Genomic DNA, 56,082 nt, shown 5'->3' with positions numbered 1-56,082 from the left:
CGGTTGGTCCCGCTCACGATGCCGTCGGTGATGGTGCCCTGAAGCCCGAGCGGGCTCCCCAGCGCGGCGACCCGCCGGCCGGTCTCGGGGTGGCCCGACTCGACGGCGAGCGGGTCGGCGTAGTCGGGCACGTCGTCGACCTCCAGCACCGCGAGGTCGCTGTACGCGTCGGTGCCGACGACCTCGGCGGTCCGCCACTGGCCGCGGTCGAACTGGACCTCGACCGTCTCGGCGTCGGCGACGACGTGTTGGTTCGTGACGATTCGCCCCGACTGGTCGTAGACGAAGCCCGATCCGAGTCCGCCGCCGCCGTCGGTCCGGACCTGAATGGTGACGACCGACCGGATCGTCTCGTCGTACAGCGATTCGAAGTCACAGGTCTGCTGTGTCCCCGTGTCGGCGGCGACCCCGATCGCGGACGGACTGCCCGCCGCGACTGCGGTGGCCGGTGTGACACCGACGAGCGCGACTGTCAGTAGTACCGCTGGTATTCGCATGGACAACCCGGACGACAGCGACGAGTAAGAAAGTCGTGGCCGAGCGCCGCCGGCGGACGAATCGGCCGGCCCGGACGGACCGACGGCGCTCAGTTTCCGAACAGGCTGGTGTGGACCGGCGCGAACGACTCCTGGTCGGCGTCGCTGACCGCCCGGCCCTCGACGCCGGCCGCGAGGAAGTCCCGGATCGGCGGCCCGACCTCCTCGGGTTCGACGAGGAAGGCGTCGTGGCCGTGGTCGCTCTCGACGACGTGGTGGGCGACGTCGACGCCCGCGGTCTCGAACGCGGCGGCGAGGCGCTCGGCCTGCTCGACCGTGAAGTGCCAGTCGCCGGTGAAGCTCAGGATCATCGCCTCCCCCGAGAAGCCCGCGAGCGCGTCGGCGTCCGAGTCGTAGCCCGACGCGAGGTCGTAGTCGTCCATCGCCCGGCTCAGGTAGAGGTAGCTGTTGGCGTCGAACCGGTCGACGAACTTCCCGGCCTGATAGTCGAGGTACGACTCGACCTCCCGGTAGGGGAAAAACTCCCCCGCGGGGTCGTCGGGCGCGAACCCGTCGGGGACGAGCATCCCCGCCGATCGGCGGCCGAACTTCCGGTCCATCGACTCCTTCGAGAGGTAGGTGACGTGGCCGAGCTGGCGCGCGACCGCCAGCCCCTCGTCGGGGTCGGGGCCCTCGCCGTAGTACCGGCCGCCGTTCCACGCGTCGTCGCCGGTGATGGCCCGGCGCGCGACCGCGTTGATACCGAGGATCTGGGGGTCGAGCCGGGCCGCGGTCGCGACCGGGACCACCCGGTCGACTCGCTCTGGATACCGCTTTGCCCATTCGAGGACGTTCATCCCGCCGACGCTACCGCCGATGACCGCCCGGAGCGGCCCGACCCCGAGGTGGTCGAGGAGTCGGGCTTGTGCCCGCGTCCAGTCGGTCACGGTCACCGCCGGGAAGTCGGTGCCGTACGGCTCGCCGGTCTCGGGGTCGACGCTGGCCGGCCCGGTCGTGCCGTAACACGACCCGGGGACGTTCGCACACACCACGAAGTACTCGCGGGTGTCGACCGCCTTCCCGGGGCCGACGACATCGCTCCACCACGCCGCGGCCTGCCCGTCCGTATTGTCTCGGGTCGAGCCGGTGACGTGGGCGCTCCCGGTGAGCGCGTGACAGATCAGGACCGCGTTGTCGCCGTCGTACTCGCCGTAGGTCTCGTAGGCGACCTCGATCGGGATCGTCCGGCCGCACTCGAACTCGAACTCGCCGAGGTCGGCGGTCGCGCGCGTCCGACTCATGTGCTCGCGTCGATCGCCCGCTCGATGTCGGCGAGCAGGTCCGCCGGATCTTCGATGCCGACCGACAGTCGCACGAGGTCGGGCGAGACGCCCGCCGCGCGCTGTTCGTCGGCCGAGAGCTGTGCGTGGGTGGTGCTCGCGGGGTGGATCACGAGGGTCTTGGCGTCGCCGATATTGGCGAGGAAGCTCGCGAGGTCGACGGTCTCGCAGAACGACTTGCCCGCCTCGAACCCGCCGCGAGACTCGGTGTCGCGAGCGGGCGAGCCGGGGCCGTCGGCGCCGTCGAGCCCGAACGCGATCATCCCGCCGTAGCCGCCCGCCAGATACTGAGAGGCGTTGTCGTGGGTCTCGTGGCTCGCCAGTCCGGGGTAGTCGACCCACGCCACGTCCTCGTGGTCCGCGAGGTACTCGGCGACGATCGCGGCGTTCTCGCAGTGACGCTCCATCCGGAGCGGTAAGGTTTCGAGCCCCTGGAGGGTCTGCCACGCGTCGAACGGCGACTGCTGATTCCCGAGACTCCGGAGCGCCCGGTATCGCGCGGCCGCCGCCAGCGGCGCGTCGGCGAAGTCACGCGAGAAGTCCGTGGCGTGATACGCGGGATTCTCGCCAGCGAGTTCGGGGTAGTCGTCGGCGTGGGCCCGCCAGTCGAAGCTCCCGCCGTCGACCAGCGCGCCACCGACCGTGGTGCCGCTCCCGTGGAGCCACTTGGTGGTGGAGTTCCAGACGACGTCCGCGCCGTGGTCGAGGGGCGTACAGAGGTACGGCGTCGCGAACGTGTTGTCGACCACGAGAGGCGCGCCCGCGTCGTGGGCGATCGCGGCGACGCGCTCGAAGTCGGGGGTGACGAGCGAGGGGTTGCCCACCGTCTCGACGTGGACGTAGGCGGTGTCGTCGTCGACCGCCTCGGCGTACGCGTCGTAGTCGAGCGTGTCGACGAACCGGGGCTCGATCCCGCGCTTGCTCGCGGTGTGACGGAGGTGGGCGGTCGTCCCGCCGTAGGTGTCGGTCGAGCAGACGACGTTGTCCCCGCGCTCGGCGAGGACGAGCGTGAGCGCGTCGAAGGCCGCCATCCCCGAGGCGGTGGCGATCGCACCGGCGCCGCCTTCGAGGGAGGCGAGCCGTTCTTCGAGCGCGCGGGTCGTGGGGTTCGAGATGCGCGAGTAGATGTCGCCCTCCGCGTCGAGCGCGTAGAGGTCGGCGGCGCGGTCCGCGTCCGCGAACTCGAAGGAGGTCGTCTGATAGATGGGCGGCGCGCGCGCCCCCGTGGCGGGGTCGGCCTCCTGTCCGGCGTGGAGGCTCCGGGTGTCGAAGCGCGGCTCGTCCTCGGTTGTCATGTACTACAGGAATATTCTTCGAGTAAGTTATAACCAGCAGTTACGGTAAGGCTTGCTGGCGGAGCCGGCTCTCCGCCCGCCGGCGGTCGGCGAGCCTACCGCGTGGTGTGGATCTCCTCGGCGATCTCGTCGAGTTCGGCGTCGGTGAGGTCGGGGCGCTGGCCCGCGACCGCGTGGATCGGACTGCCGCCGTCGGCGTCGAACCGCGGGATGATGTGTCCGTGGACGTGCGGGACTTCCTGGCCGGCGGCCTCGCCGTCGTTGAACGCGACGTTGGCGGCATCGGCGTCGACCGCGTGCTGGACCGACGTGTTGAGTCGGTGGAGCACGCCGAAGACGTGGGCCGCGGTCTCCTCGGGCACGTCTTCGAGAGTCTCGTGGTGGGCCTTCGGGATGACGAGCGTGTGGCCGGGCGCGAGCGGGTTGGCGTCGAGGAAGGCCATCGCGGTGTCGTCCTCGAAGACGGTGTGGCTCGGGATGTCGCCGTCGACTATCTGACAGAAGATGCAGTCGTCGTTGCTCATGGCTGTGTTCGGTGTGGTTCGATCGGACGCCGTATCAAAGTTGAGGCTCCGCGGGGTTGACGGGCTCTGCGTTCGGCGTCCCGTCGCGGCCCGACGGCGGTCCCGTCGGTTACGACGCTCGATCGCTCACTCCCGGAGTCGGTCGCGGTCGGCGCGGTCCTCGACGTTCTCCAGCGTCTCGGTGTCGAGCAATCGCTCCAGTTTTCGCTCGAACTGCTCGTCGGTGAGTTCGCCGCGCGCGTACCGCTCGCGCAACGTTTCGAGCGCCTCGCGGTTGTTGGTCTCGGCTGTCTCGTCGCGGTCGGATTCGTCTGCGGTCCGCCCGTCGCCGTACAGGTCCGTCCACCACTCGCTGTCGGCCTCGCCGTCCGAGAGGTCTTCGAGCTCGCCGTCCCCGTCGTCGCCGTACAGGAGTTCGACCACCGGGACCACGACGATGTACCCGAACAACAGCGCCGCCAGCCACCAGTCCTGACCGGTGAAAAGCGCCGCCATCCAGATTCCGGTGACCACCGTGCTCACGATCTCGGTCGCGTTCTCCCGGAAGCGCTCGGCGGTCGAAGCAGTCATACGAGCGTACCGAGACTCGCTGACGATAAAAAATCGGGGGACGCCTATTTCGGGGTCGCCCCGACCGCACCGCCGTCCGGTCCCGACCGCTCGGCCTCGATTACAGCCGCGTCTGCACAACCGAACCCGATTTAACTCCGTAGGCAAACAGGACCCATATGAGCAGGTTCGACGAGGTAGACGACCAGTACGACCCCGACGCGGTCGAAGACCGCGTGTTCGCCTACTGGGACGAGGTCGACGCCTACGAGAAGACCAAGCGCCACCGCGCGGACGGCGAGGACTTCTTCTTCGTGGACGGGCCGCCGTACACCTCCGGGGCGGCCCACATGGGCACGACGTGGAACAAGACGCTGAAAGACGCCTACATCCGCTACCTCCGGATGCAGGGGTACGACGTGACCGATCGGCCGGGCTACGACATGCACGGTCTGCCGATCGAGACGAAAGTCGAGGAGCAGTTGGGCTTCGAGAACAAGAAAGACATCGAGGAGTTCGGCGAGGAGAACTTCATCGAGGCGTGCAAGGAGTTCGCCGAGGACCAGCTCGTCGGGCTTCAGGAGGACTTCAAGTCGTTCGGCGTCTGGATGGACTGGGACGACCCCTACAAGACCGTCAATCCCGAGTACATGGAGGCGGCGTGGTGGGGGTTCCGGCAGGCCCACGAGGAGGGGCTCGTCGAGCGAGGCAAGCGCTCTATCTCCCAGTGTCCGCGGTGTGAGACCGCCATCGCCAACAACGAGGTCGAGTACGACGACGTCGAGGACCCCTCGATCTACGTGAAGTTCCCGCTCGCCGACCGGGAGGGCCACCTCGTGATCTGGACCACGACCCCGTGGACCATCCCCGCCAACACCTTCGTCGCGGTCGACGAGGACCTCACCTACCAGCAGGTGCGGGCGCAAAAAGACGGCGGCGAGGACGTACTCTACGTCGCCGAGGAGTGCGTCGAGGGCGTCCTGAAGGCCGGTCGGTACGACGACTACGAGGTCGAGGCCGAGTTCGCCGGCGAGGAGATGATCGGCTGGGAGTACGACCACCCGCTCGAGGCGGAGGTGCCCGACCACGCCGACGGCGAGGACGCCCTACAGGTGTACGGCGCCGACTACGTCGAGGCCGACCGGACCGGGCTGGTCCACTCGGCGCCCGGCCACGGCGAGGAGGACTTCGAGCGCGGGACCGAACTCGGCCTCGACGTGTTCTGTCCGGTGGCCGGCGACGGCGTCTACACCGACGCGGCCGGGGAGTACGCCGGCCAGTTCGTGAAGGACGCCGACGACGACATCATCGCGGACCTCGAAGACAAGGGACTGATGCTCCGGTCGGACACGGTCGAGCACAGCTACGGCCACTGCTGGCGGTGTGACACCGGCATCCTCCAGATCGTCACCGACCAGTGGTTCATCACCGTCACCGACATCAAAGACGAACTGCTCGACAACATCGAGGACAGCGAGTGGCACCCCTCGTGGGCCCGGGACAACCGGTTCCGGGACTTCGTCGAGGAGGCGCCCGACTGGAACGTCTCGCGCCAGCGCTACTGGGGTATCCCCATCCCGATCTGGACGCCCGAGAACTGGGACGGAAGCATGGACGACGTGATCGTCGTCGGCACCCGCGAGGCGCTCGCCGAGCGAGTCGATCAGGACGTCGACCCCGACGAGGTCGACCTCCACAAGCCGACCGTCGACGACCTCACCATCACCGAGGACGGGACGACCTACACCCGGGTCGCCGACGTGTTCGACGTCTGGCTCGACTCGTCGGTCGCCTCGTGGGGCACCCTCGATTACCCCGAGCGCGAAGGCGCCTTCGAGGAGCTGTGGCCCGCCGACCTCATCATGGAGGCCCACGATCAGACCCGCGGGTGGTTCTGGTCCCAGCTCGGGATGTCGACCGCCGCGACCGGCGAGATCCCCTACGACGAGGTGTTGATGCACGGTTACGCCAACATGCCCGACGGCCGCGGCATGTCGAAGTCCAAGGGCATCCTCGTCGACCCCAACGAGGTCATCGACGAGTACGGCACCGACCCGATGCGGATGTTCCTGCTCTCGTCGAACCCGCAGGGCGAGGACATGCGCTTCTCGTACGACGAGACCGAGGAGATGCAGCGGGATCTCAACATCCTCTGGAACGTGTTCCGGTTCCCCCTGCCGTACATGCGCCTCGACGGTTTCGATCCGGCGGAGACGACGCTGGAGGCGGTCGACGAGCACCTCGAACTCGTCGACGAGTGGGTGCTCGCGCGCCTCCAGTCGGTCGTCGCCGAGATGACCGACCACTGGGAGGCCTACCGGCAGGACAAGGCGCTCCACGCCCTGCTCGAGTTCGTCGTCGAGGACGTCTCGCGGTTCTACATTCAGGTGGTCCGCGAGCGCATGTGGGAGGAAGACGACAGCGACTCGAAGCTGGCGGCGTACGCCACGTTCTACGAGGTGCTGACGACGGTGGTCGCGCTGATCGCGCCCTACGCGCCGTTCGTCGCCGAGGAGATCTACGGCGCGCTCACCGGCGACGAGGGCCACGACACCGTTCACATGTGCGACTGGCCCGACCCCGACGAGTACTGGGCCGACGAGCAGTTAGAGACCGACGTGGCGCTCCTGCGCGCGGTCGAGGAGGCGGGGTCGAACGCCCGCCAGCAGGCCGAGCGCAAGCTCCGGTGGCCGGTCGCGCGCGTCGTGGTCAACGCCGACGACGACCGGACGGTCGAGGCCGTCGAGCGCCACGCCGACCTGCTGGCCGACCGGCTGAACGCCCGCGAAGTCCAGCTGGTCGCGCCCGGCGAGGAGTGGGGCGAACTCCGGTACAGCGCCGAGGCCGACATGAGCGTCCTCGGGCCCGCGTTCGGCGACGACGCCGGCCGCGTGATGGGTGCGCTCAACGCCGCGCGCGTCGACGAGCCCGACCTCGGTGGGCTCAAAGACGCGGTCGAGGCAGAAACCGGGATGGACGTCGACCTCACCGACGAGATGGTCGAGTTCGTCACCCAGACTCCCGAGGGGGTCACCGGCGTCGGGTTCGACACCGACGGCGACCGCCGCGGGGTCGTCTACGTCGACACCGAGCTCACCGAGGACATCGAGAGCGAGGGGTACGCCCGCGAGGTCATCCGCCGGGTCCAGGAGATGCGCAAGGAGATGGACCTCGACATCGAACAGCGCGTCCGGCTCGAACTGAACGTGGCCGACGACCGCGTCGCCGAACTGGTCGAGGAGCGACTCGACCTCGTGAAAGACGAGGTCCGCGCAGACGCGGTCGGCGACGTCGAGGACGGCCACCGCAAGGAGTGGGACGTCGAGGGCGTCGAGATGGAGATCGCGGTGGTGCCGGTCGCCGAGGCCAAGGCCTGAGCGCGGTCGGCCGGCTTACCCGTCGGCCCGAGCGATGGTGAACGTCCCGTCGCTCCGAACCGTGATGCGGTGTCCCTCGGCCTCGAAGACCACCCGACCCGTCCGGGAGACGCCGTCCCGGGTCGAGTCGAACAGCCGGTCGAGCGCCTCCGTGTCGACGTTTTCGTAGAGGTCGACGTCCGTGGGGTCGACATCGAGCACGTCCGCGAGATCGCTCGCGACGCGGACGCTGATGCGCTCGTCGGCGTCGTAGCGACCGACGTGGATCGCTTCGTCGTCTGTTTCCTCTGAGTCGTTCGTCATGGGTCGAAGCCGCGAGTCGCGCTCGCCGACGGACGGACGCGTCGGATCGTCGACGGGACGTCGCGGCGCTTCACTGCGTCGAGCGTCGCAGTCGACGCTAAAGAAGGTTTTGCGATTACCGTTGAGCATCTACTCGAAAGCCGGTGACGGGGACGGACGGCATCGCGTTCGACTCGACCCGGGGTGTCCGTGCGGCCGGCGTCACCGGAGCGCGTCGGCGACCACCGGCGCGACCGACACCTCGCTGGCGGGCCGTTCGATCGTGTCGGTCCCGTAGATGGCCTCGACGCCCGCCCGCGAGAGCTTCGCGTAGGCGTCGGCCGCCAGCATCGGGTGGACGCAGGTCACGAACACTCGAGCGGCCGCACGCTCCCGGAGAAGCGCGACCGCCTCGCTCATGGTCGAGCCGGTCGCGATGATGTCGTCGGTGACGACCACGTCTCGGCCCGAGACGGCGGCGTCGCTCGGGGTCATCTCGACCTCGGTGCCCGACAGCCGGGTCTTCTCGAAGTAGTCGACGGCTCCCCGACCGTAGGCGTCGCGGGCCGCAGTCGCGATGTCGAGCGCCCCCTCGTCGGGCGAGAGGAAGACCGGATCGTCGAGGTCCGCCGGGAGCGGGTCGGCGAGTCGGCCGGCGGCGTCGAGCGGTTCGGCCGGCACCTCGAAGAACCCACAGACGCTCTCCTCGTGGGGGTTGACCGTCAGCACGCGGTCGGCGCCCGGGGAGATCGCGCGGGCGACCGCACGGGCCGAGACGGGGTGGCCCGACTCGAACGCGTCGTCCTGGCGCGCATAGCCCATGTACGGCAGGACGGTCACGACCTCCGCGGCGCCCCACTCGCGGGCGGCGTCCTGCAACTGGAGGAGTTCGAGGTGGGCGTCCGAGGAGACCGTCGAGGCGACCACGATCGCGCGGTCGGTCTCGGCCTCGGCGACGCCGGGGGCGCTCGCCAGCAGTTCGCCGTCGGGGAACCTGTCGTACTCGACGCTCGCGAGCGGTTCGTCGAGCTCGGCCGCGAGCTCGGCCGCGAGCACCTGGGATGCGGACCCGCTGATAATCATACGCGAGGGGTGAACGCCGGAGGGTAAATCGGTTTTCACTCGGCCCGGCGACCGGTCACTCGTCGGTTTCGAGCGGGCCGCCGGCCGCCTCCCACTCGGTGAGGCTCCCCTCGTAGAAATCCAGTTCGGGGTAGCCAAGCGAGGAGAGCACGACGTAGGTGTGGCTGATTCGTCTGGCGGTGTTGCAGTACAGCACGACGCGCTTGTCGGGGGTGATACCGTGGGATTCGAGGACGGTCCGGAGCTCCTCGCGGGGCTTCAGCCCGCGGGTCGCCTCGTCGACCAGCGCCTTCCAGTCGAGGTTGACCGCGCCGGGGATGTGGCCCTCGGCGAACTCCCAGTCGTCGCGAGTGTCGACGAGGACGGCGTTCGGGTCCTCGACGGCGCGTTCGACCGCCTCGCGGTCGACCAGCGGGGAGTCGGCGGGCGCTCGCACCTCGTAGGACGCGGGGGTCACTTCGGGGGTCTCGCTCGACGTCTCGTGGTCGCGCATCCACGAACTGAAGTCGCCGTCGAGCAGGCGCAGATCCTCGTGACCGTAGCACTCGGCGGTGACCAGAAAGCGGGCGGCGAACACCCCGTGGGTGTCGTCGTAGGCCACGACGGTGTCGTCGGCGGTGATCCCGGCCCCGCCCACGAGGTCGGCCCACCGGTCGGCGCCGGGGAGCATCCCCGCGTCGGCGTCGTCGTCGCTCCGGAACGCATCGAACGGGACGTTGACCGCGCCGGGGACGTGGCCGATGCCGTCGTACTCCCAGGCGTCTCGCACGTCGACGATCCGCACGTCGTCTAGGTTGTCGGCGAGCCAGTCGGCGCTCGCCACGACGTTCTCGTTCATCGGCTCCGAGTTGGGACTCCGCGAGTATAGGCGTCCGGTTCCGGGCAGACTCGCGAGGGGTCGTAGACGCCGGCAGTAATTGCCGACTCCGGGGCCGCCGAACGTATCGGGTGTAGAAAACGAACGGCCGTTCCCGCGACAACCGGCAAGAAGTTCCGGGAGAGACGACAGTTGGCGGTACCTACCGTAGCTACCAGAACTAAACGTGAGGCGCTCCTACACGATACTGTATGAGCGAGACAGCGTACGCGAACGACGTGCTGGTCTCGGCCGACTGGGCCGAAGACCGACTGGAGGAGTTCCAGAGCGACGACCCCGAGTACCGACTCGTCGAGGTCGACGTGGACACCGAGGCCTACGAGGAGGCCCACGCGCCCGGCGCGATCGGGTTCAACTGGGAGACCCAGCTCCAGGACCAGACCCAGCGCGACATCCTCGAGAAGGGCGACTTCGAGGACCTGCTCGGGAGCCACGGCATCACCGAGGACTCGACGGTGGTCCTCTACGGCGACAACTCGAACTGGTTCGCGGCCTACGCCTACTGGCAGTTCAAGTACTACGGCCACGACGACGTGCGACTGCTCGACGGCGGCCGCGAGTACTGGGTCGAGAACGACTACCCGACCACCGACGAGGTGCCGTCGTTCTCCGAGCAGTCCTACGACGCCGCGGGGCCGCGCGAGTCGATCCGGGCCTACCGCGACGACGTCGAGAAGGCGATCGACCGGGGCGTCCCGCTCGTCGACGTCCGGTCGCCCGAGGAGTACAGCGGCGAGGTGCTCGCGCCGCCGGGACTCCAGGAGACCGCCCAGCGCGGCGGCCACATCCCCGGCGCGAAAAACATCTCGTGGGCCGCGGTGACCAACGACGACGGCACGTTCAAGACCCGCGAGGAACTCGAAGATCTCTACGCCGACGAGGGCATCGACGGCGAGGGCACCACCGTCGCGTACTGCCGGATCGGCGAGCGGTCGTCGGTCGCGTGGTTCGCGCTCCACGAACTGCTCGGCTACGAGGACACCGTCAACTACGACGGGTCCTGGACCGAGTGGGGCAACCTCGTGGACGCGCCGATCGAGACCGGCGAGTAGGCGCTCGCCTCGCGCCGTAGCCACGACCGCCCCGTTTTGACGTTCGCCTACGTGACACAGAGAGGAGAGGTAACGACGGAGTTATGTGGCTTTAGTTAGACGAATCAAGCCGGTGAATGGTATCTCCCGGTGAACTCGTCGGCGGGCCGCTGGTGACCGACCCCCGAGCGGGCGGACTGCGACGCGATCTCCGCCGTGCGGTCGCCAGCGCCGTCATCGGACTCACGGGGTTCGTCCTCCTCATCCCGAACGTGAGCCGGCTTATCGCCTCGCCGACCTCGACGATCGAACTCGTGCTCGCGGGGGTCGGGTCGGTGGTCTCGATCGTGCTCGTGGCCGCGAGCTATCTGATCTATCGGGCCGACTTCACGACCAAGAACACGCTCCGCATCGCGGCGTGGAACACCCTCGGCGTGCTCGTCCTCGGCTCCGTGCTCGGGTTAGTCTCTCTCTACCGGTCCGTGACGGTCCCGCCGTTCGTGATCGCGACGGTGTTAGGCGTGAGCACGGCCGCCCACGTCATCATCGGCGTCAACGACGTGCGCCGGATCCGGGCCGAGGACCTCGCCACCGAACGCGAGAAGACCGCGGTGCTCAACAGGCTCATCCGCCACAACCTCCGGAACGACGCGCAGGTGCTCACGGGGTACGCCGAGAAGCTCGCGACCGACGTCGAGGACCCCCAGCTCGCCGAGGCCGCCCACAGAGTCCACGGGAAGGCCGACTCGCTCGGGTCGATGTACGACAAGGTCGCCCGGATTCAGGAGACCATCGAGGCCGACAGCCCCGAGACCCGGCCGGTCGCGCTCGCGCCGCTCGCCGAGGAGATCGCGGCCGAGTTCCGCGAGGCCCACCCGGACGCCGAGATCGACGTCGACGTCCCGACCGGGCTCGCGGCGGCGGCCAACGACCAGTTCCGGCGGGCGCTCGGAAGCGTCGTCGAGAACGCCGTCCAGCACACCGACGCCGAGACGCCGCGGGTCGCGATCTCCGCCCGACAGACCCACGACCGCGTGACGGTCCGGATCGAGGACAACGGCCCGGGCATCCCCGACGACGAGGCCGCGGTGGTCGCCGGCGACCGGGCGCTGACTCAGCTCGAACACGGCAGCGGCTTCGGTCTCTGGCAGGCCAAGTGGGTGGTTGAGTCTCTCGGCGGGACGCTGTCGTTCCCCGACGACGCCGACGGCGGCGTGGTCGCGCTCCGGCTCGACGCCGCGATGTGACCCTCGCCGGCGTCGCTACTTACAAGCGGCCGGCTTCCGTACTCCCGGCCATGAATCCCGACGAGTTCCTCGACGCCGTGCGCGACGACAACGAGACCGCTCTCTCCCGGCTCGGCTCCTCGAAAGCGCTGTACGCCGAGACCGCGGGCGAGATGGACGCCGAGGAGGTGTTCGGAGCCGCCGCCGACGCCGAGCACGCCGCCGCCGAGACGTTCGGAGGGTGGGCCGACGACGCCGACGGCGAGCGGGTCCGGGAGGCCTTCGAGGCGTTCGCCGAGCAGGAGCGGGCCCACTACGACCGGGTCGCCGGCGAGCTCGACGCCGACCACCACCCCGACGAGACGCCCGCGATCCACGAGTACCTCCGGAGCCTCGACGCCGATCCGGCCCGCGTCGGCGGCTTTCTCGGCCGGACGCTCGCCAGCGAGAAGTCCAAAGAGCAGATGGTCGGCTTCTTCGTCGGGCAGGCCGACCCCCAGACCGCGGGGCTGTTCCGAGAGCTGGGCGAGGACCTCGACGAGCAGTTGGCGCGGGGTCGCGAGCTCCTCGCGGCTGTCTGTGAGTCCGACGCGGAGTACGACCGCGCGCTGGACGCCGCGACCGGTGCGATACAGGCGGCCTACGAGGAGTACACCGACACCCTAGAAGGAATGGGCGTGAACCCGAAACCGGTCTGTTGAACGCCGGCGGTCGTCACCGCCCGGTACGGTCGATCGACTCCGGTCTGATTACCGGTTTCTGACGTCTATCTGGACGCCGTCGGGGACGTTCTCCCGGATGAGATCACCCGAGAAGGCGAACCGGTCGTCGCCCGTGCTGACCGCGCCCTCGATCCGAGCGCCGCCGCCGTCGAGATCGACGATCTCGTCGTCGGCGGGCGGGAAGTCCTCGTCGGGCTCGAGCATCCGAGCGTCGCCGGTCACGCGGAGCGTGTACTCTCTGAGCTCGTCGGAGCCGGGGTTCGAGACGATGACCTCCTTCGAGAGGTCGCCGTCGGTCGTCGTGTCCTCGACCAGTTCGCCGTCGACGTACACCTTCCCGGGACCGCCGACCTTGAGCTCGACGACTTCGCCGGTCCAGAGGAAGCTGTCGCTCCGGCCGTCGGCGGCGCGTCCGTTCGCGTAGTTGTCGCCGACCTCGTCGCCGGGGTCGCTCTCGTAGGTGCCGCCGCGCATCATCTTGCCCGACACCTCGACGCGGTACCGGAATATCTCGTCGCTGACCGAGGTGAAGGTGACCTCGCGGGTCTTCCCGTCGTGGTCGTCTTTGTCGTCGCCGCCGTCGTGGTCTTTCTCGCCGGTCGTGTCTTCGACCAGCTCGCCGTCGACGTACACCTTGCCGCGACCGCTCAGCTGGAGGTCGACGATCTCGCCGGTCCAGAGGAAGCTGTCGCTTCGGCCCTCGGCACACCGGCCGTGCGCGTAGTCGTGGCCGACCTCGTCGCCGGGGTCGCTCTCGTAGGTGCCGCCGCGTTTCATCTTGCCGCTCACTTTCACCTTGTACTCGAACAGGTCGTCGTCGGCCGACGTGAACGTGACCTCCCGGTAGTCGCTCGCGCTCGCGACGCCGGTCAGGCCGAACAGTCCGGCGGCCGCCGTGCCTTTCAGTACAGTGCGTCGATACATCCGCCCGTTCTCTCCGTCTGGGTCAGTCATCTCTTCTCTCCACGACATTTTGAATACCCGGTTCCATTTGAACCCGAGCGTCGCTATCCGCCGATTCAACCGGATTAACCGAGCTTCACGAACGGAAGCTGACGTTTCCGAAATCCGCACAGACGATAGCGATCACAACGCCTCGTTTTCGGGCGTTTGGGTCGGCTTATCCGCACACGACGACGGCCAAAACACCGGTCGGTCTCGGGGGCGAGCGAGCGACGGCGCCACCGGTCGCGAGACGTCCCAGCGGTCCGAGATTCGGGCGCGCCTCGGATCGGCCGAGTAACGGGGAGTTCCCGATTTCGCTCGGCGCCAGCGTCGGCGCGTTCGTGGGTCGGCGCGTTGATAGGTCCGGGCGACCGACGGACGCTTACTGTGAACACACCGCATTTTGCGGGCTCGCCGACAGGTCCGTTCGGCCGCTCGGGCCGGTCGGAATCGGCGATCGAAGCTCGCGACGAGGGGGTAAAGTAGCTTCGACCCCTACCACGGGACACAATGAGCGACGCCGACTCCGGGCCGCTTTCGCCCGACAGACCCGAGGCCGAAACCGAGTTCCGGGTCGACGCTCCCTTCGACCCCGCGGGCGACCAGCCCGACGCCATCCAGCAGTTGGCGGCGGGGTTCGAGGCGGGAATGGACAAACAGACCCTGCTCGGGGTGACGGGGTCGGGCAAGACCAACACCGTCTCGTGGGTGGTCGAGGAGATCCAGACGCCCACCCTCGTGATCGCCCACAACAAGACGCTCGCCGCCCAGCTCTACGAGGAGTTCCGGAATCTCTTTCCGGACAACGCCGTCGAGTACTTCGTCTCCTACTACGACTACTACCAGCCTGAGGCCTATGTCGAGCAGACCGACAAGTACATCGAGAAAGACGCCTCGATCAACGAGGAGATCGACCGCCTGCGCCACTCGGCGACCCGGTCGCTTTTGACCCGCGACGACGTGATCGTCGTGGCGTCGGTCTCGGCGATCTACGGGCTCGGCGACCCGGGAAACTACGAGGAGATGAGCCTCCGGCTCGAAGTCGGCGACGAGATCGGCCGCGACGAACTGCTCGCGAAGCTGGTCGACCTCAACTACGAGCGCAACGACGTCGACTTCACGCAGGGGACGTTCCGGGTCCGGGGCGACACCGTCGAAATCTTCCCGATGTACGGCCGGTACGCGGTGCGCGTCGAACTGTGGGGCGACGAGATCGACCGCATGCTGAAAGTCGACCCCCTCGAAGGCGAGGTGGTCTCCCGGGAGTCGGCCGTGCTGGTCCACCCCGGCGAGCACTACTCGATCCCCGAACAGACGATGGAGGAGGCCATCGCCGAGATCGAGGCCGACCTCGACGACCGCGTTCGGTACTTCGAGCGCAACGACGACCTCGTGGCCGCCCAGCGGATCGAGGAACGGACCACGTTCGATCTTGAGATGATGCGGGAGGCCGGCTACTGCTCGGGCATCGAGAACTACTCGGTGTACCTCTCGGACCGCGAGCCCGGCGACGCGCCGTTCACGCTCCTCGATTACTTCCCCGACGACTTTCTCACCGTCATCGACGAATCCCACCAGACGGTCCCCCAGATCAAGGGCCAGCTCGCGGGCGACAAGTCCCGGAAGGAGTCGCTGGTCGGCAACGGCTTCCGACTCCCGACCGCCTACGACAACCGCCCGCTGTCGTTCGAGGAGTTCGAGGCGAAGACCGACAAGACCCTCTACGTCTCGGCGACCCCCGCCGACTACGAGCGCGAGCAGAGCGACCGGATCGTCGAGCAGATCGTCCGACCGACCCACCTCGTCGACCCGAAGGTCGAGGTCGCCGACGCGACCGGCCAGATCGACGACCTGATGGACCGGATCGACGCCCGGGTCGAGCGCGACGAGCGCGTGCTCGTGACCACGCTCACCAAGCGAATGGCCGAGGACCTCACCGAGTACCTCGAAGAGGCCGGCGTCGCGGTCGAGTACATGCACGACGAGACCGACACCCTCGAACGCCACGAGCTGGTCCGGGGGCTACGGCTCGGAGAGTTCGACGTGCTCGTGGGCATCAACCTCCTCCGGGAGGGGCTCGACATCCCCGAGGTGAGTCTGGTCGCGATCCTCGACGCCGACCAGCAGGGCTTTTTGCGCTCGGAGACCTCGCTCGTCCAGACGATGGGGCGGGCCGCCCGGAACGTCAACGGCGAGGTGGTGCTGTACGCCGACGAGACGACCGACGCGATGGCCGCGGCCATCGAGGAGACCCAGCGCCGCCGCCAGATCCAACGCGAGTACAACGAGGAACACGGCTACGAGGCGACGACCATCGACAAGGCGGTCTCGGAGGCGAACCTCCCGGGGAGCAAGACCGACACCGGCGGCGTCGCCTCGGGCGACCCCGAGACCGACGACGAGGCCGCCCGCCGGATCGAGGAGCTCGAAGACCGCATGAACGAGGCCGCCAACAACCTTGAGTTCGAACTCGCGGCCGACATCCGGGACAAGATCCGCGAGCTCCGCGAGGAGTTCGACGTGGACGTGGAGGTCGACGGCGAGGGCGGCGTGCCCGAACCCGACGCCGAGTTCTGAGTCAGTCGTTCGACTCGGTGGCTTCGAGGTCCTCGGACTCCATCGCTTCGGTCTCCATCTCCTCGGTCTCCATCGCTTCGGTCTCCATCTCCTCGACCTCGATATCGTCGAGGTTCTCGAAGTCCGCGGCCGCCATCGCCTCGACGTCGTCGAGCCCGAGCAGTTCCTCGGTCTCGGCGTCGAAGTCGAGGCTGTCGAGCGACGACCCGCCCGCGCTCACGTCGCTACCGGTGAGGTGCTTGCCGTAGCGACCGACGAGCGACGAGAGTTCCTGCGGGAGCACGAACGTGGTCGACTCGCCCTGTCCGATGGCGTCGAGGGTCTCCATCCCCTTGTCGATGATCGCGCGCTCGCCCATCGACTCGGCGGACTTCGCGCGCAGGACCGTCGAGACGGCGTCGCCCTGGGCTTCGAGGATCCGGCTCTGCTTTTCGCCCTGCGCCCGGACGACGTTCGCGGCCTTCTCGCCCTCCGCGCGCTCGATGGCGCTCCGGCGCTCGCCCTGGGCCTCCAGAATCATCGCGCGCCGGCGGCGCTCGGCGGCGGTCTGTTGCTCCATCGCGTCGACGACGGTCGGGGTCGGCATCACCTTCTGGACCTCGACCGCCTCGACCCGGACGCCCCACTCGTCGGTGGGCTTGTCCAGCCCCTCGTGGATGCGGGCGTTGATCTCGGCGCGCTCGCGGAGCGTATCGTCGAGTTCCATGTCGCCGACCACCGCCCGGAGGGTGGTCTGGGCGAGGTTCGCCACCGCGTCGCGGTAGTCCTCGACCTGCAGATACGCCCGCTCGGCGTCCATCACTCGGATGTAGACGACCGCGTCGGCCGTGACGGGGGAGTTGTCCTCCGTGATGGCCTCCTGTTCGGGGACGTCGAGCATCTGGGTCCGCATGTCGAAGGTGTGGGTCTCGCTCACGAACGGCGGCACGACGTTGATCCCCGGCCCCAGCAGTTTCCGGTACTCGCCGAACACGGTCAGCGCGCGCTTCTCGTAGGGACCGACGATCTCGACCGCGCTGGCGACCACGACCGCGGCGAGCGCCAGCGCGAGCACCCCCGCGACGGCGATCGGATCGAGCGCGGGGAGCGCGGCGATGAGGCCGACGACGAGGATCACCGCGGCCGCGACCGTCGAGAGATCCACGCGCCCGGAGAGTCGTCCGAGCTCGTAGAAGGGGTTGTTCATGTCACCATTTCGAGGCTCCGACGGCTTAACGCTTGACGTTCTTGTCGGTGGCCGGACACGCGAACGGATCGGGAACGCGCCGGTCGCACGCCGGCAGAATCCACCGGACCGACGGAGTCACAGCCGCGTCAACAGCGTCTCGGCCGTCTTCTCGCCGACGCCGTCGACCTCCCGGAGCTCGGCCGCCGAGGCCGCCCGGAGCCCCTCGACGCTCCCGAACCGCCGGAGGAGCTTGCGGCGGGTGGCGGGACCGACGCCCGGCACGTTGTCGAGTTCGGTCGAGATGTCGTCGCGCAGGCTCTGGTGGTACTGGACCGCGAACCGGTGGGCCTCGTCGCGGACCCGCTGGAGGACGTGGAGGTGGGCCGCGTCGCTCGGCCAGTCGTACGTGGCGTCGGGGGTCACGACCAGCTCCTCGTCCTTCGCGAGCGCGATGGCGGGCACGTCCCAGCCGGCGTCCGCGAGCGCGTCGCGGGCCGCCCCGAGCTGGCCCGCCCCGCCGTCGATCAGCAGGAGGTCGGGGTCCGACCGGTCGTCGCGGCCCGCCAGCGCGCGCTCGGCGCGCCATCGCACCAGATCGTACATGTTGGCGTAGTCGTCGTTGCGGTCGTCGAGCTTCTTGCGCCGGTAGCCCGACTTGTCGGCGCTCCCGTTCTCGAAGGCGACGTCGCTACCGACCGCGGCGGTCCCCTGCGCGTGGCTCACGTCGAACCCCTCGATGCGCCGGGGGACGGCGTCGAGGCCCAGCGCGTCCCGGAGCGCCGCCAGCGCGTCGGGTTCGCTCGCCCCGCGCCGGGCGTTCTTCAGCGCGAGATCCAGCAGGGTCGCCTCCCGTCCCGCGCCCGGGACGCGGGCCGCCACGCCCTCGCGGTCGAGCCACTCGAGCACCTCGGCGTCGGGCCGCTCCGAGAGCAGGAGGGCGTCGGGGAGCTCGCGCTCGGCGTAGTACTGGGGGACGAACGCCGAGAGGACCGCGCCGGCCCGGGTGTCGGCGTCGCCCTCCGGGACGCTCACCTCGAACCGGTCGCGCTCGACCAGCTGGCCCGACTCGCTGTGGAGGCGCGCGACGGTCGCCGAGTCGCCCTCCAAGGCGACCCCCAGCACGTCGACCGACCGCTCGTCGCCCCGACTCGCGACCGCCTCGCCCGCGCCGCCGTGGAACCCCTCGACCGCGTCGAGCCGGTCTCGGAGGTTCGCGGCGCGCTCGAACTCCCGGTTCTCGGCGGCGCGCTCCATCTCGCGGCCGAGCGGGTCGGCGAGCACGCCGGTCTCGCCCTCGAAGAACCGGACCACCGACTCGACGTCGGCGAGGTACGACTCGCGACCGATCTCGCCGGTGCACGGCGCGGTGCAGAGTCCGATGTCGTAATCGAGGCAGGGCCGGTCGCGGTTCGAGAACTTGTGGTCCGAACACCCGCGGACGCCGTAGGTCTCCCGGAGCGCCTTCACGACCGTCTCGACCCGCGTCTTCTCCGTGAACGGCCCGAACACCCGGGGGCCGGCGACGCCCGGGTCGGCCGCGGTCGCACCGCCGTCGGCCCGCCGCCGGGCGGTCGCCTCCGGGTCGGGGTCGCGGGTGATCTCGATCCGCGGGAACTCGTGGTCGGTGAGCTGGACCAGCGGGTACGATTTGTCGTCCTTGAGCCGGACGTTGTACCGGGGCTGGAACCGCTTGATCAGGTTGGCCTCGAGCAACAGCGCCTGCGTCTCGGTGTCGGTGACCGAGTAGTCGATGCGGTCGGCGCGCTCGACCATCCGGCGGATGCGCTCGCCCCGCGGATCCGCGTAGGACCGCACCCGGTCGCGCAGGTCGACGGCCTTTCCGACGTAGACGACCGTCTCGGCGGCTCGATCCCCGGTCGTCCCGCCGTGGTCGCGCGGCGACTCGACGGTCTGGAACTGATACACCCCCGGCTCGCGCGGCAGTTTCGCCGCGCGCTCGCGAACCGCGTCCCCGTCCATCGAGCCGCGCTAGTCGCTCTGCGGTTTTGAACCTGTTCCTACCGCCGTCCGGAGCCGCCGGGCGATCTGCTCGCCGTTCTCGGTGCCGAGAGGCACCCGCATCGGATCGCGGCCGGCCCGCTCGATGACGAGTTCGCGAGAGCGCGACTGATAGTAGAGGCCGGTCAGGGCGGCCGCCGCCACCAGCAACGCGACCCCGCCCGCGAGGAAGGCGTCAGTCAGCGCGGCGAGCGCGTCGGGGAGCATCGCCACCAGATCTCCGAGCCCCGCGTCCGGGGCGTTCTCGGGCGGCGTCGCCGCGCCCAGCCGATCGAGGATGCCGCTCAACTGCACCAGCAGGCCCCCGCCCAACAGAACCGCACCGTAGACCCCGCTCCGGACGCCCCACGAGACGTACGAGGTGTGGCCCGTCGTCTCGACGGTCGCGTCGACCACGTTCGGGCGGTCGGCGTGGTCGAACCGCCGGCCCTCGCCGTCGGGGGTGAACACGAGCACGCGGTGGGTCGTGACCGCGATGCGCGCCCCCTCGACCGACAGTTCCTCCTCGACCTCCTCGCCCTGAAACAGCATGTTGGAGAGCCGATCGTCGGTCGCCTGCGAGAGCGGGGACTGGCTCATCGTCACCTCTGGGCCGTTCGGACCGAACCCCGGTTGTGCCCGATACCCCGTCCGCGAGACTGCACGCACGTCTGCCACCCGTAGTCCATTAGTGTCACTCGGTACGCCGCTTTGGACCTTAACGCTACTGGCGGTGTCAACGCGCGGAAACGACCCGCAGGATTCAACCCACAGCACCGCGACCCCCGACGTATGGACGACGTACAACTCTGGCTGGTCGAGCGCACGTACACCGACAAGGGACTCGTGACGCTGGTGTACGCCACCCCCGACGGCGAGCGGCGGTTCCGGCGCCAGCGGTCGGCGAACGCGCTCCGCCAAACGGGCGGCGTGACCGCCGCGATCACCGCCGACCCCGACGACCTCCACCCGGTCGAGGATCCGGAGACTCGCGAACGGTACGCGGACGAGGCCGCCCGGATGACCGCGGACCACGACCCCGACGAGACGGTTTGAGTTCGCGCCGCGACCGGATAAGACAAGGCTTTACGTAGGGTGACGCGAAAGCCGCGAGCATGGCCGCCATCGAACTCGACGGCGTGACGAAACGGTACGGCGACGTGGTCGCCGTCCGCGACCTCTCGCTCGACGTAGCGGAGGGCGAGGTGTTCGGCTTCCTCGGGCCGAACGGCGCGGGCAAGTCGACGACGATCAACATGCTGTTGGACTTCGTCCGCCCGACCGAGGGCGAAGTCCGTCTCCTCGGCTACGACGCCTCCGAGGAGAGCGTCGCGATCCGCGAGCGGCTGGGCGTGCTCCCGGAGGGGTTCTCGGTGTACGACCGGCTGACCGGCCGCCAGCACATCGAGTTCGCCATCGAATCGAAAGACGCCGACGCCGACCCGGACGCCATCCTCGATCGGGTCGGGCTCGCGGGCGACGGCGACCGGAAGGCCGGCGGCTACTCGAAGGGAATGGCCCAGCGGCTCGTGCTCGGGATGGCGCTGGTCGGCGACCCCGACCTGCTGATCCTCGACGAGCCCTCGACCGGCCTCGACCCCAACGGCGCCAAGCAGATGCGCGAGATCGTCCGGGCCGAGGCCGACCGGGGCGCGACGGTCTTCTTCTCGAGTCACATCCTCGGGCAGGTCGAGTCGGTCTGTGACCGCGTCGGCATCCTGCGGGACGGCGAACTGGTCGCCGAAGACTCCATCGCGGGGCTCCGGGAGGCGACAAGCGCCGACACCGTCCTGCAGATCACCGCCGAGGACGTGCCCGACGAGGCGCTCGACCGCGTGGCCGGCATCGAGGGCGTCTCGGAGGTGTCCCGCGAGGGGGAGACGCTCCGGGTCTCGTGTGAAAGCGGCGTGAAGACCAGCGTCCTCTCGGAGCTCGAAAGCGCGGGCGCCGAGGTCCGCGACTTCGAGACCGAGGAGACCTCGCTGGAGGACCTGTTCATGGCGTACACCGCCGAGCCCGGGGAGGTCGAAGCATGACGTGGCAGGCGATCGCCCGGAAGGACTTCCGGGACGCGGTGCGGTCGCGGTGGCTCTGGGCGCTGTCGGCCATCTTCGTCGGGCTGTTCGCGGGCGCGGCGTACTTCGTCGGCTCGAACCTCCCGGCCGACCCCCAACAGCCGATCACCACCGACGCGTTCCTCCAGACGCTCGGCCAGTTGGTCATCACGCTGTTGATCCCGCTGGTCGCCATCGTGGTCTCGTACAGCGCGATCGTCGGCGAGCGCGAGTCGGGGTCGCTGAAGCTGCTGCTCTCGTTGCCCCACTCGCGGGGCGACACGCTCCTCGGCAAGGCGGTCGGCCGGAGCGCGGTCGTTGCCCTCCCGATCCTGCTGGGACTCGTCCTCGCGTTCGGGGTGCTCGGGGTCTACGGCGTCGGGCTGAAGGTGCTCAACTTCGTCGCGTTCACCGCCCTGACGATGTTGCTCGGGGTCGTGTTCGTCAGCATCTCGGTCGGCGTGTCGGCGGCGGCCTCGACCAACCGCCGGGCGATGCTTGGCACCGTCGGGCTCTATTTCGTCTTCACGCTGTTCTGGGGACAGGTCCGGCGAGTCTTGCTGTTCGTCAACGATCAGCTGTCGCTCGAACTCGCGAGCGTCGACCTCATGCAGTACGGGCTGTTCATCAAGTTCCTGAACCCGGTGCGGGCCTACCAGACGCTGGCGGCCAGCCTCTACACCGACACCCAGTTGCAGGCCCGACTCTATCAGGCGGGGCGGCTCCAGCGCGGGTTCGCTCAGGAGGAGATCGGCGAGGTGCCGTTCTACCTCTCGGACCCGTTCGTGGCGGTCCAGTTCCTGCTGTGGCTCGCGGTCCCGATCGCGGTCGGCTACTGGGTGTTCGAACAGGCCGACCTGTAGGCCGGGCTACGTCGAGACGCCGCGGTCTTCGAGCAGTTCTTCGAACTCGGTCTCGTCGAGCGTCCTCACCCCGTGATCCGCGGCGGCCTCGCGCTTCGTCCGGCCCGCGTTCTCGCCGACCACGAGGTAGTCGGTGTTGCCCGAGACGCTCCCGGTGGCGTTCGCGCCGTGATCCTCGACCAGTTGGCGGGCCTCGCTTCGGGTGTAGCCGTCGAGCGACCCGGTAAACACGAACGTGAGGCCGTCGAGGGCGTCGCCGGTCGCCTCGGCCGGCGGCGCTTCGAGCGGGCCCACCGCGTCGAGCAGGTCGTCGATGGCCCGCTGGTTCTCCGCCGAGTCGAAAAACTCCGCGATCCGGTCGGCGACGTTCGGGCCGACGCCGTCGACCGACTCCAGCGCCTCGCGGTCGGCCGATCGGATCGATTCGAGGTCGCCGAACTCGCGGGCGAGGTCCGCGGCGGTCGCCGGGCCGACCGACGGGATGCCGATGGCCGAGAGGAACTCCCGCAGGCGAGGCCGTTTCGACTCCTCTAACTCGGCGAGCAGGTTCCGAGCGCTGGTCTCACCCCAGCCGTCGAGGCCGGCGAGATCGTCCTCGCGCAGGTCGTAGAGGTCCGCGAGGCCGTCCTCGATCACCCCGGCGTCGAGCAGTTGGTCGACGCGTTCGCCGCCGAGCCCCTCGATGTCGAGCCCGTCGTCGCTCGCGTAGTACGCGATCGCGCGCCGGAGCTGGGCGTCGCAGGCCAGCCCGCCGGTGCAGTAGGCGATCGGCCCGTCGAACTCGACCGGGCTGTCACAGACCGGACACCGCTCGGGGAACTCGTAGTGGCCCTCCGAGCGCTTCTCGACCACCTCGGCGACGTACGGGATCACGTCGCCGGCCCGCTCGACCCGGACCGCATCGCCGACGTTCACGTCCATCTCGGCGATCTCCTCGGGGTTGTGGAGGCTGGCCCGCGAGACGGTGACGCCGCCGACGTCGACGGGTTCGAGCAGCGCGACCGGCGTCAGTCGACCCGTCCGACCGACCTGCACGACGACGTCGGCGATGGGCGTCACCTCCGAGCGGGCGGGGAACTTGTAGGCGTACGCCCACCGGTAGGCGCGCTCGGTCGCGCCGAGCTCGGCGCAGGCCGCGAGGTCGTCGACTTTGATCACCACGCCGTCGATCTCGTACCCCAGATCCGCCCGGTCGTCCATCAGTCGGTCGCGGTAGTCGATCGCCTCCTCGACGTCGCCGGTCCGCTCGGCCCGGTCGTTGACCTTCAGGCCCCAGTCGGGGAGTCGGTCGCGTTGCTCCCAGTGGGTCTCGAACGCGACGGAAGCGTCGAGCACGTCGAAGAAAAAGCAGTCGAGCGGTCGCTCGGCGGTCACGCTCGGATCGAGTTGGCGGAGGCTCCCCGCCGCGGCGTTCCGGGGGTTGGCAAAGGGGTCCTCGCCGCGCTCGACGCGCTCGCGGTTGTGCTCGGCGAACGCCGCCTCGGGCATGTACACCTCGCCGCGGACGACGAGGTCGTCGGGGTGGTCGCCCCGGAGCCGGGAGGGGACGCTCGCGATCGTCCGGACGTTCTCGGTCACGTCCTCGCCGGCGTGGCCGTCGCCGCGGGTGGCCGCCCGGACGTACTCGCCGTCCTCGTAGACGACCTCGACCGAGAGCCCGTCGAACTTGGGCTCGCAGACGTACTCGACGTCGTCGCCGACCGCCCGGCGCATCCGGTCGTCGAACTCCCGGACGTCGTCGGCGTCGCCGCTGGAGTCGATCGAGAGCATCGGCGCGACGTGCTCGACGGTCCCGAGTTCGTCGAGGGGTTCGCCGCCGACCCGGCGGGTCGGGCTGTCGTCGGTCCGGAGGTCGAAGGCCTCCTCTAGGTCCTGTAGCCGCGTGAACAGCGCGTCGTACGTCCGGTCGGCGATCACGGGGTCGTTCTCGACGTAGTAGCGGTAGTCGTGAAACCGGATCGCCTCCCGGAGCCGGCGGGCCTGGGTTTCGGCCTCCGCCTCGGTCAGCTCCGAGACCGGGTCAAACTCCGTCGGCGGCTCCTCGACGTAGGGGTTCTCGTCGGCCGTCGTCGCGGTCATTAGCGTCTCTTGGCCGCGCGCGGAGTAAAAACCCCGGCGACGCCCGACGGGTGCGCGCCGGCACGGGTCGCGGCGTCACTCCGCGAGGGCTCGGCGACCTTCTCGATCGGGAAGGCGCGTCTCGGGGCGAACCCGAAAGCATATGAGGGGTGCGTGATACCCGGTGGCACGCCGATGTCCGCCCCCGCAGACTCCCCTCCGTCCCCCGATTCGTCCGAATCGCCCGCCGAACCGACCGAGCGCGCCGAGCCGACGGCGTCGGCCGATCGTGCGCCCGAGCGGTCGGCCGACGACGCGACCGACGAGTCGCCCGGCGACGACCCCCGGCTCGACCCCGAGTACGTCCGGACGCTCGCCTCTCCCGACCGCGGCGACCTGACGCTGGTCGGGGTCGTCCACGACCATCCCGCGAGCGTCTTCCGGGCCGGCGCGGTCGTCCGCGAGCGCGCCCCCGAGACGGTCGCGCTCGAACTCCCGCCGCTGGCGGTGCCCCTCTACCGGGAGTACGCCCGGAGCGACCGGCCGACGCCGTCGTTCGGCGGTGAGATGAGCACCGCCGCCCGGGCGGCCCGCGAGTCGGGCGCCGACGTGGTCGGCGTCGACGCCCCGACGCGCGACTTCCTCGCGCGACTCGCGCGCAACTGCTGGCGCGAGGGGGCGTCGCTCGACACGCTCCGGCGCGTGGCCGGCGGCGTCGCGTCGGTCTCGCGCCACGCCGCGGTCTGTCGGGTCGCGGCCGCGGTCGCCGACCGAACCGGGCTCCGCGTCGAGGTCGACGATCCGGTCGCACACGACTGCTCGCGCGCCGATCCGCCGCGCGAGCAGGCCCGCGACGAACGCAGACAGGCCGAGCGCTCCCGATCGCTGTTGCGGACGTTCGACCAGCCCGAACCGGTGGCGCTCCGCGACGAGACCCGCGAGGAGTCGATGGCCGCCCGGCTCGACTCGCTCCGCGAGCGCGGCGACGCGGTCGCGATCGTCGGACTCGATCACCTCGACGGGCTCGCGACGCTTTCAAAAAAGTAGCGTGCAGTGCGGTTACGCGTCGTGTCGGAGTCGGACCTCGTCGTCGGTGATCGTGTCGACCCGGTCCTCGCTCAGCGGGTAGGTGTCTTGGTCGTCCTCGCCCCAGTCGAGCGAGGCTTTGATCTTGTCGGTGATGCCCGCGTCGGGGTTCACGTGCGCGGTGCCGTGCTCGACGCGCGAAATCATTCCGACTTTCTCGTCGCCCATTACGACCGGCTTGCCTTCGTCGTGTTCTGTGAAGTCTGCCATCGCACTCGAACGACGACGCGGTCACTGAAGACCGCTTGGGCCACCTATCGAGCGCGCCGACCTGTCGGCTCGGACCACCTGTCCGGTTTCCGGTCACGGGTCGAACGCGGCCGGACCGCGCTGGCGGCATTTGCGAGCATCCCCGTCTTTAAGCCGGGGGGCGCCATCGGTCAGACTATGCGCGAGGACTTTCTCCTGTTGAACCCCGGCCCGGTTCCGGTGACCCGCGAGGTACGGCAGGCGATGAGCGAGCCGATGGTCTCGCACCGCTCGGCCGCGTTCGAGGCCGTCTACGAGCGCGCCCAGGACGCGCTCGACTACGTGTTCACCGAGTCGACGCTCGACGGAACGACCACCGCGACCGACGGCACCAGCCTCATCTTCAACGGCACCGCGACGATGGCGATGGAGGCCGCGGTCGCGAACCTCGTCGGCGACGGCGGCGACGTGGTCGCGCTCGTCAACGGGAAGTTCGGTCGGCGGTTCAAGCGGATCGCCGACCGCTACGCCGCCGTCGACGCGGTGGAGGCGACGTGGGGCCAGTCGCTCGACCTCGACGCGGTCGAGGACGCCGTCGGCGACGACACGGACGTGGTGACGATGGTCCACAACGAGACCTCCACGGGGCTTTTGAACCCGGTCGATCGCGTCGGCGAGATCGCCGCCGAACACGACGCCCGCTTCGTGGTCGACGGCGTGACCTCGATCGGCGGCGACGAGTTCCGGATCGACGACTGGAACGTCGACGTGGCGGTCACCGACGCCCAGAAGTGTCTGGCGGCCCCGCCGGGCACCTCCGCGATGTACGCGACCGCGGACGCCCAAGAGGCGTTCGACGGCGACGCCGCGCCGTTCTACGAGGACCTCGACTGGCACCTCCGGAAGGCCGAATCCCACCAGACGCCGTTCACGAGCGCGGTCCCGCTGTTCCGCGGGCTCGCGGTCGCCGCCGAGGACATCGTCGAGGAGGGGATGGCCGAGCGCATCGAGCGCCACCGTCGTCAGTCGGCGGCGTTTCGCGAGGCGTTCACCGCGATGGGGCTGGAGCTGTTCGCCGAGCGCAACGCGGCGACCGAGTACTCGAACACGCTCACCGGCGTGTCGCTCCCCGCCGACGTCCGCGAGGACCCCGACGCCTTCTTCGACGCGGTCGAGGCTCGCGGCGTCTCCATCTCGGGCGGACAGGCCCACCTCGGCGGCGAGATCTTCCGGGTGAGCAACATGGGCGGGCTCTCGGCCGAGCAGATTCTGCGCGGCGTGCGGACGATCGGCGAGGCGTTCGAGGACGTCGGCGCGGACGTGGACAAAGAGGCGGGCGTCGCGGCGGCCCGCGACCGCCTGCGGTAGCGTTCTCGGGATCGGCGCTGTTTCTCGACCGATCGCTCGCTCGGTAGCGACGCGGCCGCGCCGGCCGGCCCCGCCCCGAGGCCGGCCGCGGATCGACGCCCGACAGCCGCCGGTGCCCCGGCTTCGAAAAATTAGACTAGTCTAAATCCTACATTAGACCGAAGGTATTATTTTGTTTGGCGTGGTCCGGTTCGGTAGCCATGAACGACATCGACGGGCCGGAGACGGCTCGCGACCTCTCGCGCCGCCGAGCGCTTTCGGCGGGCGCCGGCCTCGTCGGCGCCGGCCTCGCAGGCTGTCTCAGCGGCGCGAGCGCCGACCGACCCACGACGACCGCGGCCGGTTCGGACGGTCCCGTCGCGGTCGTCTCGTTTTTCAGCTTCTACGACTTCGCCCGGAAGATCGCACGCGACACCCCGATCGCCGTCCGGAACCTGGTCCCGGAGGGGCTCCACGGCCACGGCTGGGAGCCAAACGCCCGAATCACCCAAGACATCATCGACGCAGACGCCTTCGTCCACGTCGGGCCCGACTTCCAGCCGTGGGCCGACCGCGCGATCGAGACGCTGGAAGGCGACGGCGTCGACACGACGCTGATCAACGTCCGGGAAGGCGTCGAACTGGTCGATCTCGCGGCCAGCCTCGATCCCGAGGAAGAGGGGATCGGCGAGAACCGCGGAAAGGACCCCCACTTCTGGCTCGACCCCCGGCGTGCGAAGCAGTCGGTCGACAACATCGCCGAGGGGTTCGTCGACCTCGCGCCCGGCCACGAGTCGACGCTTCGCGGGAACGCCGAGGCGTACAAGACCGACGTCCTCGATCGGATCGACCGGGACTACCGCGCGATCTTCGACGCCGCCGACCGCGACGTTGTCCAGTTGGCCGCCCACAACGCCTTTCAGTACGTCGGCGCCCGGTACGGCGTCCGGATGCGACCGCTGGTGGTCAACCTCGCGGCGAGCGGCGACGTCAAGCCCTCGGACGTCGCCGAGGCGAAGGCGGTCATCGACGACAACGACATCGAGTACATCGGCGCCGCGGTGTTCGAGACCCGGCGCCCGGCGAAACAGCTCGTCCGGGAGACCGCCGTCGAGGCGTACTTCCCGGTCACGCCGTACGCGGGCGTCCGCGAGGAGTGGGTCGAACAGGCGTGGGGCTACGAGGAGATCGCCGACAACGTCAACATGCCCACCTTCGAGGTCGCGCTCGGGAACGAGTCGCCCGAGACGGCCGGTCCGGACGGGTGGGCCGCGGAGTGGAGGAACTTCGAATGAGCGCTCCGACCCATTCCGGGGCGGGCGTCGAAACCGAGGCCGCCGAGCCGATCGTCGAGCTCGCCGACGTCGCGTTCGGCTACACCGCGACGCCGGTCGTCGAAGACGTCTCGATCCGGATCGACCCCGGCGAGTACGTCGCGGTCGTCGGACCGAACGGCTCGGGGAAGTCGACGCTCCTGAAGCTCGCGCTCGGGCTGGTCCGGCCAGACGAGGGCGACGCTCGGCTGTTCGGCGAGCCAGCCCACCGGTTCGACGCGGGCGAGCGGGTCGGCTACGTCGCCCAGCGAGCCGGCGCGTCCGACGAGATGCCGATCACCGTCCGGGAGGTCGTGAAGATGGGACGATTCCCGCACGTCGGGTTCGGTCGGCTCTCGAAGCGCGACTGGGAGATCGTCGACGACGCGCTCGCGACGGTGGGCATGGCGGCGTTCGCCGACCGGCGGGTGACCCGGCTGTCGGGGGGCCAGCGCCAGCGGGCGTTCATCGCGCGGGCGCTGGCGGGCGAGGCCGACCTCCTCGTGCTCGACGAGCCGACCGTCGGCGTCGACGCCGAGTCCGTCGAGGCGTTCTACGACCTGCTCGCGGCGCTCAACGACGACGGCATCACGGTGGTGCTCATCGAACACGACCTGACCGCGGTCACCGACCACGCCGAGCGCGTGGTCTGTCTCAACCGCGAGGTGTACTTCGACGGGCCGACCGTGGCGTTCGTCGAGAGCGACGCGCTCGCTCGGGCGTTCGGCACGGCGGCGGCGCTCGTGGGTGAGCGCCGATGATCGAGACGCTCGCGGTCCCGCTCCAGTCGGGACTCGTCGACGCCGCGGTCGCGCCGGCCTACTGGCTCCTCGAACTCTGGTACGGACTCCTGACCCAGCTGTATTACCTCACCGGACTGGAGCTGCTCGACCCGACCTACCGGTTCATGCACCGGGCGATCCTGATGGGGCTGTGCATCGGCGTGATGGCCCCGCTGATCGGGACTTTTCTGGTCCACCGCCAGCTGGCGCTGATCGGCGACGCGCTCGCTCACACCGCGTTCGCGGGGGTCGCGATCGGGCTCTTTCTCAACGCCGCGTTCGACTTCGGCGTGTCGCCGTACCTCACCGCGGTGGTGGTCGCGGTGGTCGCGGCGCTGCTCATCGAACTCATCTCGGAAGCGACCGACGCGTACAACGACGTCTCGATGGCGATCGTCCTCTCGACGGGGTTCGCGCTCGGCTCGACGCTCATCAGCATCAACGCCGGCGGGCTCGCGGTCGGGGTCAATCAGTACCTGTTCGGGAACCTCTCGACGGTGTCGCCGTCGGACGCCGTGGTCCTGCTCGCGCTGTTCGTCGTCATCGTCGCGACGGTCGCGGTGACGCGCAACCAACTGCTGTACGTGACCTTCGACGAGACGGCGGCGGCGGTCTCTGGCATCTCGGTCGAGTGGTACAACCGCGTCATGGTGATGCTGACCGCGCTGGTGGTGGTCGGCGCGATGCAGATCATGGGCGTGATCCTCGTCGCCGCGATGCTTGTCGTCCCGGTCGCGGGGGCGACCCAGCTCTCGCGGAGCTTCACCGAGTCGATCTTCGTCTCGGTCGCGCTCGCCGAACTGGCGGTGCTGATCGGGATCGGTGCCGCCTATTACGGCGGGGCGACCGGCGGCCCGGTCATCGTACTGGTGGCGGTCGCGATCTACGTCGTGGCCGTCGCGCTCGGCAGGCTCCAGACCGCGCTCGGCGAGGAGACGACCCCGGAACTCGGCGCCATCGACGGCGAGAGCGCAGAGGCACCCTCGGACTGACCCCCGAGCGGTCGCCCCGGCGCGAGGCGGGTCGGCGACGCCGGACGGACTGAACTTTCAAGGCCCCGGGACGTATCGTTGCGGTCGGACACCGATGAGATCGAACCGACGCGGGTGGCACGGGTGGTAGTCGAACAGCTCGGCCGGCTGTTCGGCGCGGATCCGGTACTCAACGGGCTCGTCGGCGGGCTCGTCATCGCGGGACTCAACCTCTTGGGGGCGTCGCTGATCTTCGTCTGGCGGAACCCCTCACAACGGTCGATGGACGGCGCGCTCGGGTTCGCGGCGGGCGTAATGCTCGCCGCGAGCTTCACGAGCCTCATCATCCCCGGCATCGAGACCTACTCGAACGGGAACCCGATCCCCGTCCTCGCCGGCGTCGCGCTCGGGGCGCTGTTTCTGGACCGGTCGGACGCGCTCGTCCCCCACGCCCACTACCTGCTGTCGGGGGGACGCCGGACCGACGCCGCGAGTCCGAGCGAGGACCTCCCGGTCGACGACGAGCGGGTCGCGGGCGTCGTGCTGTTCGTACTCGCGATCACGCTCCACAACATGCCCGAGGGGTTGGCGGTCGGCGTTGGGTTCGGGAGCGGCGACCTCGGCACCGCCGTCCCGCTGATGCTCGCGATCGGCATCCAGAACATCCCCGAGGGGTTCGCGGTGTCGGTGGCCGCGGTCAACGCCGGGCTGAACCGGCGGTTCTACGCCGCGTTCACCGGGCTCCGGTCGGGGGTCGTCGAGGTCCCGCTGGCCGTGCTCGGCGCGTACGCCGTCGGGACCGTCTCGGTGCTGTTGCCCTACGCGATGGGATTCGCGGCGGGCGCGATGCTGTTTGTCATCAGCGACGAGATCGTGCCCGAGACCCACGCGGGGGGCAACGAGCGGGTCGCGACGCTCGGGACGATCTTCGGCACGATCGTGATGCTCTATCTCGACATCGCGCTCGGGTGACCGGCGACGCCCGGCTACCCGAACGCGGCCCGGTCGCCGTCGGCGTCGAGCCGGAGGAACGCCGGGATCGACACGAGCGCGACGGCGGTTTCGAGCGCCCCCGCCGCGAGGAACGCCGCGAAGAACCCGAACTCGTCGGCGACCGTCCCGCCGACCACGATGCCCGCCAGAAAGCCCAGACTCCCGAAGACGTTGAACCCCGCCATCGCGGTCCCGCGGCCGTCGGCCGGCGAGAGGTCCGAGACCAGCGCCATCGTCGCGGGCGCCATCAGCGCGCCGATGACGCCGACCGCGACCATGCCCGCGCCCGCGGTCGGGACGGTCGGCGCGAGGCCGACGCCGACCACCGCGAGCCCGTACACCGCCGACCCCGCGACGATGGGCGCCGTCCGGCCCACCCGATCCGAGAGCACGCCGAACGGGTACTGAAGCAACGCGAACGGCGCGAAAAACAGCCCGAGCATCACGCCGGTGGCGGCGGCGTCGAGGCCGAACGCCTCCCGGAAGTACACCGTGCCGACGAGCGCGAAGAAGCCCGCGGTGAACCGGTCGATGAACCCGAAGCAGTACGGGACCCCGAGGGCCGGTCGCGCCCGGAGGGTCGCGATCGCCCGCCGAACGCGGCCCTCGCGGCCGTCGCCGGGCGCGCGGTCGGGGAGCCCGAGAGCGAGCGCCCCCGCACAGACGAGCAGGCCGGCGGCGACGTACAGCGGGACCAGCGGCCCGAGGCCGTAGAGCTGGCCGCCGAGCGGCGCGCCGATCGCGGTCCCGAGACCGATGGCGATGCCCGCCGCGCCCATGTTCCGGCCGTGACCGCCGTCTAAGTCCATCAGCATCGTCATCGCCAGCGAGAACGCGCCGATGGTGGTCGCCCCCTGCAGGACTCGGAGCCCGAGCACCGCGGGAAACGACAGCGAGAGCGCGCTCGGGAGCGCCGCGAGCGCGACGTACCCGACCGCGCCCCCGAGCGCGCCCGCGACCACCAGCGGCGCTCGCCGGCCGACGCCGTCGCTGGCCGCGCCCCAGACCCCCGCGAACGCGACGAACGCCGCGAACTCCGCCGCGAGAAACCACATGCTCGCGTCGAGGGTCGTGGTCGCGCCGACCGCGGCCACGAGGTCGGGGACGCCGGGGTACAGCAACACCTGCGCCAGCAGGACGGCGAACACCACCGCCGCGAGCGTCCGCCGATCGCGTCTGATAGCACTCACGGGAGAGACGTTCGAAACTGGGGGCCGAGCAGTCTTAGTCTCGGCGGAGTCGGACGGTCGCCGGGACTCGCCCCGATCAGCTACTCCCGGAGCCGGCGCCACGACTCGGGGAAGCGGCGCTCGACGAACGACGCCTCCTCGCCCGGACCCAGCGACTGGGCCCAGACCGCGAGCACCACCGCGAAGACGACCGGCCCGGGCGCCACCGTGACCGCCCGATCGAGGATCCACTGCGGGTCGGCGAACACGAGCACGAGCGCGGAGTCGGCGGTCGAGACCAGACTCTCGGGCGGCGCCGCCCCCAGCGAGTAGGCCCGCGCCGGGACGAGAAACTGGACCGCGAGGAGGTACAGCGGCGTGAGCAACGGCCCGCCGTGGGCGCGCGTCCAGAGGGCGCCGAAGTACAGTCCGGTCGCCGCGCCCGCCCCGGCGGCCGCGGTCCGGCGCGCGCGGACCGCCTCGGTGGCCTCGGCGGTCGCGAGTCCGTCGCCCAGCGCCGTCACGACGAGCGCGTAGGCCGCCGCCCAGACCAGAACCCCGCCGGCGACGACCGCGACCTGCGAGCGCCGGCCGCGGTCGCGGAACGGCCGAAAGCCCTCGCGCGCCGAGAACGCGTCGTCGGAGGTGGAGTCGGGCATGCGTGTGCCACGAGACGGTCGGGGAGTTTCAATGCCGCGCCATCGACCCGGCCGGGGCTATCGCTCGAACGCGATGCGGCCGGCCGCCGGATCGATCTCGGCGCGGCCGCCGACCGGCACCGGCACGGCGGGCGCGGTGTGGCCGAACTCCACGTCGAAGACGACCGGCGCCTCGGGGTTGTACTCGGCGAGGACGTCCGCGATCGCATCGCGCTGGTCCTCGCGGTACGCCGTCCGGGCCTCGGGACCGGGGTCCTCGAAGGGGTTGCGGGCCTTCGCCCGGCCGACGAGGACGCCGTCGAAGCGGTCGAGCAGGCCGCGCTCGCCCATCCCGAGCAGGACTTGGCGGACGCGCATCGCGGACGGCAACTCCTCGGAGGTCTCCAGCAGTAGGATCCGCCCGTCGAGGTCCTCGGGCGCGGGGAGGTAGCGGTCGGTCCGGAGTTGCTGGTCGACGATCGAGAGACACCCGCCCCACGTCCGGCCCGCGACGGGCCGCTCGGGGCCGCGGAACCGCCAGCCGGGCGCGGGCTCCATCTCCCGGCGCTCGTCGAGATTCGCGGGGTCGGCCCAGTCGAGGTCCTCGTCGGTGAACCGATCTGCGGGCCGGAGCTCGCCGATCTCGTCGGCGAAGAACGCGCGTTCGAGGTACTCGACGGTGTGGTCGTGCATCGACCCCTGCATCGCGAGGTCGGTCAGCACCGTCCCGCCGTAAAACGAGACGATCCCGAGGTTCCAGAGGAAGAGCGCGAGGTTGGTGTTGTCGCTGATGCCGTAGAACCGCGTGGGGTTCGCCCGGAGCACCTCGGGGTCGAGGTGCTCGAGGATCCGGATCTGGTCGAACCCGCCGATGGTGGTGACGACGCCGGCGATCTCGGGATCCTCGAACGCGTCCATCACGTCCCGGGCGCGCGCTTCGGGGTGGTCGTAGAGGTACTCGCCGTCGGCGGTCGCGGTCGGGTACTCGACGGGGGCGAGGTCGAAGACGTTCCGGAGCCGTTCGAGGCCGAGCTCGTAGACGTGGGGGTACTCGGCGGCCGCGCCCGAGCCGGGCGAGACGATCGCGACCCGGTCGCCGCGGTCGAGCGCGGGCGGGACGACGAAATCGGTCATGGCCGTGCGTTGGATGTCGGGCGTCGTATGCGTTTGGGGCGCTCGACGAGAGATACCGCATCTCAGGCGTAGGCGTCGAACTCCCGGCCGTACGCGAGGAAGTAGCCGGTCCCGAGGAGGCCGACGACGGTCGCGAGGGTGAACGCGACCTCGGGGCTCACGAAGTCCCAGAGCGCGCCGCCGAGCGCGGCGCTCGGGACGACGAGGGTGTTGCGAACGAGGTAGTACGCGCCGGTGACCCGGCCGCCGGTGTCGCGCTCGGCCGGGCCGACGATGAGCGCCTTGTGGGAGGGCAGTCCCGCGAACCGCAGGCCCGAGAACGCGAACAACAGCGCCACGGCGAGCGGACTGTCGGGCGCGAAGATCAAAAGCGCCGGGAACACCGCGTAGACGGCGAACCCGAGCGCCACCACGGGCTTCAGCCCGAGCGTCTCGGCGATCCGGGCCGCGGGCGCCATCACCAGTAGCGCGACCACCATCTCGACCCCGAGCAGGACGCCGAAAAAGACCGTGGGGCTCAGGTAGTAGCCCAACAGGGTGACGTCGACCTCCAGAAACCGCGTGATGACGATCACGAAGAACGTGTACACCATCCCGTTTGCGAACCGGACCAGCGTGTCCCCGACCAACAGCGGGCGGAGTTCGTCAGGGAGCGCCCTGAGGTCGCGGGCGACCCGCGCGAGCCCCTCGAACTCCGCGCCGAACGTGTCCTCGCCGGCATCGTAGCGGGCGTGCTGGACGGTCGTCGCGACCGCGCCGAACGCGACCGCGATACCGAGCACGTAGTAGAACCCCGGGAGGAGGTCGCCGCCGCCGACGAACACCAGCCCGGACGCCACAAGCGGGCCGAGCAGGAACGCGGTCCGGCGGAACGTCTCGGTGCCGGCGAACCCGCGCGCGAGTCGGTCCTCGGACACGCTCTGCTTGACGATGGCGAAGGTCGCGCCGAGCCCGAACGACTTCCAGGCCTGTGCCAGCACCAGTCCGACGAAGATCCAGAGCCACGGCTCGACCGCCAGCCCGGCGACCTCGACCGTCCCGATCAGCGGGGCCGCGAGCCAGACCGCGAACCCGAGCGTCGAGAGGAGGCCGAACAGCGCCAGCGCGTACCGCGAGCCGACCCGATCCGAGAAGGCGCCGCCCGGGTACGGGTAGACGGCGCTGATGACGTTGCCGAACGTCCCGTAGAGCCCGATCACGAACGGCGTCGCGCCGAGAACCGCCATGTACTCGGGGAGGTAGCGGCCGGTCATCTGAAAGCCGAGGCTGAACGCGAACATCGCCACCGACAGGATCAACACGTCGGACTCGAGCGCGAGGAACCGCCGGAACTGGTCGCCGACGCCGATCGCCTCGTCGTCCGTCGCCATTGTCGGTCGGACGTTCGGACGGCCGCCCGATAGGATTTGCCCCGGGTCGGGCGTTCGCCGATCGGGTCGGCCTCACACGACGGTCGACCGACCGAGGGGACTACTCGTGGTCGATCGCGCCGTCGCCGGCGCCGCCGGCGGCCGCCGACCGCCGCCGGCCGACGAACCACCGCGCCTCGACCCCGAGCCAGACGAGGCCGACGACGACGCCGAACGCGGTCGCGAACACCTCCGGGACGCCCATCCAGACCGGCGTGACGTACATCAGCCCGTTCAGGTACTTGCCCGGGATCACGCTTTTCGCGGCGATCCAGAACCGATCGACGAGCGTCCCGGCCCGCGAGTCGACGTCGGCCGAGCGAGCGCTCGGCCCGCCGGTCGACTCGTCGCCGGTGCCGAGTCGCTCGGCCTCGTAGGGGAATCCGACGTTGAGGCTCCAGACGATCTCGCCGGTCTCGTCGACCTCGAACACGCGGTTGCCGTTCGAGTCCGAGAGGAGCGTGTGCCCGTTCGGGAGGCGATCGGCGTCCCGAACCCACTGCATCCGGGCGTCGCGCCACACCCACGATCGGGTCCAGTCATTTCCCGCCCGCCGGTACTCGATCGCGCGGTTGTTCTCGCTGTCGGCGACGACGATCGCGGGCCCGCCGTTCGAGCCGTTGATGAAGTCGGGGTTGTGTTGCTCGTAGATGACCTCGTAGTCGTCCTCGCTTCCGAGCGTCCAGTCGGCGTCGAGAGTGTGGTCGTCGGCGGTCAGAAACACCACGCGGTCGAAGTTGCGACCGCTTACCATGATCCGGCCGTCGTCGAGGACCTCGACGTCGTTGATGTGCGACCAGTCGTCGGGGAACGGCCCGCCGGTGGTCTCGGGATCGAACGCGTCCGAGGCGTTCCAGCGCCACGCGATCTCGCCCGAGGAGACGTTCACGGCGAACACCCCGTCGAGGTAGATGTCCGCGATCACGAGGTGGGTGTCGTTGAGCCGGTCGACGTCGTGGTACCGCGAGGCCTCCTTGCCGGGGGTGAGTTGCCCCCAGACGTCCTCGACCTCGCCGGTCGTGAGGTTGACGCGTTCGACGCCGTTGTACGTGCAGGCGCCGACCTCGCCGTGGACCTCGAAGAAGTCGTCCCACGTCTGCTCGTCGACGGCGTAGTCGCTCGGCGTCCACTCGTCGGCCGCGGGACACGACTCGGCGTCGCGGTGGTCGGCGTACGAGTACTCGACGGTCGTCTCGGTCCCCCGGACCGGATCGACGTCCCAGTAGCGGGTGTGGCTGTCGTCGTAGTATCGAACCGTCCCGTCGGGGTTCAGGGCGACGAGTTCGGCCCGCGCTCGCGGGCCGTCGCTGGCCTGCCCCCGCCAGGAGTTCGAGTCGGTGGCGATGACTGTAATGGCGTCGGCCTCGGGGGCGACCGCGGCGGTTCGGTTCACCTCGCTGTCGTCCGAGAGGTGCGACTCGAAGGTCGTCTCCGTCCACGACGTCGCCACGCCGTACCCGACGGCCGCGACCGAGAGCGCGAGGAGCGCGAGGAAGGCGATCCGAACCCCGCGTTTCGAGTCCGCCATCGGTCAGCAGTACGTCCCCGATCGGACCGGTGGGGTCGCTCGGCAGGGGCGATCGCGAGACCGTACGGACGGCCGCCGGAGAGCGGTCGCGGCGGCGGGACGGGCTGTCATGGCCGCTTGTACACCGTCGCCGAGTAAATACGTTCTCGCCGGAGTCAGGGGCGCAGTTCCACGCAGGACACGTCTCGGACCGCCGAGTGGCGGGACGCGACGAAGTCGTCTCCGACCGACTCCTGCTAAATCAGCGAGACGAACGGGCTATCGCTGTCGATCGCCGATCCGGAAAGGGAGTGTTTTATGCTATTAGGACAGAGTATAAATTAATGAGTTCAAGCACCTGCACGCTCGTCGGCGCGACCGGCGGGGCGGGGACGACTCGGCTCGCGATCGAACTCGGCGCGACGCTCGCACGCGACGGTCGCGAGGTCGCGGTCCTCGACGCCGCGTTCGCCACCGAAGGGCTCGCTCGCCACGTCCCCGGCCGCGTCGAGCCGGACGCGACGGCGGTGGTGACCGACGACCGACCGCTCGCCGACGGATTGACCGACCACGGCGCGAGCGCCGACCTTCCCGGACGGCTCGAGCTCTGTCCGGCGAGAGCGCCCTTCGAGCGGGCGGCGCGGGCCAAGACCGTCGAGGCGGCCCGCCGCTTCGAGGAGCGGATCGCCGACGCCGCCGAGAGGTTCGATCACGTCCTCGTGGATGCCCCGCCGGTCGCGGGCAACCAGAGCGTCGCGGCGGTGACCGCCGCCGATCGGGTCGCCATCGTCGCGCCCGCCAGCGAACGGGGCGTCGACGCGGTCCAGCGCGCCCGGGGCCGAGTCGCGGACGTCGGCGCGAGCGTCGACGCCGTCGTCGCGAACCGCGCGAATTCCGACCACCCGCTCCGGAGCGCCGACGCCGCGGTCCCCGAGAGCGATGCGACGGGCGTCGAGGCGGTCCCCGCCAGCGCGCCCGATCCCGAAGCCGGGTTCGCTCCGGCGGTCGCCGACGCCGCGCAGGCGGTATTCGAGACGACTCTCGATCTCGAATTCGCAGAGAGCGGTCTGCTCGACGTCGATGCGGGGTCGCTGTTGCCCGACTCCGTGTCGGATCGGTAAAAGCGCCGGCCCGCCGGTCAGACCAGATCGGCCAGTTCGCTCCGGGCCTCTTCGAGCGCGTCGCCGTCGGCCGTCCGACGCGCGCCCTCGACGACCGCCCGGGCCCCGTCGAGCGACTCGTGGGTCTCGACGAACGCCGCCAGCGCGAACTCCGTCTCGGAGGCGCCGGTCAGCGCCTTCGCGTCGGCGCGCGAGAGCTCCGCCGACAGCCAGTCCGCGACGACGTCGTGTGCGCGCGGCGTCAGCGGCGAGACGCCCTCACAGCCGAGCAGGTGGAGGGCCTTGGCCGCGGTCACCGGGGCGATACCCGCCGATCGCGCGCTCTCGCCGACCGACCGGCCGGCGAGATGCCCCTCGACGACGGTCGCGGCCGACGCGGCGTCGCAGGGCAACTCGTTGGCGAACGCCTCGAGTCTCTCCTGGAGGTCGCCGGTGGCGTCGACCGTCGCGACCCCGCGGTCGCGCTGTTGGGCGGTCACTTCGAGTCCGTCTGCGATCTCCGAGAGCGTCACGTCCGAAACTGCCCGTCACATCCACTTAAAATTTCTTTTATAATTTTGTAATTATTATCTGCGTCGGGGAGGAAGCTACCGGTAATCGGTACGTTCGTCGCGCCGCGACGCGTCTTTCGGTGGCGTTCGCTCCTTCGTTTAAATACGGATCGGGCCGAAGTTTGGAGTGTGATGAGCAAAGCACACGCTTCGACGACGTGTCCCGAGTGCGACGGCCGACTGACCCCCGACGGCGACGAGACCGTCTGTGCCGACTGCGGGCTCGTGGTCGCCGAGGACCGCATCGACCGAGGGCCCGAGTGGCGCTCGTTCGCGGACGACGACACCGAGAAAGAGCGGACCGGCGCGCCCCTCACCCGGTCGCGCCACGACCGCGGGCTGACGACCGAGATCGGTCACGGGAGCGACCTCCGGCTGACGGGGCGAAAGCGCCGACAGGTCGCCCGGATGCGCCGCGAACACGGCCGGGCCCGCATCTCCTCGAAGTCCGAGCGCAATCAGGTGTACGCGTTCACCGAGATCCGGCGGCTCGTCAGCGCGCTCCAACTCTCGGACGACGTCCGCGATCGGGCCTGCGTCCTGTTCGAGTCCGCCCAGTCCGAGGACCTCCTGCGAGGCCGGTCGCTGGAGGGGTTCGCGTCGGCCGCGGTGTACGCGACCTGTCGGACCGCCGCGGTCTCGCGCACGCTCGACGAGATCCTCGAAGTCGCCCGCGCGAGCCGAAACGAGCTCAAGGCCGCCTACGACGCGCTCAACCGCGAGCTGGGGCTACCGACCGGCCCCATCGACCCGCGCGAGTACCTGCCGCGGTTCGCCAGCCGGCTCGACCTCCCGCAGGCCGTCGAGACCCGGGCGGCCGAGCTGGTCGAGCGAGCGCGCGAGCGGAACCTCCTCAGCGGTCGGGATCCCAGCGGGGTCGCCGCGGCGTGTCTCTACACCGCGGCCCGCGAGCGAGGGCCGCGGCTGACCCAGGCGGACGCCGCCGACGTCGCCGACGTGACGCCGGTCACGCTCCGGTCGACCTACGAGGATCTCACCGAGTGAGCGTTCCGGTCCGGACTGTTTCTGCGAGCGCGACGAATCGGGCCGCCGGTCGGCTGTCGGGCGCGAGCGACGCGACCGGACGACCCTGCCGCTGAGCCCGCCGGACGCGCCCGTCGTCCGGGACCGCCACGACCCGCGCGCCGAGCGCGCGACGGAGCGTCTCGGTCGGCGGCTCCCGACCGGTCCGGTTGAGCGCGACCGCCGCCAGCCCGGCGTCGAGCTCCCGGGCGAGCGCCCGAGTCCGGACCGCGTCGGCGAGCGCAAACTCGCGGGAAGAGGTGACGAGCACCGCGGCGTCGGCCGCCAACAGCGGCACGCCCACGTCGGCGGCCATCCCCGCGGGACAGTCGACGACCACGCGATCGTAGATCGACTCGACGGCGTCGAGCGCCGAGGCGAGCGCCGCCACCTCGCCCGCCCGGGCGCCGGCGAGCGTGCGACCGCACGGGAGCAGGTCGACCGGACCGTCCTCCCGAACCGCCTCGACCGGGTCGGCGCGGCCGGCCAGCACGTCGTGGAGATCAGGACCGCGCGCAGTCGGTAGGTCGGCCATCGAGAGGTCGGCGTCGACCACGACCGCGTCGAGTTCCGCGCCGAGGTTCAGCGACACCGTCGACTTTCCCACCCCGCCTTTCCCGCCCGCGATCGCGAGGATCACCGCGAGTCCCCCGGAGACGGTCGCTCGTCGGCCGAGCGGTCGGCGAGCGCTCCGGCGCGGCGCGCCACCACTTCGAGGGCCTCGCGCTCGGCGGCCGTCGGCGCGGTCGATCGGTCGTCGAGCGCGCCGAGCCACGACTCGACGGCGTCCGGAACCGGGTCGGGCTCGGTCGGCCGCGGGACGGCGTCCGCCGGCGGACGAGCCGCACCGAGCGTGCGCACCACTCCGTCGGGCGTCGCGCGGAGGGCCGACCGATCGGCGGGCTCGGCGACGCCGGCGCGCTCGGTCCAGACGACCTCCGCCGGGGGCTCGGTCGGGGCCGCGGGGCTCGCGTAGCCGAGCGCTCGACGACCGCCGGCCGCGACGACCCCCTCGAAGCCGCCGTCGTCCCAGCCGGCCGCGGCCACGCCCTCGCGTCTGGGCGGCCATACCGCGCCGTCGAGCCGATTCGCGACCCGGACCCGTCGAGCGGTTCGGCCGGGATTGTGCACCGTCAGTTCCACGAGCGAGACCCCCGCCTGCGCCTCGACGCGCCAGTCGAGATCCACCATAGGGCGGGTTCGGCGCGGCTTCGGTGTTAAACCTACACGTAGATTACGGGCGCGTCGAGCCACGTCGCGGCGGCGCTCGGCGCCTCGAATCCGGCGGCCTCGGCGTCGATGACGATCGGCGCGGTCAGGTCAGCGAGGCGAGCGACCGCGAGCGCCGCGGTGACCGACGGGGGCGTCTCGCCCGGAACCGCCCCGCGAACGCGCTCGAACGCCGGCCCGAGCGCGTCCGCGAGGTGCTCGCGTGCGCGCCGTCGGAGGTTGTCCGCCCGATCCCGGAGCCGAAGGCGTTCGCGCCGGGCGTCCCGGGTCTCTCTGGCTCGTTCGCGGGCGCGAGCGAGCGTCTGTTCGGCCGCGATCCGCTCGGTTTCGAGGTCGGCGAGCCGGCGGGTCGCGTCCGCGAGTTCGGCCTCGGCGTCGCTCGGATCCCCGTCGGTCTCCCGGAGCGCCTGCACGCGGCCCTGCAGCGTGGCGACGCGCTCGCGGACCGCCGCCTCCGACCCCTCGGCGTCGGCGACGCGTCGGCGCGCGTCCGCGAGGCCGACCGGCGCCGGATCCAGCGCGTCGAGACGCTCGCGGATCCGAGCCAGTTCGCCGTCCTGGGGCGCGGTCCGTCCCCGGGAGCGAGCGGCCGCCGCCAGCGCCGCTCGCCGGGAGAACTCGATCCGGGGCCGAATCACGCCGACGTGCTCGTGGACCGGGCCGGGCGGCGGGCACGCGATCGCGAGGCCGTCGGAGTCGTCGCCGCGAACCGCGTCGCCGACGACGTCGGCCGAGACGTTCCAGTCCGAGAGGTCGATCGCCCGGCCCGTCCGCGTCTCGGTCGACCGCCGAACCCTCACAGCTCCGTCCCGGCCATCGCGCTCGGATCCGGGTGGTCGGTGCCGGCCGCGAACGCTCGGTAGGGCGTGCTCGGGTGCGCTCGGTCCTCGTACGCGGCGGCGGCGCGCCGAACCGCCTCGGGGGCGTCGCGAAACTCGTTGAACGGGTCGGTCCGCTCGATCTGCACGTCGCCCGCGTGTTTCGCCCGGAGTCGGAGCGCGAGGAACGCTCCGAGCCGGGTCGGTTCGAGGAGCGCGGCGCGGCCGAGTCGCTGGACGACCGCCTCGTCGTGGCCGTTACAGACGTTTCGAAGCGTCTGGCGGGCCGCCTTGGAGTACGTTACAACTAGGAGCACGCCGAAAAATTCGGCCGTTTCGAACTTAAAATTACGTCATCTGGACCGGACGTTCCACTCGCCGTCGTCGAACTCGACGACCGTGTCGAACAGCGACGTGAGCGTACTGACGGTCTGGTCGTCGCAGGTGTCGGGGTCGAGGTGGAAGTGGGCGGTCACGCCGGCCGCGTCGAACCGGCCGGTCAGGACGTGGAGGAACTTATACACCGTCTGGAGGTCGGCGTACTGGAGCAGCGCGGTCAGCGAGTCGAAACAGGCGGTGGTCGGGTAGTCGTTGCGGGTCCACTCTTTGAGAATCTCGCTGAGTTTGATCCCGAGTCCCGTCAGGTCGCTGGGGTTCGAGAGGGTCTCGACCACCTCGCTTCGCCCGTTGGCCGCGTTCGACACCGCGGAGGTCGAGCGCGTGGTCTCGCCGACGCTGACAAACCGCATGTTTCGGGGACGCTCGCCGGCGTGGGCCAGCCAATCCTGGATGCAGGCGTCCGGCGAGCGGGTGTAAGTGACCCACATGACGTTCTGGTCGGCGGGGTCGTCGAGCGAGAGGAGGTTGAGGCACGCCTCGTCGGTCGCGTCGTGCAGCGACGGCGCCAGGACCAGCGTACAGGTACCCGGTCCGACGGCGTCCCACGGCGGCCCTGGTTCGTTGTTTCGCTTCGTTTGCATCGGTAGATCGTACGTTCGGACTCGCACGCTCGACCGCTCGACAGACGTGAGCGTTGCTTTCTTCTTAGAGGACCTAGTTTATTTATTTTCCCCTCTTGACGGGAACCATCGCGGCGTCACTCGACCGGGTCGACCTCAAACGCCCCCCAGTCGCCGTCTTCGTCGTCCGAGTCGGCCTCTGGCTCGGTCGCCGTCAGCTCCCGAACGCGCCGACGCGCCTGTGCGGGTGACTCGGCGACGACGACGAGGCCCTCGACCGACGGCGCTCCCGACGCCCGGTACGCCGAGAGCGTCTCCTCCTCGAACTCGGTCGCGTAGGTCCGCAACACCGTCAGGACCCGACGCTCGGTCGCTTCGAGGTCCGCCTCGCCGGCCTCGAAGTCCGCCAGCGCGTCCTCGACGTTACGGAGCGCGGAGATGCGGTCCATCTACGTCGTCCGCAGGTGGTCGGTCGAGGGCTCGTACACCTCGCCTTTCTGTTTTAGCTTGTCGATCTCGTGTTCGGCCTTCGAGTGATCCATCCCGATGTCCTCGGCGCGTTCGAGCACGACGTCGACCGGGGCGCCGTCGTCGTACTCCTCCTCGATATCGGCGATGAGCTGTTTGATGTTTTTGATGCGGTCGCGCTGGGTCTTCGAGGTGCCGGTCTCGACCACGTCGGCGTCGAACTGGCCGGTCTCGGGGTCGACGCCGATGTCCTGGAGGCACGATCGGGTGATCTCGACCGCGCGCTCGGCGTCCTCGACCTCGACTTCGTCGGAGAGTCGAACCCGCGCGCTGGCCTCCGAGAGCCGGACCAGCGCCTCTAACTTCCGGGCGGTGACCGGGACCGGCGCGTCCTCGTCGGCGCCTTTCGTCCGGAGGTCGACGTAGAAGTCCTCGATGGTCCGCTTTGCCTCCTCGGTCATCGTGGGGAAGCAGTTGCGCTTCGCGTACGCGATGTACTTGCGCAGGAGGTCGGGGTCGATCGCCGGCGCGACCTCCTCGGTCTGGCTCTCGACCTCCTCTTGGGTGATGTTCGGGGCGCTCATCTCGGTGCGCTGGGTGTTGAGCTGGCCCGCGTAGTTCGTCTGGATGATGTGCTGGGCGAGGCGCTTGTCGTGTTCCTCGTCGGGCTGGTCGGTGACCGTGAAGATGAGGTCGAACCGCGAGATGAGCGCGGGTTCGAGGTCGATCTGCTCGCCGATGGGCTCGTACTGGTCGAACCGGCCGTACTTGGGGTTCGCGGCACCGAGTAGCGAACACCGGGACTTGAGCGTCGCGTTGATGCCGGCCTTCGAGACCGAGATCTTCTGCTGTTCGAGCCCCTCGTGCATCGCCGACCGGTCGTCGGGCGCCATCTTGTCGAGTTCGTCGACCGCCGCGATGCCCTGGTCGGCCAGCACGAGCGCGCCGGCTTCGAGGGTCCACTGCTGGCCGTCGCCGAAGTCGTCGCGTACCGCGGCGGCGGTAAGCCCCGCGCTCGACGACCCCTTCCCGGAGGTGTACACCGAGCGCGGGGCGATGTTCTGGACGTACGAAATCATTTGGGATTTTCCCGTTCCGGGGTCCCCGATCAACAGCATGTGAAGGTCCCCGCGGATCCGGGACTCGTCGGGGAGGTGTTTGGTCACGCCCGAAAACAGCTGGAGGATCATCGCGAGCTTCTCTTCCTCGTAGCCGTAGATGGCCGGAGCCATCGAGCCGACCATCTGCTCGTAGATGTCGTCGGCGTTCGAGAGCTCGACGATCTCTTTTTTGTCCTCGTCGGTGATGTCCATGTCCTCGAACTGCTCGTCCTCGATGGTGACCGCGACGCCGTCCATGTACACGTCGAACACCGCGGACTTGTCCTGTCCGCTACCCTGCTGTTCGAGGTGGAGGATGCCGGTGACCCGGACGTGGTCGCCGGGCGTCACTTCGCCGGTGATGTCGTCTTCGATGTGGACGTCGATGCTCTGGGGCGTCTCGCCGCCGCGCAGTCCCTCGGGGCTCTCCTGGACCCGGATCTTCTGGGAGTCGATGAACTCCGACTGGTCGAAGTTGATCTGGAAGGGGCCCTGACGTTCACAGCCCTGACACTCGTGGGGCTCTTGGAAGTCGCCGCCGCTCTGGGGGATGTAGGTGAGCGTGCCACACCGCTGGCACTCGAAGGCGGCCTCCTGAATCTTCGGCCGGACGTCGGTCGCCTTCCGGACGATGCCCTGGACGTCGACCATGGTGTTGACGTGGCGGGCGCGGATCGCGCGGATGTCGGTGGTCTCGGGGAGGTTCTGAACCCGGACGTGGGCCTGCCCGAGGCTCACGTCGACCGGGAGGTCGTAGAGTCGAAGCGCCTCCTCGGCGTACTCCTGGTGCTGTTCGGGCTGAGAGAGATAGTCGTCCGCGAGGTCCGCATCGTACCGGTAGAGGTCGTTCCAGTCGACGTACAGCGATCGCTGCTCGCCGGGGTACTTCGCGGCGAGCGCCCCGATCTCGTCGCTGTAGTACCGCCGATAGAACTGCTCGAAATCGTCGACTAGTTCGGTGTTCTCCGCGCGAGCCATTCGGTCGTCTCGTAGTTCCTCCTCCGGTAAGAACTTTCGTAAAGCGGGCCGAAAGTGAACGTGGCGTCGGCGCGCCCCGCTTGCGGTCGGGTCGCGGTGGGCACTGTGACCGAGTGGGCGAACCCCTTTGCTGGATTGTCCGGACTTTTGTACCCGCACCCGGAGGAGTGACACATGGAACTCGGTACCGCGGACGCGGACCCGGGCGAGCTGGCGACCGGCTACCTCGACGTCACCGACCTGCCGGCGGGCGGGGCCGAACGCCTGCCCGTCGTCGTCGCCGAGGGCGACGCGGACGGCCCCGAGCTCTGGATCACGGGGACGCTTCACGGCGACGAGGCGACCGGGCTCGCGGTCGCTCAGGACACGATGGACGAGACGTTGCCGACCGGCCTCGCCGGCACCGTCGTCTGCATCCCGAACCTGAACCCCGCGGGACTGCGCCGCAACGAGCGCACCTCCTACTACCACGACGACGACCCGAACCGCTACTTCCCCGACCCCGACGCCGAGACCACTCGGCCGCCGAAGGTCCAAGAGCTGATCGACCGGCGCGTCTACGAGGCGTTCGCCGACTCGGCGGACGCGCTCGTCAACCTCCACACGTCGGTCGTCGATTCGGTGCCGTTCACCATCCGCCACCGGGTGTTCTACGGGGACCGCCGGACCGAATCGGCCGCCCGAACGCTCGCCGAGACGCAGGGCCGACTCGTGGAAGCGTTCGGACTGCCGGTGCTCAATCAGTACCCCGAGCCGGAGTACACCGACCGGGGGCTCCAGCGCTCGACCACCGGCGCGGCGCTCGACGTGGCCGGCATCCCCGCGATGACGCCCGAACTCGGCGGCCACAGCGTCGTCGACGACGATATCACGGCGGCGGGCGTCGCGGGGTGCTATCGGGTGATGGTCGCGCTCGGGATGCTCGAATCGGTCCCGGAGGAGGTCGCCGCCGCCGACCCCGGGTTCGAAAAGCCCGTCGACTACTCGGTCCGGCGCGCCCAGCACCCGCGGACCGACACGCCGGGGATCGTCCGCCACCGCGTCGAACCGGGCGACGTCGTGGCGGCGGGCGACCCCGTGGCCGACATCGTCACGCCCCACGGCGAGCACAAGGCGACCGTCGAGTCCGAACGCGACGGCTACGTCGTCGGTCGGACCGAGGGCGTCGCGGTGTACGAAAACGATGCGCTGTGTTACCTCGCGGTCCGCGACGAAGACGACGTCGTCGTCGAACGCGACGGCGAGTGACGAATCGGGGCGTGGGTCGGTCGGAAGTCGAGACGACTGCGATCGACCGGGAGCGTTCGCGTCGCTTCAGTTTCACTTTCACTTCGCACACGGCCGACGTTTATCGGCTCGGAGCGCGTCTCCCCGCTCGTGATGAGTTCGAGTCGAAAACGCCACGAACTCCCGACCGAACGCGGTCGCCTCCGGCGAGCGTACACCGAACGCCAGCCGCGGGACGCCGAACTCACCTACCGGGACCACCGGATCGCGAGGGCGCCGAGCGACCGGACCCGCGGCGAGCAGTGGCGGATTTTCGGCCCGGACGGCGGCTGTCTCACGACGGTCGACTCCGAGGAGTTCGAAACCCCGGCCGAGTGGCTCCGGTTCGTCGACACCGCGATCCACTCGGGGACCGACCGCGCGACCGAACTGTTCGACGTTCGCGCGTCGGCGACCGGACTCGGACCGCGCGACGGTCGGCGAGGACGGCGAGAAATCGGCCGCGTGTCGGGGTCGTGTCAGTCGAGGACGACGGACAGCGCCCAGAGGGCGAGAACGAGCGCGAGCCACAGTACGCCGGCGCCGACACCGATCCTGAGCAAGCCGTCGGTGCCCAAGAGCCCGAACCCGATCCAGATCAGAACGCCGCCGGCCGCGAACCCGTTGATCGTGAGCCCGCTCACGGTCACGGGCGTCGAGCGAACGGTCTGGAGGGCCCCGTACGAGCCCAGAACTAGCCCGATTCCGTAGAAGACGAACCCGAGAAATCCCCCGATCGAGCTGAAAAACGGCGCTCCCGAGAGCGACACGTCCGCGCTCTGTGTCGTAGTCTCGGCGACGGTCGTGGTTGCCCGCTCGGCCGATCCGGTCGTGGTCGGTGTCGTGGTGTTCGGCTCGTCGGTCGCGTTCTGTCGGTCCCGAACCGTGAGCGTCACCGTCGCTGGATCGGCGCTTTCGACGCCCAGTTCGTCTTCGACCGAGATCGCCACCGTGCGTTCGCCCGGGCGCTCGAACGTGACCGCGAACACCGGGTCGGTCGCGGTCCGCTCGGATCCGTCGGTCCTGAACCGATAGGTCTCGACCGCGCCGTCGGGATCGGACGAGCCGGCGGCCGAGATTCTGAGTTCCTCGCCGACCCTCGGGGTCGTCGTCGAGACGGTGAGGTTGGCCTGCGGACGATGCTTCGGGGCGTGGACGTGCGAGGCGGTGCTCGGGAGGAAATCGACCCAGCCGTTGCGAGTCACGATCCGGTCGCCGGTGCCCTCGGGGTGGATCGAGGAGTGAGTCGGGCCGTCCGGTGCGCCCCAGTAGTTGCGTTCGGCGACGACGGTCTGTGTCGCGTTGAGCAGCAGTCGCGTCGTCGTGTTCGCGTCGACGAGCGTGCTCACGTTCACGACCATGCCGCGTCGGTGGCCGTACACGTCGTTGTCGCGCACGCGGACTCGTGCCCGCCGGTCGTCGTCCTTCGAGAGGACGATCCCGGTCGGGAGCTCCCTCGTGAGGGTTCGGACGGTGAGAGCCGACCGATCGGGTTTCCACAGCGTGTTCGGACCGTCCGGTCGAAGCACGACCATCGAGTCGTCGCTGGAGCCGGGGCCAAACTTGGCACGGACGTCCGGATCGTCCAAGAGTTCGGTGAGCTGTTCGGAGACGTCTCCGGCCCGGAAGATGGCCCCGGCTGCGCCTTCTTCGACGATCATCCCGGTTCCGGGCGCGTAGCCGGCGAGTCGAGCGGGCGTGTCGAACCCGTACGTGTTGTGGACGATCGAGTTGTTCCGGACGCTGGCATCGACCGATCCCGCGATGCGGACGCCGTACGCGTTCGCCGTCACGGTGTTTCGCGTTACGTTGAGCGTCCCTGCGTGGGTCAGCTGATTGTCGAGATCGAGCCCGATCGCCGCGTTGTCGAAGACGGTGTTCGAATCGACCGAGACGTTGTCAACGAGGAGCTCGGTCCGAAGCGACAATCCGTGATCGCCGTTTCGCCCGATCTCGTTGTCCGCGACTCGGAGATGGCGGGCCTGCTCGCTCTCGATCGCGACGCCGACGTTCGAATTTTCCGCGATAGTGTTGTTCGCGAGCGTCGAGTGGACGACGTGGCCGCCGCCGAGATAGAGGCCGGCGCGACCGTTGTCTGTGATCTCGTTGTGCTGGACGTCGAGGCCGGTGAGTCGTGCCCGGTGCGCGACGACCGAGATCCCGTGGCGGCTGTTCTGTGCGATCCGGTTGTCCGCGACCCGCATCGAGAGCCTGTCGACGGTCGATCGGCCCATATGAGTGTGTCGGACCGAGAGGCCGGTCGTGCTCTGCGTGATCGTGTTCGACGTGATCTCGAAGCGACCGAGCGCGTCGTTGCGCGTGTAGATCCGAATGCCGGTCTCGGTCTCGGAAATCCGGTTCCGGGACACCTGAAAGTCCGCGGTGCGCTCGCTCCGAACCGCGAGTCCGCTCCCGCCGATACCCCGGATTAGATTGCCCCGAACCTCGAAGTTCCGGGCCGTCTCTGCGGCGACGAACACCGCCTGATCGTCGATCGCCTCGAACGTCGAGTCGACGATCCGGAACCGCGAGGCGCGACTCCCGTCGGATTCTCCCAGAGCTCGGGCCCGCTCGGTCGTTCGAATATTGAGCGGGAGCGTCGTGTCCGCGAGCTGTTCGACCCCGCGGTCGCGGATCCGTATCGAAACCGGGTAGGTTCCGTACGTTTTGGGATTGGTCACGTTATCGTATCGCACGAGAAGCGACTCGTCGGCTCGAAGCCGGACCGAGCGGTTCAGTTCGATCGCGAAGGCGTTGGATCGGTGGCCGACGGCCTCGACGTGCGACGCGAGCGACCGGTCGATCTCTCCGTCCCCGTTCGTGTCGATGCCGAACCGCTCGATCGACGACGCGGTGACTCGGTCGACGTCACCGTGGCCCCGATAGTCGACCGCCAGCGTGTCACCGGTGACGTCGGTTCGGGTCGACAGCGCGATACGGTGGGTCGCTCGCGCGTCGAGTTCGGTGAAGTTCGGCCGGATCTCCGAGCCCGCTACGGCGCCCGAAGCGGGCGCGATCGCGACCCCGCGGCCGCTGATATTGGCGAACGAGGAGTCCGCGATTGAGAGCCGCGGCGGGACCGAGACGTCCGTGACCTCGATTCCGCTCCGCGCGGTCGACCGGACCGCGACTGACGAAAGGTCGACCGTGCCTTCGCTACTCGTCACCGTAACGGCGCTCCGGGCGGTTTCGAGCGTCGTGTGAGACAGCGAGAGCCGCGAGTTCGACGAGCCGTTGTACCGAATCGTCCCCCAGTGAATGTCCGCGGGCGCCTGCGGAGCCGTCTCGAATCCGACCGGAGCCGCCGCCGTTCCGTTCGCCGTGAGATTCCCACGGACGGTGATCGTGATATCTTCGGCGGGTTGGACGGTCGTTCCCGGTTCGATTTCGAGCGTCGCCCCCCGTTCGATCGTGATGTCCTCGGCGATCCGATACGGTCCCTCCTCGGCGGACCACGTCGTCTCGCCGGTTATATCGTCCTCGATATACGTTATAGTAGCCGTACTGCTCGTCGCGATCACGGTCGGCGCGAGAACGACGGCGACGAGACAGAAGACGGCGATTTTCCGGGACGATACGATGCCCATACGTGTCACCAGAAAGAGGAGCGGTATAAATCGTTTCGTTGGCTAATCGGTGAAATCGGCGGGCTCCGGTGTGTAGATCGTCGACCGAGACGACCGGCGAAGAGACTACCGCCTCGGGGACGGCGACCATCCTCCCGAGGCGTGTCCCGCCCCGACTCGGGTCGGTTCGCCGCTGTCAGTCGTGTTTGACCCATGTACTCCGGCTACTCGTGGCTGTCACGTCACCGCCGAGAAGGCGCCCCGGGAGGAGTTTTACTGCCGTGACACATATGTTGGGAGGTCGTATCCTGTCACTCGATGACACGAGACCGCCTCGCGCCGGACACCGAGGAGATAGAGACGCGAATCCAGCGAGTAGGTCGCTACTCTCGAGTCGTCAAAACCGGACTCGGCGTCATACTCGCGGCGTTCGGGCTCTCGGTCGTCGGACGACTGCCCTACAATCTGGATTCGATACCCAGCGCCGTCGACGCGATCCTCCTGCCGCTGATCTTCGTCGGGATGGGCCTGTTGCTGTTCGGGATCGGGATGCATCTCCACCTCCTCCACCTGAATCTCGTGAAACAACTCCGGATGGAACCGGTGTCCGAGGGAGAACACGAGTCGTAGCGTCGCTTCTCGGTCTTCCCCTTCGATTGGCTCACCTCCCGGACTCCCGACTCGCTCGACGTGGTCGTACTCGACGAGTCGAGGAGTTGGACCGCCATCAGAAACCGCACCGCAAGTCTCCGAGAGCGGTAACAACGAAATCGATCTCAGACGGGGAGAACCGACAAAAAGTGAGTTCTGTGCTGTTATACGGTATGGGACCGCCCGGTTGCCAACAGGCCGGAACTGAGCGTGCCTTTTCGACGAACGTCTCGATGGGAGAGTTGCGTGTCATGGTAATCACTCGATCGCCAGTTTGTCGAGGTGGAGACGACGCCGCAGCTGCATCCGCTCCAGCTTCGTCGCCTTGTCGTAGAACTTGTCAATCACGTCCTGCGAGCCGTTGACTCGCTCTGTCGTCACTTCCCGCGGGAAGCCCCGGTCGCGGTGCCATGCAATCGAGCCCGTCCGGATGTGGTGGGGAGATCGCGAGGACGGGCACTTGCTCGCGTGGGTGTGACTCCGGAAATCACAGGAATCGGGGTCGTAGCCGTGCGGACAGCCGCCGGCGACGCACGGCATCGTCGCCTGATACGACCAGACGCGGAGCGTGTTCTTCCCCGGTCGGTTGCCCTGAAGCGTGCCGAACAGGGGCTGGCGGCCGTACTCGTCGTGGGCGTCTTTTCGTTCGTCGCGGACGTACGAATCGACCGCGTCGCACACCTCCGGGCGGAGGCTGACGGTGCGCTCGCCGTGAGTCTGGTTCTTCAGCGGCGTGTCCGTCTGCGGGCGGTGGACGAACTCCACGTACTGCTCGCCCGAGTCGTAGTCACGGATATCGAGCCCACGGAGCGCGCCAAGCCGGGCGCCGGTGTGCCACGCCAATTCGAGGAACGCGTGGAGGTTGGTCCCGTAGTCGTTCTCGCTGTCCCGGTAGTGGCGGACCAGCGCGACCGCGTCGTCGGGGTCGAGCTTCGTCTCCCGCGACCGGTCCTCGTCGGGCACCTCCGGAACGTTGACCTTCTCGCTGAGTCCCTCCTCGACGGCTTCGATGCGCTCCAGGTACTCGATGTGGTCCTGCAGCGTCTCCATGTTGTTGTGGAGCGTCGACGGGGCGAGGTCGTCGCCGGAACGCTCGGCCTCGTACTGGTCGAACGTCCAGCCGGACAGCTCTCCGACGGTCTCGATGCCCTGTCGCTCGCACCACTCGACCCACAGCTTCAGCCGGTAGTGGTAGCTCGACACCGAGCCCTCTGCGAGGCCGGTCTTTCGGCGGTCGATGTAGCGGCGCCACGCCTCGCGAGGCGAGAGATCCGCCGGAGATACGCGATTGCGAGCCGAGCGTCCCCGGCGGCAAGCTCGGCGATGCGGGCGATCGTCGAGTGGTCGGCCGCGCCGTGGCGGAGCCCGGCGTCGACGCGCGCCTGAATGATGTCGACCAGTTCGTGACCGTGGTACTTGTCGAGCCGAATCTTCTCGGCGCCTCGGACTCGCGATTGCACCCGGTCGTCCGCATCCGCGAGGAAGTCGTCTTCGTCGACGCAGACCATGAGTAGGGTGACGTGGGGCTCCTCCCAGAGCGAGACGATCACCGACGGGTCCGCGAGCACGTCGACCTCGTCGAGGATCACGACGATCCGCTCGTCGAGCTGCCGGAGTTGATCGAGGTACTGGGTGGTCGAAGCCGATTCGAGTGGGATGTCGAATCCGATGCCGGCGTCTCAGAGGAGCGCGTGGAACGCGCCGGTGAGCGAGGAGTCCGAGATGCAATTGACGTAGCCATTTCGGACGTCGAGGGTGGCGCGTTCGAGCTGGCCGACCGTGTACTGCGCGAGGGTGGTCTTGCCCGCTCCCGAGGGGCCGGTGATGAGCGCGCTTTGCCCGGAGAGGCCCTGTTGGATGGGCTTGAGGCAACTCGACAGATGCTCGATTTCGCCTTCGCGGTGATGGAGTTCCTGAGGGACGTGCTTCTGGCGGAGTGCTCGGGCGTCCGTGATCATTTACTCACAGTCACAAACGCGGCCTAAATAAAATCGAGCAAAGGAGAGTGAAAGTAGAGGGTGAGTAGAGACGAACTCGCGCCACAGGACCAGAATTCGGTATTTGCGAAACTCGAAGAAGCAATCTTCGGCATCCCCAAGAACGATCTCGACGGTCACATCCACGAACTGGTCGAAGAGTTGGATAAAGACGAGCCTGAATCGGAGGTAGAACGGGAGGTCGTGGTTACGAATATAGACGCACTATTCGATAAGAGATCGGAACTTCAGCATCGTGAGTTTCTGTGGCTGAAGCGGATCCTGATCGGCATCGGGTTCGTAAGAGTGTGAAATCGGATCAGGACCAGATGCAGGATGTTCTCGAACAGCAGACGGAATTTCTCGAAGCACTGCAAGAGCAATCGCAAGCTATCGAACGGATCGAGTTAGAACTGAATGACTTGAAGAACAAACTGGACACGGACGATGAGTAGCTGTGTGGTAAGAACTACAACCTGCTGGACGCTCGGCGGCGACTCCTTCGAGTCAGAGATCGTCGACTTGACCGACCACTGCTCCCGGCCGTATCACGACATCACGTTCCGCACCGACTTCGACGACTGGACTTCGGAATAGCCTGCTCTCTGAAGAGAATGGCTCGCTGTGTGCAGCAAACAGAGTTACCGCCCCGAACGAATAGCCCGTTGCTGAGCTATCCAATTTGGACTGCGAACACGATCTGGTCGTTCAGTATGATATGAAGAGGCTGACCGGCCTCGTTCCACTCTTGGGTCTCTGAGTAGGACGAGTCTCTCGCTGTGTCAGTGAACGATACTTCTACCTCGTAATCACTCTCCATCATCACCTTGTTGTTGATCTTCTCCTGTTCGTTCGGTCGTACTTCGAAGCGAGTGTCGATTTTGGATGACTCACTACTGCGTTGTGTAACAGTCAGCTCGACTGTCCGTGCTAAATTCCCTTCATTGTGGACAAAAACGTCAGTTGCACCCCGACTACTCCCGGGACTGGCGTTACAACCAGCAAGACCGACAAGACCGATCGAGCTGAAACCGCCGAGGAGGGCACGCCGAGACCAATTTGAGCGCATATGTTCAGTTCAAATCACACACATATGTGCTTTTCCGAGGATAGTACTCTCTGCCGCGTTAGGTCTCATCCGAACGAGCGATCCTACATCCCATACGATCGCTGAGAACTATCACAGTTCTACTCAACGAGTGAACCAGAAAGCTTTCACGCGCGTTGTATCTCTGAGTTGGCATGAGACGCCGCCAGTTCCTCGCGAGCGGAACCACCCTCCTCTCCGTCGCTGTCGCCGGCTGCGCCCACCCGTCTGTCGTTCTCGATATGAAAGAGGCGACGACCGACGACATCGCCGACGAAGTTTCGATGGCTCCCGAACCCGATTCCGAGGAGTACAGACTCGTCACGTCGGCCCGCGAGAACGGTTCGGCCACACGGAGCGGCCGGTACGAACTGTTCGATCGCACCAGTGTCGTCCGGGTGAACGAGACCTTCTACGAGGTCTCGGAGACGCGACTCGCGAGCAGCGAGGTGACGGTCTACGAGGTGCTCGTCGATTTCGATCCGGACGATACGACATCGGACCTCGGAGAAATCGAATTCGACGAGCTGCCGGAGGTAGATCGTGAACGCCTCGAGCCAGTCTTTTCGGACGAAAGCCCACCCGACGAAGATGGATACGATATCGGTGTCAGCTATGGATCCGCCGAGGAGGTGGGAAACGAATCGGTGTTTGTCCCGGAGCGCCAGTACGACATCATTGTCTACGAGGGGAATCGGTATCGAGTTGCAGTCAACTCCCGAACGGCGCCCGAAGGGGAGTATCGATATGAGGTGACGGCGGTCGCTCCGGACATCGAAACGTTCGCTGAGCAGACTCGGGAACAGTACTTGTTCACGCTCACGGACCTTTCGGATGCCGAGCGTTCGGTCGTCGAGAAGGCGATTGACGAGACGTACTTCGAGGATAGTGAAGCCTTCCGCTCGGTGATTGACCGACTCCAGGAGCACGAGGGATTCGAGGTGGACGATTCCTATGGGACGTGGCTCGTCGAGTACGACGGTAACGAGTATCTCGTTTACGCCGAATGGTAGCTACTGTTTAGCGTCTTCGGAATTCATTATCTACCAACCCCTCCACTGACGGGGCAAACGGAATCCCAATACGTCCGCACAAGTCGGCGCACCCACCAGCCTCGCGGGATGCACCGAACTGCGAGCATTGCTGGATGACGTCACCCAATCCGCCGCTCTCTCGCACACCGACGAATCCAAGCTAGCCGACGAGCAGGAAATCCTGCGGTTCGGCAAAGCAATCCGCCCAGCGGTCGTCACCGTCGACACCACGTCAGGCGCACCGATTGGAGTGGCGGCATGAACTGGTTCGTCGGCGAAAATCTATTTCGCGAACAAAGCTGTTGGCGGCACCGTCTAGTGTTTCCCCGACTGGCGTGCGTTCATTGAGGGCTTGATGCGCCGTCTTTGGGATTTCTGACTCTACTCTGTTGTACGAATCATACCAATTAAACGCTCATGTCGGCTTCACCCTTGGAGTCAAGTGGTCGAGACGCCAAAGGCGTCTCGTCATTACGGTAATCTTCAATTTCCGAACGACCCGAGGCGCTCGCCGTGCTGATCTGTAGACGACGAAAACTCACGAACAATTCGCTATAGAAGATCGATCCCTTTATCATAATTGGATTTACATTTGCATCCATCGAACGGTATTCTCGAACCGATTTTCTCGTCAACATCTGGTGAGTATCAGATGACACCTGATCGATCAAACAACTCCATTCCGTCTTCAGCATCGAAGAAGGCAACTCGAAGTCCGCCAACGAAGCGAGCAACACTCGTTGGTGGGGTTGTAGGAATATGTCTCGGGCTAAGTTCGCATTTTCTGTTACTGGATTATGCTGTAGTATCTCTCACCACCTGTCTCCTGTACTCCATCGGGGTTGCGCTCATGATCGACTATATCAATATCCTCCGACAGATCTCCTCCGATGGCGGGAGTTGGTGGACGATCGTCTTCGGTGCCACCACCGGACTCGTTCTGATGGTTGTACAGCTGGTCTTTCGCCCGATCGTTCCAGATAAGATCGCAGTAAAGCGCGGGTTCCTCCCCGAGGCAGTGAGCGCCGTTCCCTTTAATCTCATCCTGATTTTGTGGCTTCTCATATTCGGTGTCGCGTTAGTCTCACTGGCATACGGGATCGGAATGGCAGTGACGGACATGTCCGAGGGTTGATCCCCTCAGTCAGCCTCCCGTCGGCTTGTTTGGATCTGCGCCATCCTTCCAAGCAGATCCATCCGTAAGTATTATTGACCTATTCTTATTTTGATAACTCGTGAAACCCCTCCAACGCCAACTCGCGACTCGATAC

At 68.4% G+C, this 56,082-nt stretch carries 53 protein-coding genes (1 of these 53 only partly in view); 22 read left to right on the top strand and 31 right to left on the bottom strand.

The features are described 5' to 3' along the window. The 5 genes from EPY72_RS07915 to EPY72_RS07895 form a co-directional block, all read right to left on the bottom strand. Window positions 1-497, bottom strand: the 5' end (the start) of a protein-coding gene (locus EPY72_RS07915) for a S1C family serine protease (RefSeq protein ID WP_135806075.1). 547 nt of this gene lie to the left of the window's left edge; the window shows 497 of its 1,044 coding nt (coding positions 1-497); its start codon is at window positions 495-497; its stop codon lies off the left edge, out of view. 89 nt (window positions 498-586) lie between these two features. Further along, on the bottom strand, window positions 587-1,777 hold the full coding sequence (gene metX, locus EPY72_RS07910; RefSeq protein WP_134668570.1) for a homoserine O-acetyltransferase MetX: 1,191 nt from the start codon (window positions 1,775-1,777) through the stop codon (window positions 587-589). Continuing rightward, a complete protein-coding gene (locus tag EPY72_RS07905) occupies window positions 1,774-3,111 on the bottom strand; it encodes an O-acetylhomoserine aminocarboxypropyltransferase/cysteine synthase family protein (protein WP_134668569.1) in 1,338 nt (445 codons plus the stop codon). The genes metX and EPY72_RS07905 overlap by 4 nt, the downstream gene beginning before the upstream one ends. 95 nt (window positions 3,112-3,206) lie before the next feature. After that, window positions 3,207-3,635, bottom strand: a complete 429-nt coding sequence (locus EPY72_RS07900) for an HIT family protein (RefSeq protein WP_134668567.1) — start codon at window positions 3,633-3,635, stop codon at window positions 3,207-3,209. A 126-nt stretch (window positions 3,636-3,761) separates the two neighbouring features. Next, window positions 3,762-4,205 carry an SHOCT domain-containing protein gene (locus tag EPY72_RS07895; protein ID WP_135806074.1) on the bottom strand — a complete coding sequence of 148 codons (444 nt, stop codon included), beginning with the start codon at window positions 4,203-4,205 and terminating at the stop codon, window positions 3,762-3,764. 158 nt (window positions 4,206-4,363) lie between these two features. Here EPY72_RS07895 and ileS point away from each other — a divergent pair, with 158 nt between their 5' ends. Next, window positions 4,364-7,561 carry an isoleucine--tRNA ligase gene (ileS, locus tag EPY72_RS07890; protein WP_135806073.1) on the top strand — a complete coding sequence of 1,066 codons (3,198 nt, stop codon included), beginning with the start codon at window positions 4,364-4,366 and terminating at the stop codon, window positions 7,559-7,561. A gap of 15 nt (window positions 7,562-7,576) precedes the next feature. Here ileS and EPY72_RS07885 read toward each other — a convergent pair whose 3' ends face one another. From EPY72_RS07885 to EPY72_RS07875, 3 genes are all read right to left on the bottom strand, one after another. Then, window positions 7,577-7,864 (bottom strand): HalOD1 output domain-containing protein, encoded by a 288-nt coding sequence (locus EPY72_RS07885; protein WP_168216012.1) that lies wholly within the window; start codon window positions 7,862-7,864, stop codon window positions 7,577-7,579. 201 nt (window positions 7,865-8,065) lie between these two features. Then, entirely contained in the window at window positions 8,066-8,926 is an 861-nt protein-coding gene (locus EPY72_RS07880; protein ID WP_135806072.1) for a ribose-phosphate diphosphokinase, read from the bottom strand. Window positions 8,927-8,981: 55 nt separating this feature from the next. Next, a complete protein-coding gene (locus EPY72_RS07875; protein WP_134668560.1) occupies window positions 8,982-9,764 on the bottom strand; it encodes a sulfurtransferase in 783 nt (260 codons plus the stop codon). 230 nt (window positions 9,765-9,994) lie between these two features. Here EPY72_RS07875 and EPY72_RS07870 point away from each other — a divergent pair, with 230 nt between their 5' ends. From EPY72_RS07870 to EPY72_RS07860, 3 genes are all read left to right on the top strand, one after another. Continuing rightward, window positions 9,995-10,855 (top strand): sulfurtransferase, encoded by an 861-nt coding sequence (locus tag EPY72_RS07870; RefSeq protein ID WP_135806071.1) that lies wholly within the window; start codon window positions 9,995-9,997, stop codon window positions 10,853-10,855. A gap of 116 nt (window positions 10,856-10,971) precedes the next feature. Further along, window positions 10,972-12,081: a sensor histidine kinase gene (locus EPY72_RS07865; protein ID WP_135806070.1), complete on the top strand. Its 1,110-nt coding sequence runs from the start codon at window positions 10,972-10,974 to the stop codon at window positions 12,079-12,081. 50 nt (window positions 12,082-12,131) lie between these two features. Continuing rightward, on the top strand, window positions 12,132-12,761 hold the full coding sequence (locus EPY72_RS07860; RefSeq protein ID WP_134668555.1) for a rubrerythrin family protein: 630 nt from the start codon (window positions 12,132-12,134) through the stop codon (window positions 12,759-12,761). A 48-nt stretch (window positions 12,762-12,809) separates the two neighbouring features. On the opposite strand, the gene EPY72_RS07855 is transcribed toward EPY72_RS07860, so the two are convergent. Then, window positions 12,810-13,736 carry a hypothetical protein gene (locus tag EPY72_RS07855; RefSeq protein WP_134668553.1) on the bottom strand — a complete coding sequence of 309 codons (927 nt, stop codon included), beginning with the start codon at window positions 13,734-13,736 and terminating at the stop codon, window positions 12,810-12,812. Window positions 13,737-14,237: 501 nt separating this feature from the next. On the opposite strand from EPY72_RS07855, the gene uvrB reads away from it, so the two are divergent. Beyond that, a complete protein-coding gene (uvrB, locus tag EPY72_RS07850; protein ID WP_134668551.1) occupies window positions 14,238-16,304 on the top strand; it encodes an excinuclease ABC subunit UvrB in 2,067 nt (688 codons plus the stop codon). 1 nt (window position 16,305) lies between these two features. On the opposite strand, the gene EPY72_RS07845 is transcribed toward uvrB, so the two are convergent. The 3 genes from EPY72_RS07845 to EPY72_RS07835 all read right to left on the bottom strand — a co-directional run bounded on the left by EPY72_RS07845 (window position 16,306) and on the right by EPY72_RS07835 (window position 20,070). Then, on the bottom strand, window positions 16,306-17,490 hold the full coding sequence (locus EPY72_RS07845) for an SPFH domain-containing protein (protein WP_135806069.1): 1,185 nt from the start codon (window positions 17,488-17,490) through the stop codon (window positions 16,306-16,308). Window positions 17,491-17,607: 117 nt separating this feature from the next. After that, window positions 17,608-19,452 carry an excinuclease ABC subunit C gene (locus EPY72_RS07840; protein ID WP_135806068.1) on the bottom strand — a complete coding sequence of 615 codons (1,845 nt, stop codon included), beginning with the start codon at window positions 19,450-19,452 and terminating at the stop codon, window positions 17,608-17,610. 9 nt (window positions 19,453-19,461) lie between these two features. Further along, on the bottom strand, window positions 19,462-20,070 hold the full coding sequence (locus EPY72_RS07835; RefSeq protein WP_134668546.1) for a hypothetical protein: 609 nt from the start codon (window positions 20,068-20,070) through the stop codon (window positions 19,462-19,464). A 192-nt stretch (window positions 20,071-20,262) separates the two neighbouring features. On the opposite strand from EPY72_RS07835, the gene EPY72_RS07830 reads away from it, so the two are divergent. From EPY72_RS07830 to EPY72_RS07820, 3 genes are read left to right on the top strand one after another with little or no spacing between them, the layout of a single operon-like run. Then, entirely contained in the window at window positions 20,263-20,526 is a 264-nt protein-coding gene (locus tag EPY72_RS07830; protein ID WP_135806067.1) for a DUF7967 family protein, read from the top strand. A gap of 59 nt (window positions 20,527-20,585) precedes the next feature. Continuing rightward, window positions 20,586-21,506, top strand: coding sequence for an ABC transporter ATP-binding protein (locus EPY72_RS07825; RefSeq protein WP_134668543.1), 921 nt, complete (start codon window positions 20,586-20,588; stop codon window positions 21,504-21,506). Further along, the gene (locus EPY72_RS07820) at window positions 21,503-22,387 is read left to right on the top strand and encodes an ABC transporter permease (protein ID WP_135806066.1); all 885 of its coding nucleotides are present in this window, start codon (window positions 21,503-21,505) and stop codon (window positions 22,385-22,387) included. Before EPY72_RS07825 ends, EPY72_RS07820 begins: the two co-directional genes overlap by 4 nt. 6 nt (window positions 22,388-22,393) lie before the next feature. Here the strand turns inward: EPY72_RS07820 and ligA are convergent, their stop codons facing one another. Beyond that, window positions 22,394-24,466: an NAD-dependent DNA ligase LigA gene (ligA, locus tag EPY72_RS07815; RefSeq protein ID WP_135806065.1), complete on the bottom strand. Its 2,073-nt coding sequence runs from the start codon at window positions 24,464-24,466 to the stop codon at window positions 22,394-22,396. A 174-nt stretch (window positions 24,467-24,640) separates the two neighbouring features. Here ligA and EPY72_RS07810 point away from each other — a divergent pair, with 174 nt between their 5' ends. Next, the gene (locus EPY72_RS07810) at window positions 24,641-25,492 is read left to right on the top strand and encodes a hypothetical protein (RefSeq protein WP_210423511.1); all 852 of its coding nucleotides are present in this window, start codon (window positions 24,641-24,643) and stop codon (window positions 25,490-25,492) included. A 12-nt stretch (window positions 25,493-25,504) separates the two neighbouring features. On the opposite strand, the gene EPY72_RS07805 is transcribed toward EPY72_RS07810, so the two are convergent. Then, window positions 25,505-25,741, bottom strand: coding sequence for a PRC-barrel domain containing protein (locus EPY72_RS07805; protein WP_134668538.1), 237 nt, complete (start codon window positions 25,739-25,741; stop codon window positions 25,505-25,507). Between the two features lie 177 nt (window positions 25,742-25,918). Between EPY72_RS07805 and EPY72_RS07800 the strand changes: the two genes are divergently transcribed. The 5 genes from EPY72_RS07800 to EPY72_RS07780 all read left to right on the top strand — a co-directional run bounded on the left by EPY72_RS07800 (window position 25,919) and on the right by EPY72_RS07780 (window position 31,105). Further along, window positions 25,919-27,088, top strand: coding sequence for a pyridoxal-phosphate-dependent aminotransferase family protein (locus EPY72_RS07800; protein ID WP_135806064.1), 1,170 nt, complete (start codon window positions 25,919-25,921; stop codon window positions 27,086-27,088). A 200-nt stretch (window positions 27,089-27,288) separates the two neighbouring features. Then, the gene (locus EPY72_RS07795; protein WP_135806063.1) at window positions 27,289-28,362 is read left to right on the top strand and encodes a metal ABC transporter substrate-binding protein; all 1,074 of its coding nucleotides are present in this window, start codon (window positions 27,289-27,291) and stop codon (window positions 28,360-28,362) included. Further along, a complete protein-coding gene (locus tag EPY72_RS07790) occupies window positions 28,359-29,141 on the top strand; it encodes a metal ABC transporter ATP-binding protein (RefSeq protein ID WP_135806062.1) in 783 nt (260 codons plus the stop codon). The genes EPY72_RS07795 and EPY72_RS07790 overlap by 4 nt, the downstream gene beginning before the upstream one ends. Then, window positions 29,138-30,154, top strand: a complete 1,017-nt coding sequence (locus tag EPY72_RS07785) for a metal ABC transporter permease (RefSeq protein ID WP_135806061.1) — start codon at window positions 29,138-29,140, stop codon at window positions 30,152-30,154. Before EPY72_RS07790 ends, EPY72_RS07785 begins: the two co-directional genes overlap by 4 nt. Before the next feature lie 123 nt (window positions 30,155-30,277). Then, window positions 30,278-31,105: a ZIP family metal transporter gene (locus EPY72_RS07780; RefSeq protein ID WP_167599384.1), complete on the top strand. Its 828-nt coding sequence runs from the start codon at window positions 30,278-30,280 to the stop codon at window positions 31,103-31,105. A 14-nt stretch (window positions 31,106-31,119) separates the two neighbouring features. Here EPY72_RS07780 and EPY72_RS07775 read toward each other — a convergent pair whose 3' ends face one another. The 5 genes from EPY72_RS07775 to EPY72_RS07755 form a co-directional block, all read right to left on the bottom strand. Continuing rightward, entirely contained in the window at window positions 31,120-32,316 is a 1,197-nt protein-coding gene (locus tag EPY72_RS07775; RefSeq protein ID WP_135806060.1) for an MFS transporter, read from the bottom strand. An 80-nt stretch (window positions 32,317-32,396) separates the two neighbouring features. Then, window positions 32,397-32,954, bottom strand: coding sequence for a hypothetical protein (locus tag EPY72_RS07770; protein WP_135806059.1), 558 nt, complete (start codon window positions 32,952-32,954; stop codon window positions 32,397-32,399). Between the two features lie 57 nt (window positions 32,955-33,011). Further along, window positions 33,012-34,067, bottom strand: coding sequence for a S66 family peptidase (locus tag EPY72_RS07765; protein WP_135806058.1), 1,056 nt, complete (start codon window positions 34,065-34,067; stop codon window positions 33,012-33,014). A 62-nt stretch (window positions 34,068-34,129) separates the two neighbouring features. Further along, on the bottom strand, window positions 34,130-35,437 hold the full coding sequence (locus EPY72_RS07760) for an MFS transporter (protein ID WP_135806057.1): 1,308 nt from the start codon (window positions 35,435-35,437) through the stop codon (window positions 34,130-34,132). Between the two features lie 100 nt (window positions 35,438-35,537). Further along, entirely contained in the window at window positions 35,538-37,004 is a 1,467-nt protein-coding gene (locus EPY72_RS07755; protein ID WP_135806056.1) for an aryl-sulfate sulfotransferase, read from the bottom strand. A gap of 323 nt (window positions 37,005-37,327) precedes the next feature. Between EPY72_RS07755 and EPY72_RS07750 the strand changes: the two genes are divergently transcribed. Beyond that, window positions 37,328-38,104 carry a ParA family protein gene (locus tag EPY72_RS07750; protein WP_134668520.1) on the top strand — a complete coding sequence of 259 codons (777 nt, stop codon included), beginning with the start codon at window positions 37,328-37,330 and terminating at the stop codon, window positions 38,102-38,104. A gap of 17 nt (window positions 38,105-38,121) precedes the next feature. Here the strand turns inward: EPY72_RS07750 and EPY72_RS07745 are convergent, their stop codons facing one another. Beyond that, a complete protein-coding gene (locus EPY72_RS07745) occupies window positions 38,122-38,616 on the bottom strand; it encodes a DUF7858 family protein (protein WP_135806055.1) in 495 nt (164 codons plus the stop codon). Between the two features lie 171 nt (window positions 38,617-38,787). Here EPY72_RS07745 and EPY72_RS07740 point away from each other — a divergent pair, with 171 nt between their 5' ends. Then, window positions 38,788-39,660, top strand: a complete 873-nt coding sequence (locus EPY72_RS07740; protein ID WP_135806054.1) for a transcription initiation factor IIB — start codon at window positions 38,788-38,790, stop codon at window positions 39,658-39,660. Here the strand turns inward: EPY72_RS07740 and EPY72_RS07735 are convergent. From EPY72_RS07735 to EPY72_RS07705, 7 genes are all read right to left on the bottom strand, one after another. Next, window positions 39,650-40,318 carry a MinD/ParA family ATP-binding protein gene (locus EPY72_RS07735; protein ID WP_134668518.1) on the bottom strand — a complete coding sequence of 223 codons (669 nt, stop codon included), beginning with the start codon at window positions 40,316-40,318 and terminating at the stop codon, window positions 39,650-39,652. The two genes, EPY72_RS07740 and EPY72_RS07735, sit on opposite strands and share 11 nt — an antisense overlap. Next, the gene (locus EPY72_RS07730; protein ID WP_135806053.1) at window positions 40,315-40,869 is read right to left on the bottom strand and encodes a DUF7857 domain-containing protein; all 555 of its coding nucleotides are present in this window, start codon (window positions 40,867-40,869) and stop codon (window positions 40,315-40,317) included. Before EPY72_RS07730 ends, EPY72_RS07735 begins: the two co-directional genes overlap by 4 nt. A gap of 32 nt (window positions 40,870-40,901) precedes the next feature. Then, entirely contained in the window at window positions 40,902-41,708 is an 807-nt protein-coding gene (locus EPY72_RS07725; protein WP_135806052.1) for a DUF7856 family protein, read from the bottom strand. Next, window positions 41,705-42,043: a DUF7855 family protein gene (locus EPY72_RS07720; protein WP_134668512.1), complete on the bottom strand. Its 339-nt coding sequence runs from the start codon at window positions 42,041-42,043 to the stop codon at window positions 41,705-41,707. The genes EPY72_RS07725 and EPY72_RS07720 overlap by 4 nt, the downstream gene beginning before the upstream one ends. A 36-nt stretch (window positions 42,044-42,079) precedes the next feature. Beyond that, window positions 42,080-42,706, bottom strand: a complete 627-nt coding sequence (locus EPY72_RS07715; protein WP_244605542.1) for a DUF7504 family protein — start codon at window positions 42,704-42,706, stop codon at window positions 42,080-42,082. A 116-nt stretch (window positions 42,707-42,822) separates the two neighbouring features. Next, window positions 42,823-43,134 carry a DUF7854 family protein gene (locus tag EPY72_RS07710; protein WP_135806051.1) on the bottom strand — a complete coding sequence of 104 codons (312 nt, stop codon included), beginning with the start codon at window positions 43,132-43,134 and terminating at the stop codon, window positions 42,823-42,825. Continuing rightward, complete coding sequence (locus tag EPY72_RS07705) at window positions 43,135-45,231, bottom strand: minichromosome maintenance protein MCM (RefSeq protein WP_134668508.1); 2,097 nt, start codon at window positions 45,229-45,231, stop codon at window positions 43,135-43,137. A gap of 174 nt (window positions 45,232-45,405) precedes the next feature. Here EPY72_RS07705 and EPY72_RS07700 point away from each other — a divergent pair, with 174 nt between their 5' ends. After that, window positions 45,406-46,479 (top strand): succinylglutamate desuccinylase/aspartoacylase family protein, encoded by a 1,074-nt coding sequence (locus EPY72_RS07700; protein ID WP_135806050.1) that lies wholly within the window; start codon window positions 45,406-45,408, stop codon window positions 46,477-46,479. 497 nt (window positions 46,480-46,976) lie between these two features. Here the strand turns inward: EPY72_RS07700 and EPY72_RS07695 are convergent, their stop codons facing one another. After that, the gene (locus EPY72_RS07695; protein WP_135806049.1) at window positions 46,977-50,084 is read right to left on the bottom strand and encodes a right-handed parallel beta-helix repeat-containing protein; all 3,108 of its coding nucleotides are present in this window, start codon (window positions 50,082-50,084) and stop codon (window positions 46,977-46,979) included. A gap of 297 nt (window positions 50,085-50,381) precedes the next feature. On the opposite strand from EPY72_RS07695, the gene EPY72_RS07690 reads away from it, so the two are divergent. Beyond that, the gene (locus tag EPY72_RS07690) at window positions 50,382-50,693 is read left to right on the top strand and encodes a hypothetical protein (protein WP_135806048.1); all 312 of its coding nucleotides are present in this window, start codon (window positions 50,382-50,384) and stop codon (window positions 50,691-50,693) included. A gap of 279 nt (window positions 50,694-50,972) precedes the next feature. Here the strand turns inward: EPY72_RS07690 and EPY72_RS07685 are convergent, their stop codons facing one another. The 3 genes from EPY72_RS07685 to EPY72_RS07680 form a co-directional block, all read right to left on the bottom strand. Next, window positions 50,973-51,953 (bottom strand): tyrosine-type recombinase/integrase, encoded by a 981-nt coding sequence (locus EPY72_RS07685; RefSeq protein ID WP_135806226.1) that lies wholly within the window; start codon window positions 51,951-51,953, stop codon window positions 50,973-50,975. Further along, complete coding sequence (locus EPY72_RS19310; RefSeq protein WP_168216001.1) at window positions 51,893-52,303, bottom strand: AAA family ATPase; 411 nt, start codon at window positions 52,301-52,303, stop codon at window positions 51,893-51,895. Before EPY72_RS19310 ends, EPY72_RS07685 begins: the two co-directional genes overlap by 61 nt. Before the next feature lie 90 nt (window positions 52,304-52,393). Then, on the bottom strand, window positions 52,394-52,672 hold the full coding sequence (locus EPY72_RS07680; RefSeq protein ID WP_135806047.1) for an AAA family ATPase: 279 nt from the start codon (window positions 52,670-52,672) through the stop codon (window positions 52,394-52,396). Between the two features lie 60 nt (window positions 52,673-52,732). On the opposite strand from EPY72_RS07680, the gene EPY72_RS07675 reads away from it, so the two are divergent. The 4 genes from EPY72_RS07675 to EPY72_RS07660 all read left to right on the top strand — a co-directional run bounded on the left by EPY72_RS07675 (window position 52,733) and on the right by EPY72_RS07660 (window position 55,946). Continuing rightward, window positions 52,733-53,002: a hypothetical protein gene (locus tag EPY72_RS07675; protein ID WP_135806046.1), complete on the top strand. Its 270-nt coding sequence runs from the start codon at window positions 52,733-52,735 to the stop codon at window positions 53,000-53,002. 147 nt (window positions 53,003-53,149) lie between these two features. After that, window positions 53,150-53,287 carry a hypothetical protein gene (locus EPY72_RS19305; protein ID WP_168216011.1) on the top strand — a complete coding sequence of 46 codons (138 nt, stop codon included), beginning with the start codon at window positions 53,150-53,152 and terminating at the stop codon, window positions 53,285-53,287. 645 nt (window positions 53,288-53,932) lie between these two features. After that, window positions 53,933-54,790 carry a hypothetical protein gene (locus EPY72_RS07665; protein ID WP_135806044.1) on the top strand — a complete coding sequence of 286 codons (858 nt, stop codon included), beginning with the start codon at window positions 53,933-53,935 and terminating at the stop codon, window positions 54,788-54,790. Between the two features lie 871 nt (window positions 54,791-55,661). Beyond that, window positions 55,662-55,946: a hypothetical protein gene (locus tag EPY72_RS07660; protein ID WP_135806043.1), complete on the top strand. Its 285-nt coding sequence runs from the start codon at window positions 55,662-55,664 to the stop codon at window positions 55,944-55,946. The last annotated feature ends 136 nt before the right edge of the window (window positions 55,947-56,082 follow it).

This window comes from Halorussus marinus, from assembly GCF_004765795.1.
Classification (GTDB): Archaea; Halobacteriota; Halobacteria; order Halobacteriales; family Haladaptataceae; genus Halorussus; species Halorussus marinus.
Note: the sequence above shows the minus strand (reverse complement) of the source record. Positions and strands in the feature narration are given on the sequence as shown.

Excerpts from the sequence above, each read along its gene's own strand:
- metX (WP_134668570.1), bottom strand. The coding sequence starts at position 1,777 with ATGAGTCGGACGCGCGCGACCGCCGACCTCGGCGAGTTCGAGTTCGAG.
- EPY72_RS07905 (WP_134668569.1), bottom strand. The coding sequence starts at position 3,111 with ATGACAACCGAGGACGAGCCGCGCTTCGACACCCGGAGCCTCCACGCC.
- EPY72_RS07900 (WP_134668567.1), bottom strand. The coding sequence starts at position 3,635 with ATGAGCAACGACGACTGCATCTTCTGTCAGATAGTCGACGGCGACATC.
- EPY72_RS07895 (WP_135806074.1), bottom strand. The coding sequence starts at position 4,205 with ATGACTGCTTCGACCGCCGAGCGCTTCCGGGAGAACGCGACCGAGATC.
- ileS (WP_135806073.1), top strand. The coding sequence starts at position 4,364 with ATGAGCAGGTTCGACGAGGTAGACGACCAGTACGACCCCGACGCGGTC.
- EPY72_RS07885 (WP_168216012.1), bottom strand. The coding sequence starts at position 7,864 with ATGACGAACGACTCAGAGGAAACAGACGACGAAGCGATCCACGTCGGT.
- EPY72_RS07880 (WP_135806072.1), bottom strand. The coding sequence starts at position 8,926 with ATGATTATCAGCGGGTCCGCATCCCAGGTGCTCGCGGCCGAGCTCGCG.
- EPY72_RS07875 (WP_134668560.1), bottom strand. The coding sequence starts at position 9,764 with ATGAACGAGAACGTCGTGGCGAGCGCCGACTGGCTCGCCGACAACCTA.
- EPY72_RS07870 (WP_135806071.1), top strand. The coding sequence starts at position 9,995 with ATGAGCGAGACAGCGTACGCGAACGACGTGCTGGTCTCGGCCGACTGG.
- EPY72_RS07865 (WP_135806070.1), top strand. The coding sequence starts at position 10,972 with ATGGTATCTCCCGGTGAACTCGTCGGCGGGCCGCTGGTGACCGACCCC.
- EPY72_RS07860 (WP_134668555.1), top strand. The coding sequence starts at position 12,132 with ATGAATCCCGACGAGTTCCTCGACGCCGTGCGCGACGACAACGAGACC.
- EPY72_RS07855 (WP_134668553.1), bottom strand. The coding sequence starts at position 13,736 with ATGACTGACCCAGACGGAGAGAACGGGCGGATGTATCGACGCACTGTA.
- uvrB (WP_134668551.1), top strand. The coding sequence starts at position 14,238 with ATGAGCGACGCCGACTCCGGGCCGCTTTCGCCCGACAGACCCGAGGCC.
- EPY72_RS07845 (WP_135806069.1), bottom strand. The coding sequence starts at position 17,490 with ATGAACAACCCCTTCTACGAGCTCGGACGACTCTCCGGGCGCGTGGAT.
- EPY72_RS07840 (WP_135806068.1), bottom strand. The coding sequence starts at position 19,452 with ATGGACGGGGACGCGGTTCGCGAGCGCGCGGCGAAACTGCCGCGCGAG.
- EPY72_RS07835 (WP_134668546.1), bottom strand. The coding sequence starts at position 20,070 with ATGAGCCAGTCCCCGCTCTCGCAGGCGACCGACGATCGGCTCTCCAAC.
- EPY72_RS07830 (WP_135806067.1), top strand. The coding sequence starts at position 20,263 with ATGGACGACGTACAACTCTGGCTGGTCGAGCGCACGTACACCGACAAG.
- EPY72_RS07825 (WP_134668543.1), top strand. The coding sequence starts at position 20,586 with ATGGCCGCCATCGAACTCGACGGCGTGACGAAACGGTACGGCGACGTG.
- EPY72_RS07820 (WP_135806066.1), top strand. The coding sequence starts at position 21,503 with ATGACGTGGCAGGCGATCGCCCGGAAGGACTTCCGGGACGCGGTGCGG.
- ligA (WP_135806065.1), bottom strand. The coding sequence starts at position 24,466 with ATGACCGCGACGACGGCCGACGAGAACCCCTACGTCGAGGAGCCGCCG.
- EPY72_RS07810 (WP_210423511.1), top strand. The coding sequence starts at position 24,641 with ATGTCCGCCCCCGCAGACTCCCCTCCGTCCCCCGATTCGTCCGAATCG.
- EPY72_RS07805 (WP_134668538.1), bottom strand. The coding sequence starts at position 25,741 with ATGGCAGACTTCACAGAACACGACGAAGGCAAGCCGGTCGTAATGGGC.
- EPY72_RS07800 (WP_135806064.1), top strand. The coding sequence starts at position 25,919 with ATGCGCGAGGACTTTCTCCTGTTGAACCCCGGCCCGGTTCCGGTGACC.
- EPY72_RS07795 (WP_135806063.1), top strand. The coding sequence starts at position 27,289 with ATGAACGACATCGACGGGCCGGAGACGGCTCGCGACCTCTCGCGCCGC.
- EPY72_RS07790 (WP_135806062.1), top strand. The coding sequence starts at position 28,359 with ATGAGCGCTCCGACCCATTCCGGGGCGGGCGTCGAAACCGAGGCCGCC.
- EPY72_RS07785 (WP_135806061.1), top strand. The coding sequence starts at position 29,138 with ATGATCGAGACGCTCGCGGTCCCGCTCCAGTCGGGACTCGTCGACGCC.
- EPY72_RS07770 (WP_135806059.1), bottom strand. The coding sequence starts at position 32,954 with ATGCCCGACTCCACCTCCGACGACGCGTTCTCGGCGCGCGAGGGCTTT.
- EPY72_RS07765 (WP_135806058.1), bottom strand. The coding sequence starts at position 34,067 with ATGACCGATTTCGTCGTCCCGCCCGCGCTCGACCGCGGCGACCGGGTC.
- EPY72_RS07760 (WP_135806057.1), bottom strand. The coding sequence starts at position 35,437 with ATGGCGACGGACGACGAGGCGATCGGCGTCGGCGACCAGTTCCGGCGG.
- EPY72_RS07755 (WP_135806056.1), bottom strand. The coding sequence starts at position 37,004 with ATGGCGGACTCGAAACGCGGGGTTCGGATCGCCTTCCTCGCGCTCCTC.
- EPY72_RS07750 (WP_134668520.1), top strand. The coding sequence starts at position 37,328 with ATGAGTTCAAGCACCTGCACGCTCGTCGGCGCGACCGGCGGGGCGGGG.
- EPY72_RS07740 (WP_135806054.1), top strand. The coding sequence starts at position 38,788 with ATGAGCAAAGCACACGCTTCGACGACGTGTCCCGAGTGCGACGGCCGA.
- EPY72_RS07730 (WP_135806053.1), bottom strand. The coding sequence starts at position 40,869 with ATGGTGGATCTCGACTGGCGCGTCGAGGCGCAGGCGGGGGTCTCGCTC.
- EPY72_RS07715 (WP_244605542.1), bottom strand. The coding sequence starts at position 42,706 with ATGCAAACGAAGCGAAACAACGAACCAGGGCCGCCGTGGGACGCCGTC.
- EPY72_RS07710 (WP_135806051.1), bottom strand. The coding sequence starts at position 43,134 with ATGGACCGCATCTCCGCGCTCCGTAACGTCGAGGACGCGCTGGCGGAC.
- EPY72_RS07705 (WP_134668508.1), bottom strand. The coding sequence starts at position 45,231 with ATGGCTCGCGCGGAGAACACCGAACTAGTCGACGATTTCGAGCAGTTC.
- EPY72_RS07700 (WP_135806050.1), top strand. The coding sequence starts at position 45,406 with ATGGAACTCGGTACCGCGGACGCGGACCCGGGCGAGCTGGCGACCGGC.
- EPY72_RS07695 (WP_135806049.1), bottom strand. The coding sequence starts at position 50,084 with ATGGGCATCGTATCGTCCCGGAAAATCGCCGTCTTCTGTCTCGTCGCC.
- EPY72_RS07690 (WP_135806048.1), top strand. The coding sequence starts at position 50,382 with ATGACACGAGACCGCCTCGCGCCGGACACCGAGGAGATAGAGACGCGA.
- EPY72_RS07680 (WP_135806047.1), bottom strand. The coding sequence starts at position 52,672 with ATGATCACGGACGCCCGAGCACTCCGCCAGAAGCACGTCCCTCAGGAA.
- EPY72_RS07665 (WP_135806044.1), top strand. The coding sequence starts at position 53,933 with ATGAGACGCCGCCAGTTCCTCGCGAGCGGAACCACCCTCCTCTCCGTC.
- EPY72_RS07660 (WP_135806043.1), top strand. The coding sequence starts at position 55,662 with ATGATCGACTATATCAATATCCTCCGACAGATCTCCTCCGATGGCGGG.